Consider the following 57,671-nt stretch of genomic DNA (forward strand, 5'->3'; position numbering starts at 1 on the left):
GCGATGCCGGGTTGCGGCTTGGCGTTTCGACCCATGACGATATGGAAATCGATGTCGCACTGGCGGTTAAGCCGTCGTACATCGCCCTGGGGCACGTGTTCCCGACGCAAACCAAGCAGATGCCGTCTGCTCCGCAGGGACTGGAGCAACTGACGTCGCACATCCAGCGCCTCAATGATTACCCCACCGTTGCCATAGGCGGCATCAGCATCGATCGTGCGCCGTCAGTGCTGGCTACCGGTGTCGGCAGCATTGCCGTTGTCAGTGCCATTACCCAGGCTCCGGACTGGCAGATGGCAACGGCACAATTGCTCGAAATGGCGGGAGCTGGCGATGAATGACCATGATTTCATGCGTTACAGTCGCCAGTTGTTGCTTGAGGATATCGCGGTCGATGGTCAGCAAAAACTGCTCAGCAGCCGGGTGCTGATTGTCGGGCTCGGTGGTCTGGGAGCCCCCGCTGCACTGTATCTGGCCGGAGCTGGCGTCGGCACGCTGGTGCTGGCCGACGACGACGACGTGCATCTCAGCAATCTGCAGCGGCAGATTTTGTATACCAGCGATGATATTGCACAGCCGAAAGCGCAAGCGGCACAGCAACGCCTTCATCAGCTTAATCCGCACATCGAACTGATTGCGCTCCGGCAACGGCTGACTGGCGAGGCGTTAATGCAGGAGGTGGGGCACGCGGATGTGGTACTGGACTGCACCGATAACATGACGGCAAGACAGGCCGTCAACGCCGCCTGTGTGACGCTCAACACCCCGCTGATTACCGCCAGCGCCGTCGGGTTTGGCGGCCAGCTGATGGTGCTGACGCCGCCGTGGACACAGGGCTGCTATCGCTGTTTGTGGCCGGACGAGCACGAACCGGATCGCAACTGCCGCAACGCCGGTATTGTCGGGCCAGTGGTGGGCGTGATGGGCACGCTACAGGCGCTCGAAGCCATCAAATTACTGAGCGGCATGGAGACCGTTCGCAACGAGCTACGGCTGTTCGATGCCCGTACCAGCGGCTGGCGAACGCTGGCGCTGCGCCGCTCGCAGAGCTGCCCGGTCTGTGGAGGGCGACATGCAGATCCAGTTTAACGACGAGCCCGTTCAGTGCGCTGCGGGATCCACCGTGGCGGATCTGCTCGATTATCTTGGGCAGCACAAGCCCGGTATCGCGCTGGCGCTGAATCAACAGGTGCTCCCACGCGAACAGTGGGCGGTTCACCCTCTGCAGGAGGGTGACAATATCCTGCTTTTTCAGGTTATTGCAGGAGGTTGAAATGTTACGCATCGCAGACAAAACATTCGAATCACATCTCTTTACCGGCACCGGTAAATTTGCCTCGCCGCAGCTGATGGTGGAGGCCATTCGCGCTTCCGGCAGCCAGTTGGTCACGCTGGCAATGAAGCGCGTCAACGTGCACGAGCATAACGATGCCATCCTTGCGCCGCTGCTCGACGCAGGTGTCACGCTGCTGCCCAACACGTCCGGCGCAAAAACAGCGGAAGAAGCTATTTTTGCCGCACAGCTGGCGCGGGAAGCGCTGGGCACACACTGGCTGAAACTGGAGATCCACCCGGATGCCCGCTGGCTGTTGCCGGATCCGATTGAAACCCTGAGAGCGGCAGAAAAACTGGTGCAGCAGGGATTTGTAGTATTGCCTTATTGCGGGGCCGATCCCGTGCTGTGCAAACGTCTGGAAGAAGTCGGCTGCGCAGCCGTCATGCCGCTGGGGGCGCCGATTGGCTCCAACCAGGGGCTGGAAACCCGCGCAATGCTGGAGATCATCATCGAACAGGCCACCGTACCGGTGGTGGTGGACGCCGGTATCGGTGTGCCCAGCCATGCCACGCAGGCGCTGGAAATGGGTGCAGAGGCCGTGCTGGTTAACACGGCCATCGCCGTGGCGGACGACCCGGTGAAAATGGCGCAGGCGTTTCGTCTGGCCGTCGACGCCGGGCTGCTGGCGCGTGACGCCGTTCCGGGCACTCGCAGCGTTCAGGCGCAAGCCACCAGCCCGCTGACCGGTTTTCTGGAGGCGCTGTCATGAGTACCTTTACCGAACGCTGGCGTCAGCTCGACTGGGACGACATTCGCCTGCGCATTAACAGCAAAACGCCTGCCGACGTTGAGCGGGCAATTGCGGCCCGTCAGCTGACGCGGGATGACATGATGGCGTTGCTGTCGCCCGCGGCCAGCGCATATCTCGAGCCCCTGGCGCAACGCGCGCAGCGGCTGACACGCCAGCGCTTCGGCAATACCGTCAGCTTTTATGTGCCACTGTATCTTTCTAATCTCTGCGCTAACGACTGCACCTATTGTGGTTTTTCAATGAGCAACCGCATTAAGCGTAAAACACTGGATGCGCAGGAGATTGATCGTGAATGCACCGCGATCCGTGAGCTGGGTTTTGAGCATCTGCTGCTGGTCACCGGCGAGCATCAGAAAAAAGTGGGGATGGACTATTTTCGCCAGCATCTGCCGGCGATCCGCCGTCGTTTTGCCTCATTGCAGATGGAAGTGCAACCGATGTCGCAAGCGGACTATGCCGAGCTGAAAACACTCGGGCTGGATGGCGTGATGGTCTACCAGGAAACCTACCACGAGGCGATGTATGCGCAGCATCATCTTAAGGGCAATAAACAGGATTTCGTCTGGCGGCTGGAAACCCCGGACCGGCTGGGGAAAGCAGGCATCGATAAGATCGGGCTTGGCGCATTAATCGGCCTTTCCGACAGCTGGCGGGTGGATTGTTACATGGTGGCCGAGCATCTGCTGTGGATGCAGCAACACTACTGGAAGAGCCGCTATTCGGTCTCGTTTCCGCGTCTGCGGCCCTGTGCGGGCGGTATTGAACCGGCATCTGTGATGGATGAGCGCCAACTGGTACAAGTGATTTGCGCTTTTCGCCTGCTGACGCCGGAGGTTGAACTGTCGCTTTCGACTCGTGAATCACCCTGGTTCCGCGACCGCGTAATCCCCTTAGCCATCAATAATGTCAGCGCGTTTTCCAAAACTCAGCCCGGCGGTTACGCGGATGATCATCCTGAACTGGAACAGTTCGCACCGCATGATGGTCGCCGCCCGGAAGAGGTCGCCAGCGCGTTAATCGCCCAGGGATTACAGCCAGTATGGAAAGACTGGGACAGCTGGTTGGGACGCGCCTCGCAATAATCACGCAACATCTTGTCGCATGACGCTAAAGTCCTGATAACACTTCGCAAAGCCAGAACCGGGAAATTGAGCGTACTTTCCCGGTTCGCTACTCTGCATCCCGTCAGCAGTGGACGTTGACCAGGGCGGACACCTTCTTCCTCTGTCCGCCCTGCCCTCAATAGCTGATTTTTTTATACGAGAAAACAAGACTGTAACCGGTTTCATTTTTTGTGATGACTTACACACAATCACTGCAAAGCGGTTGTTCTCCGTTTCTGCACGGGATAAAGAATAGCTATCGACAACCACGAGGGGGAGTTATGAAGAACATTGTTTTATGCTGTGCCGCCGGGATGTCCACCAGCATGCTGGTTCAACGTATGAAAGATGCGGCCCAGAAAAAAGGCGTGGAAGTCTCCATCAAGGCCGTGCCGGTGGCTGAGTTTAAGGACAACATCGCCACGGCAGATATTGTCCTGCTGGGCCCGCAGGTAAAATACGAGCTGGCAAAACTCCAGGCGCAGGCCGAACCGCTGGGTAAGAAGGTCGCGGTCATCGACATGATGGATTACGGCATGATGAAAGGCGACGCTGTGCTTGATAAAGCGCTAAAACTGATGGAGTAAACATGGAAGATCTAGAAACTACGATCATGGAGTTGCTGGTAAATGCAGGTGCCGCTCGCAGTTCTGCCCTCACCGCGTTGCAAATGGCGCGCAGGGGTGAGTTTGCGAATGCGGAAAAAGCGATGGAAGAGTCGCGCGAATTTGTTAAGCACGCGCATACCATCCAGACGAAACTGATTGGGCTCGACGAAGGCACCGGAAAGCTGCCGGTGAATCTGATTACCGTTCACTCGCAGGATCACCTGATGAACGCCATGGTGATTCAGGACCTGGCTGGCGACATGATTGAACTTTACCGCCGTCTGCCACCCGCGCAGTAATAACAACAATACTCAGTCACATATAAAAAAACCCGCCGAAGCGGGTTTTTTATTCAGGTCAGCAACGATTACTCGTTATCAGAACCGCCCAGGCCTGCGTTCAGCAGCTCTGCCAGGCTGGCAGAAGCGTCTTCAGCAGTCACTTGCGGTGCAGCCGGGAGTTCACCCGCAGCACGACGGCGCATGCGATCCTGATGGTACGCATAACCGGTACCGGCCGGGATCAGACGACCCACGATAACGTTCTCTTTCAGACCGCGCAGTTCGTCGCGTTTACCCGCAACAGCGGCTTCGGTCAGAACGCGAGTCGTTTCCTGGAACGACGCCGCAGAGATGAAGGACTCGGTTGCCAGAGACGCTTTGGTGATACCCAGCAGGTCACGGGCGAAGGTCGCACCGATTTTGCCATTCGCTTCCAGATCGCGATTAGCGATCTTAACGCGAGAGTATTCAACCTGCTCACCTTCGAGGAACTCGGAACTGCCCGCGTTCACGATGGTGGCTTTACGCAGCATCTGACGAACGATAACTTCAATGTGTTTATCGTTGATCTTAACGCCCTGCAGACGGTAAACGTCCTGCACTTCGTTGACGATGTAACGCGTTACCGCGTGAACACCACGCAGACGCAGGATATCGTGCGGCGCTTCCGGACCGTCGGAAACCACGTCACCACGTTCGACACGTTCACCTTCAAACACGTTGAGCTGACGCCATTTCGGGATCATCTCTTCGTACGGATCGCTACCATCAACCGGCGTGATCACCAGACGGCGTTTGCCTTTGGTTTCTTTACCGAAGGAAATGATACCGCTGATTTCTGCCAGAATCGCCGGCTCTTTCGGGCGACGAGCTTCGAACAGATCCGCAACGCGCGGCAGACCACCGGTAATATCCTTGGTACCGCCGGATTCCTGCGGAATACGCGCCAGGGTGTCACCAGAACTGATCTGAACGCCATCTTCCAGCTGAACAATCGCTTTACCCGGCAGGAAGTACTGAGCCGGCATATCGGTGCCAGGGATCAGAACATCATTGCCCTGAGCATCAACGATTTTCAGTGCCGGACGCAGGTCTTTACCACCCGTGGTACGTTCTGCGGAATCCAGAACCACCAGTGAAGAGAGACCGGTCAGTTCGTCGGTCTGACGCGTAATGGTCTGGCCGTCGATCATATCGGTGAAGCGGATGAAACCCGCCACTTCGGTGATAACCGGCATGGTGTGCGGATCCCAGTTTGCAACGGTTTCACCGCCGGCAACCTGCTCGCCATCACCTTTCGCCATCACCGCGCCGTAAGGCACTTTATAGCTCTCTTTGGTACGACCGAATTCGTCGATCAGCTTCAGCTCGGTGTTACGGGAGGTCACTACCAGTTTACCGGCAGAGTTCACAACCGACTTCGCGTTGCTGAGCTTGATGCTACCTTTGTTTTTCACCTGGATGCTGGATTCAGCAGCCGCACGAGATGCCGCACCACCGATGTGGAACGTACGCATCGTCAGCTGTGTACCCGGCTCACCGATGGACTGTGCCGCGATAACGCCGATAGCTTCACCTTTGTTGATGATGTGGCCACGCGCCAGGTCACGACCGTAGCAGTGCGCACATACACCAAAGTCGGTGTCACAGGATACAACGGAACGCACTTTGACAGAGTCAACGGAGTTCGCTTCCAGCTGATCACACCACTGTTCGTTGAGCAGCGTGTTACGCGGAACCAGAATATCCGCCGTCCCCGGCTTCAGAACATCTTCAGCGGTCACACGACCCAGAACGCGATCGCGCAGCGGCTCTTTAACATCGCCACCCTCGATAACCGGGGTCATGGTGATGCCTTCCAGCGTGCCACAGTCGTCTTCGGTCACCACCAGATCCTGCGCAACGTCAACCAGACGACGCGTCAGATAACCGGAGTTCGCGGTTTTCAGTGCGGTATCCGCCAGACCTTTACGAGCACCGTGGGTGGAGATGAAGTACTGGAGTACGTTCAGACCTTCACGGAAGTTCGCGGTGATCGGCGTTTCGATGATGGAGCCATCCGGCTTCGCCATCAGACCACGCATACCAGCCAGCTGACGAATCTGTGCCGCAGAACCACGCGCACCGGAGTCGGCCATCATGTAGATGCTGTTGAAAGAAACCTGCTGCTCTTCTTTACCTTCACGGTTAATGACGGTTTCAGTTTGCAGGTTATCCATCATCGCTTTGGATACACGATCGTTCGCCGCAGCCCAGATATCGATAACTTTGTTGTAGCGTTCGCCAGCGGTTACCAGACCAGACTGGAACTGCTCCTGAATCTCAGCAACTTCCGCTTCCGCTTCGCTGATGATTTCGTGTTTTTTCGCCGGGATGACCATGTCATCGATACCAACGGAAGCACCTGAACGCGCTGCATAAGCAAAGCCGGTGTACATCGTCTGGTCAGCAAAAATAACGGTCGGTTTCAGGCCCAGAATGCGGTAACAGGTGTTCAGCATTTTGGAGATCGCTTTCTTGCCCAGCGCCTGGTTGACGATGGAGAAAGGCAGACCTTTCGGTACGATCATCCACAGAATAGAACGACCGATAGTCGTGTCTTTCAGGCTGGTTTTCGCCACGAATTCGCCGTTGGCATCTTTTTCGTATTCAGTGATACGCACTTTAACGCGCGCATGCAGAGAGGCCAGGCCAGCGCGATAAATACGCTCAGCTTCTTTCGGGCCAGTCAGCACCATACCTTCGCCTTTGGCGTTAACACAGTCACGGGTCATGTAATACAGACCCAGTACAACGTCCTGAGACGGAACGATGATAGGTTCGCCGTTCGCCGGAGACAGGATGTTGTTGGTAGACATCATCAGCGCACGCGCTTCGAGCTGGGCTTCCAGCGTCAGCGGTACGTGAACAGCCATCTGGTCACCATCGAAGTCGGCGTTGTATGCCGCACAAACCAGCGGGTGCAGCTGGATAGCTTTACCTTCGATCAGAACCGGTTCAAACGCCTGGATACCCAGACGGTGAAGCGTTGGTGCACGGTTCAGCAGTACCGGGTGCTCACGGATAACTTCATCCAGGATATCCCATACGACCGCTTCTTCACGCTCAACCATCTTCTTAGCAGCTTTGATGGTGGTGGCGAGGCCACGCAGTTCCAGCTTGCCGTAAATGAACGGTTTGAACAGTTCCAGCGCCATTTTCTTCGGCAGACCGCACTGATGCAGACGCAGGTATGGACCTACGGTGATAACAGAACGACCGGAGTAGTCAACACGCTTACCGAGCAGGTTCTGACGGAAACGACCCTGCTTACCTTTGATCATGTCAGCCAGCGATTTCAGCGGACGCTTGTTGGAACCGGTGATCGCACGACCGCGACGACCGTTATCCAGCAAGGCATCTACCGCTTCCTGCAGCATACGCTTTTCGTTACGTACGATGATATCCGGCGCAGCCAGATCCAGCAGACGTTTCAGACGGTTGTTACGGTTGATCACGCGACGATACAGATCGTTCAGATCCGACGTGGCGAAACGACCGCCATCCAGCGGAACCAGCGGACGCAGATCTGGCGGCAGAACCGGCAGAACGGTCAGGATCATCCACTCCGGCTTGTTGCCAGACTGTACGAACGCTTCCAGCAGCTTGATGCGCTTGGTCAGCTTTTTACGCTTGGTTTCGGAGTTGGTTTCGTTCAGCTCTTCGCGCAGAGTTTCACACTCTTGCTCCAGATCCATGCTCTTCAGCAAGGCCTGGATAGCTTCCGCACCCATCTTCGCGTCGAATTCGTCACCGAACTCTTCCAGCGCGTCCAGATACTGTTCTTCAGTCAGGATCTGGTTGCGTTCCAGGTTGGTCATACCGCCTTCGATAACGACATAAGATTCGAAGTACAGTACGCGTTCGATATCGCGCAGCGGCATATCAAGCAGCAGACCGATACGGGACGGCAGTGATTTCAGGAACCAGATATGCGCAGTCGGAGACGCCAGCTCGATGTGGCCCATGCGCTCGCGACGCACTTTGGTCTGGGTCACTTCAACGCCGCACTTCTCACAGATCACGCCACGGTGTTTCAGGCGCTTGTACTTACCGCACAGGCACTCATAGTCTTTGACTGGCCCGAAAATACGAGCACAGAACAGACCGTCACGCTCAGGTTTGAACGTACGGTAGTTAATGGTTTCCGGCTTTTTAACTTCACCGAAAGACCATGAACGGATCATGTCTGGCGAAGCCAGAGCAATTTTGATCGCATCAAACTCTTCGGTTTTAGTTTGCGCTTTCAGAAACTTTAATAAGTCTTTCACGGATTTGCTCCCGTCGGAGTTAGCACACTCTGCTGCCGGGTTTTACCCCGACAGCAGTGACCTGTTTGAGCGAGAATTACTCGTCTTCCAGTTCGATGTTGATACCCAGCGAACGAATCTCTTTCAACAGTACGTTGAAGGACTCTGGCATGCCCGGCTCCATCTGATGGTTGCCGTCCACGATGTTTTTATACATCTTGGTACGACCGTTCACGTCATCAGACTTAACGGTGAGCATTTCCTGCAGGGTGTAGGCGGCGCCATATGCTTCCAGCGCCCACACTTCCATCTCCCCGAAGCGCTGACCACCGAACTGCGCCTTACCACCCAGCGGCTGCTGAGTAACCAGGCTGTAGGAACCGGTAGAACGCGCATGCATTTTGTCATCAACCAGGTGGTTCAGTTTCAGCATATACATGTAGCCAACGGTAACCTGGCGCTCGAATTGCTCACCGGTACGACCGTCGAACAGAGTGATCTGACCGGAAGTCGGCAGGCCACCCAGCTGTAACAGTTCCTTAATTTCTGACTCTTTCGCACCGTCGAAGACCGGCGTTGCGATCGGCATGCCTTTACGCAGGTTTTCTGCCAGACGCAGAACTTCTTCATCGCTGAAGGTGCTCAGGTCGACTTTCTGACGAACGTCAGCGCCCAGATCGTACGCACGCTGGATGAATTCGCGCAGTTTCGCGACTTCTTGCTGCTGTTTCAGCATGGCGTTGATCTTATCGCCGATACCTTTCGCAGCCATACCCAGGTGGGTTTCGAGGATCTGACCGATGTTCATACGAGACGGTACGCCCAGCGGGTTCAGTACGATGTCTACCGGCGTACCGTTTTCATCGTAAGGCATATCCTCGATCGGGTTGATCTTGGAGATAACACCCTTGTTACCGTGACGACCCGCCATTTTATCACCCGGCTGGATCTGACGTTTAACGGCCAGATACACCTTAACAATCTTCAGCACGCCCGGTGCCAGATCGTCGCCCTGAGTGATTTTGCGGCGTTTCGCTTCGAGTTTCTTCTCGAACTCGTGCTTCAGTTCGTCATACTGCTCAGCCAGTTGTTCCAGCTGATTTTGTTTCTCTTCGTCGGTCAGGCCCAGTTCCAGCCAGCGATCGCGCGGCAGTTTGTCGAGCTTCTCAGCTTCAACACCACCGGAGACCAGCACCGCGTAGATACGACCAAACAGACCGGCTTCGAGGATCTGCAGTTCTTCAGACAGGTCTTTCTTCGCCTGTTTGAGCTGCATTTCTTCGATTTCCAGCGCACGTTTGTCTTTCTCTACGCCATCACGGGTAAAGACCTGAACGTCGATAACGGTACCCGATACGCCATTCGGTACGCGCAGAGAAGAGTCTTTAACGTCAGACGCTTTCTCACCGAAGATCGCGCGCAGCAGCTTCTCTTCCGGAGTCAGCTGGGTTTCACCTTTCGGCGTTACCTTACCAACCAGGATGTCGCCGCCGGTGACTTCTGCACCGATGTAAACGATACCGGATTCATCCAGTTTGGAGAGCGCCGCTTCACCCACGTTCGGGATGTCGGCGGTGATCTCTTCTGGCCCCAGCTTGGTGTCACGGGACACACACGCCAGTTCCTGGATGTGAATAGTAGTGAAACGATCTTCCTGAACCACACGCTCGGAGACGAGGATGGAGTCTTCGAAGTTGTAGCCGTTCCACGGCATGAATGCGACACGCATGTTCTGACCGAGCGCCAGTTCACCGAGGTCGGTGGACGGACCGTCAGCCAGCACGTCGCCGCGCTCAACCGGCTCACCCAGAGACACACACGGCATCTGGTTGATGCAGGTGTTCTGGTTAGAACGGGTGTACTTGGTCAGGTTATAGATGTCGATACCTGCTTCGCCCGGGTACATCTCGTCTTCGTTAACTTTGATAACGATACGGGACGCATCCACGTACTGAACCAGACCGCCACGCTTAGCCACCGCAGTAACACCGGAGTCAACGGCAACAGCACGTTCCATACCGGTACCGACCAGCGGCTTATCAGAGCGCAGAGTCGGAACGGCCTGACGTTGCATGTTCGCACCCATCAATGCACGGTTGGCGTCATCGTGTTCCAGGAACGGGATCAGGGACGCACCGACGGAAACCACCTGCTGTGTGGAAACGTCCATGTAGTCAACCTGGTCTGCGCTGAACAGGCTGGATTCGCCTTTGCTGCGGCAGGTGACCAGATCGTCTACGAAACGACCTTCTTCCGTCAGGTTGGTGTTCGCCTGAGCGATAACGTAGTTACCTTCCTCAATCGCGGACAGGTAATGAATTTCGTCAGTCACCACACCGTCAGTCACTTTACGATACGGAGTCTCAAGGAAACCATATTCGTTAGTCTGCGCATAAACGGACAGGGAGTTGATCAGACCGATGTTCGGACCTTCAGGCGTTTCGATAGGACATACGCGACCGTAGTGGGTCGGGTGTACGTCTCGAACTTCGAAGCCTGCACGCTCACGGGTCAGACCGCCTGGGCCGAGTGCAGAGATACGACGCTTGTGCGTGATCTCAGACAGCGGGTTGTTCTGGTCCATAAACTGAGACAGCTGGCTGGAGCCAAAGAACTCTTTCACTGCGGCGGAAATCGGCTTGGCGTTGATCATATCCTGCGGCATCAGGGTATCGAGGTCGCCCAGAGACAGACGCTCTTTCACCGCACGCTCTACACGCACCAGGCCAACGCGGAACTGGTTTTCCGCCATTTCGCCAACGGAACGGATACGACGGTTGCCGAGGTGGTCGATATCGTCCACTTCGCCTTTACCGTTACGGATATCAATGAGCTTTTTCATGACATCAATGATGTCTTCTTTGCTCAGGATGCCGGAACCTTCGATTTCATCGCGCAGCAGAGAACGGTTGAATTTCATGCGACCTACCGCGGACAGATCATAGCGGTCTTCGGAGAAGAACAGGTTCTCAAACAGGCTTTCAGCCGCTTCGCGAGTCGGCGGTTCACCCGGGCGCATCATGCGGTAGATTTCTACCAGCGCGCTCAGACGATCGTTGGTCGGGTCGATACGTACGGTCTCAGACATGTACGGACCGTGGTCCAGATCGTTGGTGAACAGCGTTTCGATACGCTTGTGACCAGCCTGACTCAGCTTAGCCAGCAGATCCAGGCTCAGCTCCATGTTTGCAGAGCAGATCAGCTCGCCAGTCGATTCGTCAACGTAGTCTTTCGCAGACACTTTGCCAGCAATGTACTCAACCGGGACTTCGATAAGTTTGATATCGTCTTTTTCCAGCTGGCGGATATGGCGCGCGGTAATGCGGCGGCCTTTTTCCACGTACACTTTGCCATCAGCTTCGATGTCAAAGGAAGCGGTTTCACCACGCAGGCGTTCCGGCACCAGTTCCATCTGCAGCTTGTTGTCGCGAATTTCGAAGACCACTTTTTCGAAGAACAGATCGAGGATCTGCTCAGTGGTGTAATTCAGCGCACGCAGAATGATGGTCGCAGGCAGTTTACGACGACGGTCGATACGAACGAACAGGTTGTCTTTCGGATCGAACTCGAAGTCCAGCCAGGAACCACGGTAAGGAATGATTCGTGCGTTATACAGTACTTTACCGGAAGAGTGGGTCTTACCTTTGTCACTGTCAAAGAAGACGCCAGGGCTACGGTGCAGCTGAGAAACGATAACACGCTCGGTACCGTTGATAACGAAGGTACCGTTGTCTGTCATGAGTGGAATTTCACCCATGTAGACTTCTTGTTCTTTGATGTCTTTAACGGTGCCTTCCGGCGCTTCGCGCTCGTAGATCACCAGACGCAGTTTAACGCGCAGTGGGGCGGAATAGGTCACGCCGCGGATCTGACATTCCTGAACGTCAAACACCGGTTCGCCAAGGCGGTAGCTGACGTATTGCAGCTCTGAATTACCGCTGTAGCTCTGAATCGGGAACACGGAGCGGAAAGCAGCTTCCAGACCGTACTGCCCTTCAGGATCTTGCTCGATAAACTTCTGGAACGAGTCAAGCTGGATAGAAAGGAGATATGGCACATCCAGAACTTGTGGACGTTTACCAAAATCCTTACGAATACGTTTTTTCTCGGTATAGGAGTAAACCATAGGGTTCCTCAGCTCGCTGACAAGTCGACCCATCTGCCCATCGTGGGGCAGTTTGTGCAACACCATTTTGTTGACCGGAAAATGGAACACTTTCCGCAATGCTTGTTGCTATCACGCTTAAATCATTTCATTGCGATTTACACAGAGCGGGCACCCTGTCGCAGTATATTAAGTCGTCGATAGAAACAAGCATTGTCAGGACAACCAGTAGTCAAACAGTGTGAAATGCTACTGGCGCCTTACAGCGCAAAAAGGCTGGTGACCAAAAAGTCACCAGCCATCAGCCTGATTTCTCAGGCTGCAACCGGAAGGGTTGGCTTATTTAACTTCAACTTCAGCGCCAGCTTCTTCCAGAGATTTTTTCAGAGCTTCTGCGTCATCTTTGCTCACGCCTTCTTTCAGAGCGGCCGGAGCAGATTCTACCAGGTCTTTAGCTTCTTTCAGACCCAGGCCAGTAGCGCCACGTACTGCTTTGATTACAGCAACTTTGTTAGCACCAGCAGCTTTCAGAATTACGTCGAATTCAGTTTTCTCTTCAGCAGCTTCAGTTGCAGCGCCAGCGCCAGCAACAGCTACAGCAGCAGCAGCAGAAACACCGAATTTTTCTTCCATTGCAGAGATCAGTTCTACAACGTCCATTACGGACATAGCGGCAACTGCTTCAATGATTTGATCTTTAGTGATAGACATTTAAATTGTTCCTGAATATCAGAATAAGTTTATACGTAAGCGTATGCGTTACACAGATAACTGCGATTACGCAGCTTCTTTCGCATCGCGAACAGCAGCCAGAGTGCGAACCAGTTTGCCAGCAGCGGCTTCTTTCATGGTTGCCATCAGGCGTGCAATTGCTTCTTCGTAGGTCGGCAGGGTTGCCAGGCGATCGATCTGGGATGCCGGGATCAACTCACCTTCAAAGGCTGCAGCTTTGACCTCAAATTTTGCATTCGCTTTCGCGAACTCTTTGAACAGACGAGCAGCAGCGCCCGGGTGTTCCATAGAGTATGCAATCAGGGTCGGACCAACAAACGTGTCTTTCAGGCACTCGAACTGAGTACCTTCAACAACGCGGCGCAGCAGGGTGTTACGAACAACACGCATGTATACGCCAGCTTCACGACCTGCTTTACGCAGTTCAGTCATTTTATCTACAGTTACGCCACGGGAATCCGCAACTACTGCAGACAGCGCGCCTTTGGCTACTTCGCTGACTTCAGCAACAATCGCTTGTTTGTCTTGAAGATTTAAAGCCATTAGCTTTGCTCCTGGATGTTTGCCAGAGAAAATCTCTGGAACTCACTTCACTCTTTCCAACGAAAAGAGCGTCTAAACACGGTGAGCAGAAACAAGCCAAAAGTATAAAAAATAATCTTAGCGTTCTGTCACCGTCTACGCAGGGGATTAAGTCTCTTGCGAAACACCTGCGGTCTTCGACGGAGGCCTGGATAGGCCAGGCTCCAACGAACATATCTTTAGCCGCTAACTTTAGTTAGCAAACGTGGGGGTAAGATTGTAGACAAATCCACCGCCCACGTAAAGGCATTAGTTTGCAGCAGTTGTGCTCAGACCAGCCTGATCAACGGCAACACCAGCACCCATGGTGGTGGAGATGCTAACTTTCTTGATGTACACGCCTTTCGCCTGAGTCGGTTTTGCTTTTTTCAGCGCAACCAGCAGAGCTTCCAGGTTTTCTCTCAGTTTGTCAGCGTCGAAATCCACTTTACCGATGGTGGTGTGGATGATGCCGTTTTTGTCGTTACGGTAACGAACCTGACCTGCTTTCGCGTTTTTAACCGCTTCAGCAACGTTCGGGGTTACAGTACCCACTTTCGGGTTCGGCATCAGGCCACGTGGGCCCAGAACCTGGCCCAGCTGGCCAACAACGCGCATTGCATCCGGAGAAGCAATAACCACGTCAAAGTTCATTTCGCCTTTCTTGATCTGATCAGCCAGATCTTCCATACCTACCAGTTCAGCACCGGCAGCTTTAGCAGCTTCAGCGTTCGCACCCTGAGTAAATACCGCTACGCGTACGGAACGGCCAGTACCGTGCGGCAGTACAGTTGCACCACGTACGTTCTGGTCAGATTTACGAGCATCGATACCGAGGTTGATAGCAACATCAACGCTTTCAGTAAATTTAGCGGTGGCCAGCTCTTTCAGCAGAGTGATGGCTTCGTTGATGTCATACTGTTTGGTTGCATCAACTTTCTCACGGATCACGCGCATACGCTTGGTCAGTTTAGCCATTTCTTAATCCTCCACTACCAGGCCCATGGAACGCGCAGTACCTTCGATTGAGCGAGTCATCGCTTCAATGTCGGCGCCGGTCATGTCGGCAGCTTTAGTCTGCGCGATTTCCTGCAGCTGAGCGCGAGTCAGTGTACCCACTTTCTCTTTGTTCGGCTTGCCAGAACCAGACTTGATGCCCGCAGCTTTCTTCAGCAGAACGGCGGCCGGCGGAGTCTTGGTGATGAACGTGAAGGAACGGTCAGCGTAAACGGTGATAACTACCGGAATCGGCAGACCTTTTTCGATGGAATCCGTTTTCGCGTTGAATGCTTTACAGAATTCCATGATGTTTACGCCCTGCTGACCCAGAGCCGGACCAACTGGCGGACTCGGGTTAGCCATACCAGCTGCAACCTGCAGCTTGACATAGGCTTGTACTTTCTTAGCCATTTAAGTTTCCTCTAGTGGGTATAGCGCCTCAATGAGGCTCCCCGTGATAAATACGTGATTTATGCGCGCAAGGCCCATAAATACAAAAGGCGCGAAATTGTATGCCAATCTCGCGCCTTGTGCAACGTTTGATCGCTGCTTATTTATGCTTTTTCAACCTGGCTGAAGTCCAGTTCTACCGGGGTCGCACGACCAAAGATAGAAACGGAAACTTTCAGACGGGACTTCTCGTAGTCCACTTCTTCCACGACGCCGTTGAAGTCAGCAAACGGGCCGTCATTAACGCGAACCATTTCACCTGGTTCAAACAGCGTTTTCGGACGCGGCTTATCACCCACCTGCTGCAGGCGGTTCATAATCGCATCAACTTCTTTATCGCTGATAGGAGCCGGACGATCGGAAGTACCACCGATGAAGCCCATTACGCGCGGAACGCTACGCACCAGGTGCCAGCTGGCATCGTTCATTACCATCTGAACCAGCACGTAACCCGGGAAGAATTTGCGCTCGCTCTTACGACGCTGGCCGCCACGGATTTCGACCACTTCTTCGGTCGGGACCATGACTTCACCAAACAACTCTTCCATATTGTGTAATTTGATATGCTCGCGCAGCGACGTTGCTACGCGGCCTTCAAAACCGGAAAACGCCTGAACGACGTACCAGCGCTTTTTAGGAGCTTCAGACATCTCAGAACCTCAGGCCAGTGATTAAGGATACCAGGCGAACCAGAATACCATCCAGTCCCCACAGGATCAGTGACATTACAGCAGTAACTGCGGCCACAATCAGCGTGGTGTGCAATGTTTCCTGGCGAGTCGGCCAAATCACCTTACGGACTTCGGTTCTCGCTTCACGAGCAAAGGCGACAGTCGCCTTACCTTTCGTCGTCAACAGCGCGACACCACCCGCTGCAGCAATCAGAATAACCACTGCCAGCGCACGTAGCGGCAGCATCATGTCACGATAAAGGTAATTGCCAACGATAGCTACAATCAGCAGGACAGCAACAACCAGCCACTTTATCGCTTCCAGGCCGCGCCCGCTTCCTTGAGCTTCGGTATTCGCACTCATAAACCAACCTGTCACAAGAATTCGACAAACATTTTCGCCCCGCGTAATGCGAGGCAACCAAACCGAAATGCTCTGCTGCGTTTCGGGTCAAACGCCCCCTTCAGAGCCTGTCTCAGCAATGATTATGACAAATAAAATCACTGATGAGCCAGGTTCTGGTTCGAAAGCGTACAAAAAGGGCATCAAATGATGCCCTTTTATTGCGCATTACGTCAAATGTTATCAGCGATTAGCTGAGAACTTTAGCTACAACGCCTGCGCCAACAGTACGGCCGCCTTCACGGATTGCGAAACGCAGACCGTCGTCCATCGCGATCGGGTGGATCAGGGTAACAACCATTTTGATGTTGTCGCCCGGCATTACCATCTCTACGCCTTCCGGCAGTTCGATGGTGCCAGTCACGTCAGTTGTACGGAAGTAGAACTGCGGACGGTAGCCTTTGAAGAACGGAGTGTGACGGCCGCCTTCGTCTTTGGACAGAATATACACTTCAGATTCGAACTTGGTGTGCGGGTTAATGGTGCCCGGCTTCGCCAGTACCTGACCACGTTCGATTTCTTCACGTTTGATACCACGCAGCAGAACACCTACGTTCTCACCAGCACGGCCTTCGTCCAGCAGTTTGCGGAACATTTCTACGCCAGTACAGGTGGACTTCGCAGTCTCCTTGATACCAACGATTTCAACTTCTTCACCCACTTTGATGATACCGCGCTCTACACGACCGGTAACAACGGTACCACGACCAGAAATGGAGAATACGTCTTCGATCGGCAGCAGGAACGGCTTGTCAATCGCACGCTCTGGTTCCGGAATGTAAGTATCCAGGAAGCCTGCCAGTTCGATGATTTTCGCTTCCCACTCTGCGTCGCCTTCCAGCGCTTTCAGAGCAGAACCACGAACGATCGGCGTGTCGTCGCCCGGGAAATCGTACTGAGACAGCAGTTCACGAACTTCCATCTCTACCAGTTCCAGCAGCTCTTCGTCATCAACCATGTCGCATTTGTTCAGGAACACGATGATGTACGGAACGCCTACCTGACGACCCAGCAGGATGTGCTCACGAGTCTGCGGCATCGGGCCGTCAGTCGCAGCAACTACCAGGATTGCGCCGTCCATCTGTGCCGCACCAGTGATCATGTTTTTAACATAGTCGGCGTGGCCCGGGCAGTCTACGTGTGCGTAGTGGCGAGTCGGGGTATCGTATTCAACGTGAGAAGTGTTGATGGTGATACCACGAGCTTTTTCTTCCGGCGCGTTATCGATCTGATCGAATGCGCGAGCAGCACCGCCGTAGGTTTTAGCCAGTACGGTAGTGATTGCAGCGGTCAGCGTTGTTTTACCATGGTCAACGTGGCCGATAGTACCGACGTTAACGTGCGGTTTTGTACGTTCAAACTTTTCTTTAGACATCGATTGTCCCTCTAAGACACGGATAAATCGGTGATACCACCACATCAACCAGGCAATATGCCTGAATCGTTGAATGCATTTACATGTTTACAGAGAGAAACAGGGAGGAGAAGTGAAGTGGTGCTGATACCCAGAGTCGAACTGGGGACCTCACCCTTACCAAGGGTGCGCTCTACCAACTGAGCCATATCAGCACGTCTGGAGCGGGCAGCGGGAATCGAACCCGCATCATCAGCTTGGAAGGCTGAGGTAATAGCCATTATACGATGCCCGCATCCTGAAACTCGGCTACCCAGTTCTTTCTGTAACAAAAAAGAGATTTCTCTCTTTTATGTTTGAGCTGAATAATTTTTTTACCAGCTCAGGCGGCGAAAACGCTGCCAGAAAGTGGTGGTGGGGGAAGGATTCGAACCTTCGAAGTCGATGACGGCAGATTTACAGTCTGCTCCCTTTGGCCGCTCGGGAACCCCACCTGATGGTGCCGACTACCGGAATCGAACTGGTGACCTACTGATTACAAGTCAGTTGCTCTACCTACTGAGCTAAGTCGGCATCAAGTAGCGCGCATTCTAGGGAGACCTGCGTGCTCATGCAACTAAAAATTTGCATAAAACGTTCTATCGCTCACATTTTGTGCGCCAACAGCAAAAAACGATGTAATTTCAGCCAGCAAAGAATAAAAATCCGTCTTTTTGCCAGTGCCGCTGTATCTCCTGCGCCATCTGCAGGATAACGACTAGCACAAATTTCCAGCCCCTGACCCCAGGCCATCTGGTGAGTGGTGAAAACATCGATTTTCCCGCCTCGTCCGGGAGCGATCCCGACAAGTTTGCTATACCAGCGCTCAGGCCCTTTTGCCGCCCGCTACGGGGCAGCGATATATAAGCCTTCAGAAGCGATGCTTCACCGCTAATGCATCGATTGAATAGATTTTTTCTTATTATTCGCCCCCATCTGGTGTTACCCTCCTGCCCATTGTCCTGATTAACTGAATGTGACGCGCCACATTTTCATAGCACTATCTGTGGCGACGAGAACATGCTTATGAGAAAAAAAGAGCAAGCGTTAATGACACCCTACTTACAGTTTAACCGTAGCCAGTGGGCTGCTCTTCGTGATTCCGTTCCGATGACGTTAACCGAAGGCGAAATTACACGGTTAAAAGGCATCAACGAAGATCTTTCCCTGGAAGAAGTCGCCGAAATCTATTTGCCGTTGTCGCGTCTGCTGAACTTCTATATCAGTTCCAACCTGCGTCGTCAGGCGGTGCTGGAACAGTTTCTGGGGACTAACGGGCAGCGCATTCCTTATATCATCAGCATTGCAGGAAGCGTGGCGGTCGGGAAAAGTACTACAGCACGTGTGTTGCAGGCGCTGTTGAGCCGCTGGCCGGAACATCGCCGTGTTGAACTGATTACGACTGACGGTTTCCTGCACCCTAACGCGGTGCTGAAAGAGCGGGGGTTAATGAAGAAAAAGGGCTTCCCTCTTTCTTATGATATGCACCGTTTAGTCAAATTCGTTTCAGATCTGAAATCCGGAGCGACAAACGTGACTGCACCGGTTTACTCTCATCTGATTTATGATGTTATTCCTGACGGCGACAAAACGGTCGCGCAACCGGATATCCTTATTCTGGAAGGATTAAATGTCCTGCAGAGCGGGATGGATTATCCGCACGATCCGCACCATGTTTTTGTTTCTGATTTTGTTGATTTTTCAATCTATGTAGATGCGCCAGAAGCGTTACTTAAAAGCTGGTATATCAACCGGTTTTTGAAATTCCGCGAGGGGGCATTTACGGACCCGGACTCTTATTTCCATAACTATGCGAAATTAAGTAAAGACGAAGCCGTAAATATTGCGACATCATTGTGGAATGAAATCAACCTACTGAATTTGAAAGAGAACATTCTCCCCACCCGTGAACGCGCCAGTTTAATTCTGACCAAAAGCGCTAACCACTCTGTTGAGCAGGTTCGTCTGCGGAAATAAATAAAGGGAGCATCGGCTCCCTTTATTTTACTCTGCGCTTCGCAGGGAAATTTCGCCACCTACCCAGGGTTTAACGACGCCGTCCTGATCAAGCAAAAGCGCACCCTGAGCATCTATTCCGCGGGAAATACCATAAATTTCTTTGTCGCCAATAATTAACTTAACCGGGCGATTGATGAAATTGTCCAGTTTTTCCCAGCGAGGCAGCCAGGGCGCTAACCCTTCCTGTTCAAAAAGTTGCAGTGAGCTACGCAGTTCTTTGATTAAGCGCACAGCCAGAATATTACGATCAAGCGTTATTCCGGCTTCCTGCAGATTAATCCAACCCTGATTAACCACATCCGTTTCTACACGACGCATGGCGAGGTTAATCCCTGCACCGATGACAAGCTGCGCCGCATCGCCGGTTTTTCCGGTCAATTCAACCAGAATGCCCGCCAGCTTGCGATCGTTCAGGTAGAGATCGTTCGGCCATTTCACCCGAACCTGATCGGCCCCCAGGCTTTGCAGCACTTCAGCCATCACAATACCAATCACCAGGCTCAGCCCGATAGCTGCGGCGGGCCCCTGTTCCAGTCGCCAGTACATCGACAGATACAGGTTGGCGCCAAAAGGGGAGAACCATTTTCTGCCACGGCGTCCACGCCCTGCATGCTGATACTCCGCCACGCAGGCATCGCCCGATTGTAGCTCACTCATTCTGTCCAGCAGATACTGGTTGGTTGAATCGATAACCGGCAGCACAGCCACATCGCCCTGCGGGAGTTGACTGTGGATCAGTGCGTTGTTCAGGAGCTGGATAGGCTCCGGCAGGCTGTACCCCTTCCCTGGCACGGTAAAGACATCCACACCCCAGTCCCGCAACGTCTGGATATGTTTGTTAATTGCCGCCCGGCTCATGCCCAGGCGTTCACCCAGTTGCTCGCCCGAGTGAAATTCGCCATCAGAGAGTAGCGAGATAAGCATCAATGGAATGGTGTTGTCTTTCACGCAATTTTCTCCACGGCATCGACTTCGCCGGTATTGCCAATGAACCGAACTTCGGGCTCTAACCAGACGTTAAATTTCTCGCCAACCTGCTGGCGAACGTAGTGTGCCAGCGCGACAACATCATTACTGGTTGCCTGATTTTCATTGATAAGCACCAGAGCCTGCTGACGATGTACCGTTGCGCCACCGATTTGTTTACCTTTAAGCTGACACTGGTCGATCAGCCAGCCCGCAGCGAGCTTCACACTGCCATCGGGTTGAGGATAATGGGGCGCAGTGGGAAAATGCTCCAGCATTTTCCGGGCTTGTTCAGCGCTGACTACCGGGTTTTTGAAGAAGCTGCCTGCATTCCCGTTCACTTTCGGATCGGGCAATTTTGACATGCGCATGTGGCATACAGAATCAAATACCTGCTGAGGGGTAACAGTTTGCGGATCAAGCCGTGCCAAGTCGCCGTAAGTGAGTACCGGCTGCCAGGTTTTTGCTAACCGCAGGCCAACCGCCACGATAGCGTAGCGATCCTGATATTCGTGTTTGAAGATACTGTCGCGGTAGCCGAACCGGCATTCCTGCGCAGTCAGGCGTTGTTCTTTGCCTGTTGCCAGTTCAATGCAGTCGACATATTCGCAGACCTGCCTGAACTCCACACCATAAGCGCCGATGTTCTGTATTGGTGCAGATCCCGCACAGCCGGGAATTAATGCCAGATTCTCAAGGCCCGGGATGTTGTTCTGCAGCGTAAACTGCACCAGTTTATGCCAGTTTTCTCCTGCCCCTACGTGCAGATGCCATTTAGTCATCTTTTCCTGAACCGTAATACCTTTGATTCGGTTCACAATGACGGTACCTGAATAGTCTTCCAGGAAGAGCACATTACTTCCCTCTCCCAGGATCAGCACCGGCTGCTGATCTTCGGTCGCCTGCTGCCAGGTTTGTTGTAATTGGTGGGCATTTTCGACGCAAACAATTTGTTGCGCGCAGCAATCGATCCCGAAGGTATTCCAGGGCTTTAGAGAATGATTCATGAGACGCTTTCCTGAGACAAAAACGGGGCTAGTTTACCGTATCTGAGCCGGGAAGGCTTGAGGGTTTTTTAACGGACAAAAACGCAAAAAGGCCATCCTTCCGGATGGCCTCTTCACGTAATTAATGCCTGGCAGTGTCCTACTCTCACATGGGGAAGCCCCACACTACCATCGGCGCTACGGCGTTTCACTTCTGAGTTCGGCATGGGGTCAGGTGGGACCACCGCGCTAAAGCCGCCAGGCAAATTCTTTGTGCTCAGTACGCAATAATTTATCGCATCCGCTGCGTTGGCTGCGCTCGTAAACTCAGTCACATACTTCTGTATGCTCCTTCCTTTCCTTCGCTTGCCGCCTTGCCGCTGCGCAAACTATTGCCTACTCTGAATCAATGCTGAAAATCTGTCTCTCACGCCAAAACAGCTTCGGCGTTGTAAGGTTAAGCCTCACGGTTCATTAGTACCGGTTAGCTCAACGCATCGCTGCGCTTACACACCCGGCCTATCAACGTCGTCGTCTTCAACGTTCCTTCAGGAGACTTAATGTCTCAGGGAGAACTCATCTCGGGGCAAGTTTCGTGCTTAGATGCTTTCAGCACTTATCTCTTCCGCATTTAGCTACCGGGCAGTGCCATTGGCATGACAACCCGAACACCAGTGATGCGTCCACTCCGGTCCTCTCGTACTAGGAGCAGCCCCCCTCAATTCTCCAGCGCCCACGGCAGATAGGGACCGAACTGTCTCACGACGTTCTAAACCCAGCTCGCGTACCACTTTAAATGGCGAACAGCCATACCCTTGGGACCTACTTCAGCCCCAGGATGTGATGAGCCGACATCGAGGTGCCAAACACCGCCGTCGATATGAACTCTTGGGCGGTATCAGCCTGTTATCCCCGGAGTACCTTTTATCCGTTGAGCGATGGCCCTTCCATTCAGAACCACCACGATCACTATGACCTGCTTTCGCACCTGCTCGCGCCGTCACGCTCGCAGTCAAGCTGGCTTATGCCATTGCACTAACCTCCTGATGTCCGACCAGGATTAGCCAACCTTCGTGCTCCTCCGTTACTCTTTAGGAGGAGACCGCCCCAGTCAAACTACCCACCAGACACTGTCCGCAACCCGGTTTACGGGCCCACGTTAGAACACCAGCCATTAAAGGGTGGTATTTCAAGGGCGGCTCCACGCAGACTGGCGTCCACGCTTCAAAGCCTCCCACCTATCCTACACATCAAGGACCAGTGTTCAGTGTCAAGCTATAGTAAAGGTTCACGGGGTCTTTCCGTCTTGCCGCGGGTACACTGCATCTTCACAGCGAGTTCAATTTCACTGAGTCTCGGGTGGAGACAGCCTGGCCATCATTACGCCATTCGTGCAGGTCGGAACTTACCCGACAAGGAATTTCGCTACCTTAGGACCGTTATAGTTACGGCCGCCGTTTACCGGGGCTTCGATCAGGAGCTTCGCCTTGCGGCTGACCCCATCAATTAACCTTCCGGCACCGGGCAGGCGTCACACCGTATACGTCCACTTTCGTGTTTGCACAGTGCTGTGTTTTTAATAAACAGTTGCAGCCAGCTGGTATCTTCGACTGGTCTCAGCTCCATCCGCAAGGGACTTCACCTACGCACCAGCGTGCCTTCTCCCGAAGTTACGGCACCATTTTGCCTAGTTCCTTCACCCGAGTTCTCTCAAGCGCCTTGGTATTCTCTACCTGACCACCTGTGTCGGTTTGGGGTACGATTTCGTGTTACCTGGAGCTTAGAGGCTTTTCCTGGAAGCAGGGCATCTGTCACTTCAGCACCGTAGTGCCTCGTCATCACGCCTCAGTGTTAAAGCACTCCGGATTTGCCTGGAGCACACACCTGCACGCTTAAACCGGGACAACCGTCGCCCGGATGACACAGCCTTCTCCGTCCCCCCTTCGCAGTAACACCAAGTACAGAATATTAACCTGTTTCCCATCGACTACGCCTTTCGGCCTCGCCTTAGGGGTCGACTCACCCTGCCCCGATTAACGTTGGACAGGAACCCTTGGTCTTCCGGCGAGCGGGCTTTTCACCCGCTTTATCGTTACTTATGTCAGCATTCGCACTTCTGATACCTCCAGCAGCCCTCACAGACCACCTTCAACGGCTTACAGAACGCTCCCCTACCCAACAACACTTAGTGTCGCTGCCGCAGCTTCGGTGCATGGTTTAGCCCCGTTACATCTTCCGCGCAGGCCGACTCGACCAGTGAGCTATTACGCTTTCTTTAAATGATGGCTGCTTCTAAGCCAACATCCTGGCTGTCTGGGCCTTCCCACATCGTTTCCCACTTAACCATGACTTTGGGACCTTAGCTGGCGGTCTGGGTTGTTTCCCTCTTCACGACGGACGTTAGCACCCGCCGTGTGTCTCCCGTGATAACATTCTCCGGTATTCGCAGTTTGCATCGGGTTGGTAAGTCGGGATGACCCCCTGGCCGAAACAGTGCTCTACCCCCGGAGATGAATTCACGAGGCGCTACCTAAATAGCTTTCGGGGAGAACCAGCTATCTCCCGGTTTGATTGGCCTTTCACCCCCAGCCACAGGTCATCCGCTAATTTTTCAACATTAGTCGGTTCGGTCCTCCAGTTAGTGTTACCCAACCTTCAACCTGCCCATGGCTAGATCACCGGGTTTCGGGTCTATACCCTGCAACTTAACGCCCAATTAAGACTCGGTTTCCCTTCGGCTCCCCTATTCGGTTAACCTTGCTACAGAATATAAGTCGCTGACCCATTATACAAAAGGTACGCAGTCACACCCCAAAGGGTGCTCCCACTGCTTGTACGTACACGGTTTCAGGTTCTGTTTCACTCCCCTCGCCGGGGTTCTTTTCGCCTTTCCCTCACGGTACTGGTTCACTATCGGTCAGTCAGGAGTATTTAGCCTTGGAGGATGGTCCCCCCATATTCAGACAGGATACCACGTGTCCCGCCCTACTCATCGAGTTCACAGCCTGTGTGTTTTTGTGTACGGGGCTTTCACCCTGTATCGCCGGCCTTTCCAGACCGTTCCACTAACACACAAACTGATTCAGACTCTGGGCTCCTCCCCGTTCGCTCGCCGCTACTGGGGGAATCTCGGTTGATTTCTTTTCCTCGGGGTACTTAGATGTTTCAGTTCCCCCGGTTCGCCTCGTAACACTATGTATTCATGTTACGATGATGCACCGAAGTGCACCGGGTTTCCCCATTCGGACATCGCCGGTTATAACGGTTCATATCACCTTACCGGCGCTTTTCGCAGATTAGCACGTCCTTCATCGCCTCTGACTGCCAGGGCATCCACCGTGTACGCTTAGTCGCTTAACCTCACAACCCGAAGATGTTTCACTTCTGATTGCGAAAATTTGAGAGACTCGAACACACATAAACTGTGTGTCGTTTCAATTTTCAGCTTGATCCAGATTTTTAAAGAGCAAAACTTCGCAGTGAACCTTTTCAGGCACACTCTGAAGTTTTCTTGTGTCGCAGTAAAGATGGTGGAGCTATGCGGGATCGAACCGCAGACCTCCTGCGTGCAAAGCAGGCGCTCTCCCAGCTGAGCTATAGCCCCATCGTGATTACCTCTGTACCGGTAATTTTTCCTGAGACAAGGCGCGCAACGGCGAAGCATACCTCAGTATGCGAGTCGTTTCGCAACGCAGTATTCAGGGAAAATTTGGTAGGCCTGAGTGGACTTGAACCACCGACCTCACCCTTATCAGGGGTGCGCTCTAACCACCTGAGCTACAAGCCTGCAGAGATTTTTTACTGCTGTAATTTCATCAGACAATCTGTGTGAGCACTTCAGAGGCAGGTTCTTTCAGGTAAGGAGGTGATCCAACCGCAGGTTCCCCTACGGTTACCTTGTTACGACTTCACCCCAGTCATGAATCACAAAGTGGTAAGCGCCCTCCCGAAGGTTAAGCTACCTACTTCTTTTGCAACCCACTCCCATGGTGTGACGGGCGGTGTGTACAAGGCCCGGGAACGTATTCACCGTGGCATTCTGATCCACGATTACTAGCGATTCCGACTTCGTGGAGTCGAGTTGCAGACTCCAGTCCGGACTACGACATACTTTATGAGGTCCGCTTGCTCTCGCGAGGTCGCTTCTCTTTGTATATGCCATTGTAGCACGTGTGTAGCCCTGGTCGTAAGGGCCATGATGACTTGACGTCATCCCCACCTTCCTCCAGTTTATCACTGGCAGTCTCCTTTGAGTTCCCGACCTAATCGCTGGCAACAAAGGATAAGGGTTGCGCTCGTTGCGGGACTTAACCCAACATTTCACAACACGAGCTGACGACAGCCATGCAGCACCTGTCTCACGGTTCCCGAAGGCACATTCTCATCTCTGAAAACTTCCGTGGATGTCAAGACCAGGTAAGGTTCTTCGCGTTGCATCGAATTAAACCACATGCTCCACCGCTTGTGCGGGCCCCCGTCAATTCATTTGAGTTTTAACCTTGCGGCCGTACTCCCCAGGCGGTCGACTTAACGCGTTAGCTCCGGAAGCCACGCCTCAAGGGCACAACCTCCAAGTCGACATCGTTTACGGCGTGGACTACCAGGGTATCTAATCCTGTTTGCTCCCCACGCTTTCGCACCTGAGCGTCAGTCTTTGTCCAGGGGGCCGCCTTCGCCACCGGTATTCCTCCAGATCTCTACGCATTTCACCGCTACACCTGGAATTCTACCCCCCTCTACAAGACTCAAGCCTGCCAGTTTCGGATGCAGTTCCCAGGTTGAGCCCGGGGATTTCACATCCGACTTGACAGACCGCCTGCGTGCGCTTTACGCCCAGTAATTCCGATTAACGCTTGCACCCTCCGTATTACCGCGGCTGCTGGCACGGAGTTAGCCGGTGCTTCTTCTGCGGGTAACGTCAATTGCTGCGGTTATTAACCTCAACACCTTCCTCCCCGCTGAAAGTACTTTACAACCCGAAGGCCTTCTTCATACACGCGGCATGGCTGCATCAGGCTTGCGCCCATTGTGCAATATTCCCCACTGCTGCCTCCCGTAGGAGTCTGGACCGTGTCTCAGTTCCAGTGTGGCTGGTCATCCTCTCAGACCAGCTAGGGATCGTCGCCTTGGTGAGCCGTTACCCCACCAACAAGCTAATCCCATCTGGGCACATCTGATGGCATGAGGCCCGAAGGTCCCCCACTTTGGTCCGAAGACGTTATGCGGTATTAGCTACCGTTTCCAGTAGTTATCCCCCTCCATCAGGCAGTTTCCCAGACATTACTCACCCGTCCGCCGCTCGCCGGCGGGGAAGCAAGCTTCCCCCCGCTGCCGCTCGACTTGCATGTGTTAGGCCTGCCGCCAGCGTTCAATCTGAGCCATGATCAAACTCTTCAATTTAAGTTTGATGCTCTAAGAATTAAACTTCGTAATGAATTACGTGTTCACTCTTTGAGACTTGGTATTCATTTTTCGTCCGAGGACGTCAAGAATCCATGTCACTCCGAGTGCCCACACAGATTGTCTGATAAATTGTTAAAGAGCAGTTGCGACGCGGCTTACAGCGCACTGTCGCGAGGTGGCGTATATTACGCTTTCCCTCCGTGAAGTCAACAAGTTATTTCGTTTAACTTCACCTGACAGGCCGGTGTGTTTGCCGTTGTGCCGTGTCAGTGGAGGCGCATTATAGGGAGTAATTCTGAGGTGACAAGAGGAAATTTGAAAAAACTTTTCGTTCGCTCAATTTCCAGGCAATGCGTCTAATTATAGCGCGACTTGTTCACCAGTTGAGCGATTTCCCGGGCAAATTGAGAAACCTGATCCCAGTCGGTATACACCACTTCTTTATGCGTATCCGTTTCGCCACCCGTCATCTTCATGATCAGACGGATCATCACCCGGTCATACCAACGATAGCGCGGGTAACGCAGCGCCCCGGCAAAGACTTCGCACTGCGTTGGCTGCCATGGCGAGCGCAACAGAAACTTACGCGTATAGTTATTCGTCTGCGGCGAGCGTTTCTCCGGCTTACGGGCCACAAGGTTGACCGAGTAAAACGCGCTCGGTACTGCCTGCAGGTGTCTGAGATTCTTTTTCACAAAACGCTCCACCGCAGAATGGAAATGCCCGTAGCGGATAGACGCCCCAATGACCACACGGTCGTAATGCTCCCAGGGAATGTCATCGGCGCGATGCAGGTTCATCGTATCTGCCTCAACCCCAAGCTCTTTCAATTCTGAAGCCAGAAAAGACGCAATCTCCCGTGTCTGTCCATCACGGGTAGAGAAAAGAATTAACGTTTTCAACGAGCACTCCTGTTATTCGCGCCAGAATGTTGGGGTAAACAGAACCAGCAATGTAAAGACCTCCAGACGACCAAACAGCATATTGGCAATCAGAATCCATTTAGCGACAGGGTTCATACTAGCAAAATTATCCGCCACGACACCGAGACCCGGCCCAAGGTTATTGAGCGTTGCCACTACGGACGCAAAGGCGGAGAAGTCATCCACTCCCGTGGCGATGATCGCCAGCATGCTGACAATGAACACCAGCGCATAGGCGGAAAAGAAACCCCATACCGCTTCGAGGATCCGCTCCGGCAGCGCGCGGTTGCCGAGCTTAATACTGTACACCGCATTCGGATGCACCAGACGTTTCAGCTCACGGTTTCCCTGTTTAAACAGCAGAAGAATACGGATCACCTTCAGGCCACCGCCCGTCGATCCAGCGCAGCCGCCGATAAACGCCGAACAGAGCAACAGCACTGGCAGGAAGAGCGGCCATCGGGCGATGCTGTCCGTCGTAAAGCCCGCCGTCGTCGCCATCGAAACCACCTGGAAAAAGGCCTGATTCAGCGTCGTCATCGCCGAGTTATACACGCCGTGGAACCACAGCATCAGCGTACAGATAAACACCAGCGTCAGTTGAACGCCGATAAACATCCGGAACTCCGGGTCGCGCCAGTACACCTTCAGGCTGCGACCGCTCAGCAGCGAAAAGTGCAGACCATAGTTACACCCAGAAATCAGTAAGAAGATGGCAATGATGGTATTAATGGTCGGACTGGCAAAGTAGCCTACGCTGGCGTCATGCGTAGAGAAACCGCCAATGGCGATGGTCGCAAAACTGTGTCCAATAGCGTCAAACGCTGGCATACCCGCAAACCACAACGCCACTGCGCACGCCACCGTCAGCAGGACGTAAATCAGCCACAGCGTTTTTGCTGTTTCGGCGATACGTGGCCGCATCTTGTTGTCTTTCAGCGGCCCGGGCATCTCGGCGCGATACAACTGCATCCCCCCGACGCCCAGTATCGGGAGTATCGCCACCGCCAGCACAATGATCCCCATACCGCCAAACCACTGCAGCATCTGGCGATAAAAGAGAATAGCATGAGGAAGAGAATCCAGCCCCACCAGCGTGGTGGCGCCCGTTGTCGTGAGTCCGGAAAAGGATTCAAAGAACGCGTCTGTCACCGTCAGGTTCGGTTGTTCGGAGAAGATGAAAGGTAACGCACCGACGCTCCCCAGCACGGTCCAGAACAGGACAACGATCAGAAATCCTTCACGGGATTTCAGTTCACCTTTCTCGCGGCGGTTCGGCCACCACAGCATTGACCCAATCGCCAGCGCAACGAAAAACGTCTGCGTGAAGGCCCGACCCGCGCCATCACGATAAATCAGCGCCACCAGTCCGGGAACAATCATCGTTCCCGAAAACAGAATGACCAGAAGTCCTACGATTCGGGTTATGGCGCGAAAATGCATCTCTGCCGCTTCCTTTGATATGCAAAAAAGTCAGGTGGGGATTATTCGTCAATATTCCGTAAATGCAACGAACCACGACTAAAATCAGCAAGCTTTGCTGTAAACGCCGCCAGTTCGGACTGTGGAAGCGCAACGCGTAATCGTACGGAAGCCTGAAAATCACTGTTGACGACCTTGCCGGAAAACTGCCCCAGCAGCGCCTCAACGCCCGCTAACTGCCCATACTCACACTGCAAAGTATATTCGGTCAGCGGCGTCTTGCGCAGCGTCGTCAGTTGATGCAACGCCTGGCTTACGCCCCCGCCGTAGGCTTTCACCAAACCGCCAGTGCCCAGCAAAATACCGCCATAGTAACGCACGACGACGGCGGTAATTTCGCCAACGCCACTGCCCATCAGCTGTGCCAGCATGGGTTTCCCGGCCGTTCCCGCGGGTTCACCATCATCAGAGAAACCCAGCTGTTGCGAATCGTCAGGCGCACCAGCGACCCACGCCACACAATGATGGCGCGCATCCGGGTGCTCCGCCCTGACGGATTCAACAAAAGCTTTCGCCGCCTCAACGCCCTCGGTATGGGCGAGAAGCGTAATGAAGCGGCTCTTTTTGATCTCTTCCACGACTGTCACCGGTGCGGCCGGGATTAACCAACTGTCCATTACGCCAGCTTCAGATCTCGCGTCATATTCTCGATGCTGTTTTCATGGATCACGACATTATCCTCAATGCGAATACCACCAAACGGCTTCAGCGCGTCGATTTTCTGCCAGTTAAAGTGCTTGCTGAATTGCCCTTCGCGCCACGGTGCCAGCAGCGATTCGATGAAGTAAATTCCCGGCTCGATGGTCAGCACCATGCGCGGTTGTAGCATGCGGGTACAGCGCAGGTACGGATATTTCGACGGCGCAGCCAGATGCGTGCCGGTATCATCCTGCATAAACCCGGCAACGTCATGGACCTGTAACCCCAGCGGATGACCGATGCCGTGCGGCATAAACGGCCCGGTAAGATCATTTTCCACCATCGCCTCTTCACTCATGTCGGTGACAATCTTGTGTTTACGCAGCAGCTTCGCAATGCGCTGATGGAACTGGATATGGTAATCCACATAGCTGGTTCCGGCTTTCATCGTCGCGATCAGCGCCAGTTGCTCGTCATTGACATCTTTGACCAGATGCGCAAAGTCATTATCCCCGTTCGCCGCCCAGGTCCGGGTGAGATCGGCCGCGTAACCGTTGTATTCCGCTCCCGCATCCAGCAGGAAGCTACGCATTTCCGACGGCGCACGGTGATCCAGTTTGGTGTAGTGCAGCACGGCAGCGTGTTCGTTAAGCGCCACGATGTTGCTGTACGGTACATCAATGTCGCGGTGACCCGTCGCGGTCAGATAGGCGAGGTTAATATCAAACTCGCTCATGCCCGACAGAAACGCTTCATGTGCCGCACGATGACCGTTGACCGCCATTTTTTGCGCTTCGCGCATGCAGACCAGTTCATAGTCGGTTTTGTAAGAGCGGTAATAGTGCAGGTAATCGATCACCCCTTTCGGGTTGATATTATTGGCCGCAATCTCAAGACCCAGCGCGCGCTCAGGTACCGGCCCAATGTAAGCGATATTGCCGCGAGCCGCTGGCAGCAGGCTGCCAATGCCATCCGCTTTCGGTAGCGCGATGACTTCTACGTCTTCCGTCCAGAAAGAGGTCGGCAGCGGTTCGACGTTGTGCCAGTAATCGACTGGCAGATAAAACCACAGCTTCGGTTTATTCACGCCATCCACCAGCAGCCAGCAGTTTGGCACCTGCGTGACCGGCACCCAGGACTTAAACTGCGGGTTCACTTTAAACGGATAGGGATGATCATCGAGGAAAACATTGAACAACTCGCCAGAGTGAATAAGTAGTGCATCCAGCTTAAAACGCTCCAGCACATTACGGGTGCGTTCTTGTAAGGTAACGATATGATTTTTATAGAGTGCGGCCAGTGATTCCATCTTTTACCCTTCTGATATTTTTACCTCAAGTCTCCGCATCTTAGCACACCTCATTCTGGCTGCGTGATTTCTGCTGAGCGTGATCAAGGCGGCATTTCTTTAAAGACTCATTTGCATTTTATTAACATAAAATCCACACTTCGCCTCATCTGGTACGACCAGATCACTTTGCTGGATTCGGGAGACTGACATGCTCTACAAAGGCGACACCCTGTACCTCAACTGGCTGGAAGATGGCATTGCCGAACTGGTGTTCGATGCCCCCGGCTCAGTGAATAAACTTGATACCGCAACCGTGGCCAGCCTCGGCAACGCGCTCGATGTGCTCGAAAAACAACAACATTTAAAAGGGCTGTTGCTGCGCTCCGAAAAAGCCGCGTTCATTGTCGGCGCGGATATCACCGAATTTCTGTCACTGTTCCTGGTTCCTCAGGAGCAACTGAGCCAGTGGCTGCATTTTGCAAACAGTGTCTTTAACCGTCTGGAAGATCTTCCGGTTCCTACCGTTTCCGCTATTAACGGCTACGCGTTGGGCGGCGGCTGCGAATGTGTGCTGGCGACAGACTACCGCCTGGCGACGCCGGATCTGCGTATCGGTTTACCAGAAACGAAGCTGGGCATCATGCCGGGTTTTGGTGGCTCGGTGCGGATGCCGCGTCTGTTGGGTGCGGACAGTGCACTCGAAATCATCGCCGCCGGGAAAGACGTGGGTGCCGATCAGGCGCTGAAGATGGGTCTGGTCGATGGGGTGGTAAAACCGGAGAAACTGCGAGATGGCGCGGTTGCTATCCTGCGACAAGCCATTAATGGCGATCTCGACTGGAAAGCGAAACGCCAGCCGAAACTTGAGCCGCTGAAACTCAGCAAAATCGAAGCGGCAATGAGTTTTACCATCGCCAAAGGCATGGTCGCGCAAACCGCAGGCAAGCATTACCCGGCACCGATGACCGCTGTCAAAACCATCGAAGCCGCAGCAAAATTTGGCCGTGAGGAAGCCCTGAAGCTGGAAAATCAGAGCTTCGTGCCCCTGGCACACACTCCCGAGGCCCGTGCGCTGGTCGGTATTTTCCTTAACGACCAATACGTAAAAGGTCAGGCAAAGCATCTGACCAAAAATACCGACACACCGAAACAGGCCGCCGTGCTCGGCGCCGGGATCATGGGGGGCGGGATTGCTTACCAGTCCGCCTGGAAAGGTGTGCCGGTCATTATGAAGGATATCAACGATAAGTCGCTGACGCTCGGCATGACTGAAGCCGCCAAATTGCTGAACAAACAGCTGGAGCGCGGCAAGATTGATGGTCTGAAGCTGGCGGGCGTGATCGCCACCATTCACCCGACGCTCGACTATGCTGGTTTCGATCGCGTCGATGTGGTGGTCGAAGCGGTGGTGGAAAACCCGAAAGTGAAGAAAGCGGTGCTGGCCGAGACGGAAGACCAGGTGCGCCAGGATACCGTTCTCGCGTCAAATACCTCGACCATTCCGATTTCAGAACTGGCTGGCGCGCTGAAGCGTCCGGAAAACTTCTGCGGTATGCACTTCTTTAACCCGGTGCACCGCATGCCGCTGGTCGAAGTCATTCGTGGCGAGAAAACATCAGACGCGACGGTCGCCAAAGTCGTAGCGTGGGCCAGTAAAATGGGCAAAACCCCCATTGTGGTCAACGACTGCCCCGGTTTCTTTGTTAACCGTGTGCTGTTCCCGTACTTCGCTGGATTCAGCCAGTTGCTGCGCGACGGCGCAGATTTCCGCAAAATCGACAACGTGATGGAAAAACAATTCGGCTGGCCGATGGGCCCGGCGTATCTGCTCGACGTCGTAGGTATCGATACCGCGCATCACGCGCAAGCCGTGATGGCCGCCGGTTTCCCACAGCGGATGCAGAAAGATTATCGCGACGCCATTGATGCCATGTTTGACGCCAGCCGTTACGGGCAGAAAAACGGTCTTGGCTTCTGGCGCTATAGCGCGGACAGCAAAGGCAAGCCGAAGAAAGAAGAAGATCCGTCCGTGGTCAGCCTGCTGGCTGACGTCAGCCAGCCGAAGCGCGACTTCAGCGATGAAGAGATTATCGCCCGCATGATGATCCCGATGGTCAACGAAGTGGTGCGCTGTCTGGAAGAAGGCATTATCGCCAGCCCTGCAGAAGCGGATATGGCGCTGGTTTATGGTCTTGGCTTCCCTCCGTTCCACGGCGGCGCATTCCGCTGGCTGGATACGATCGGCAGCGCAAAATATCTCGATATGGCGCAGCAGTACGAGCATCTGGGACCGCTGTATCAGGTGCCGGAAGGCTTGCGCAATAAAGCGCGTCATAACGAAGCATACTATCCCCCGGTTAAACCTGCCCGTCCGGTGGGTGAGCTGAAAACGGCTTAAGGAGTCACGATGGAACAGGTTGTTATTGTTGATGCAATTCGTACCCCGATGGGCCGTTCAAAGGGCGGCGCATTCCGCCATGTCCGCGCGGAAGATCTTTCCGCGCATCTGATGCGCAGCCTGCTGTCGCGTAATCCAGCACTGGATGCCACGGCCATTGACGATATCTATTGGGGTTGTGTGCAACAGACGCTGGAGCAGGGTTTTAACATCGCCCGTAATGCAGCGCTATTGGCAGAGATCCCGCATTCCGTTCCGGCTGTCACTGTGAACCGCTTGTGCGGATCATCAATGCAGGCATTGCACGATGCCGCGCGCATGATCATGACCGGTGATGCGCAGGTATGCCTGATTGGCGGTGTGGAGCATATGGGCCATGTGCCAATGAGCCACGGCGTCGATTTCCATCCGGGCCTCAGCCGCAATGTGGCAAAAGCCGCGGGCATGATGGGGCTGACGGCGGAAATGCTCTCTCGTTTGCATGGCATCAGCCGTGAGATGCAGGATGCGTTCGCCGCCCGTTCTCACGCCCGCGCCTGGGCCGCCACGCAGTCCGGCGCATTCAGAAGTGAAATTATCCCCACCGGCGGTCACGACGCCGATGGCGTACTGAAGCAGTTTAACTACGATGAAGTGATCCGCCCGGAAACCACTGTTGAAGCGCTGGCGACGCTGAAACCGGCGTTTGATCCAGTCAGCGGTACCGTCACTGCTGGCACCTCTTCCGCGCTCTCAGATGGTGCTGCCGCGATGCTGGTGATGAGCGAGAGCCGTGCCCGTGAACTGGGGCTGAAACCGCGCGCACGTATTCGTTCGATGGCAGTTGTCGGCTGCGATCCATCAATTATGGGTTACGGTCCGGTTCCGGCGTCAAAACTGGCGCTGAAAAAAGCGGGGCTTTCCGCCAGCGATATCGACCTGTTTGAGATGAATGAAGCGTTCGCCGCACAAATCCTGCCATGCATTAAGGATCTGGGGCTGATGGAGCAGATCGACGAGAAGATCAATCTTAACGGCGGCGCCATCGCCCTCGGTCATCCACTTGGCTGTTCCGGCGCGCGCATCAGCACCACGCTGATTAACCTGATGGAGCGCCAGGACGCTCAGTTCGGTCTGGCGACGATGTGCATCGGGTTAGGTCAGGGGATCGCGACGGTGTTTGAAAGGGTGTAGTAACCCATTCATTCCCCTAAATCATTGCCGTTCTTCCCGCCTGTCAGGGGCGGGTTTTTTATGTCTAAATAAACGAAAACGCGTCGCCAAACAGGCGGTCTTCACGCGCGTTGCGTTCATTGCAGAACAGGTCGCGGGCAATTTTCGCCATCTCAAAGCGCCCGGCGATGTAGATATCATGCTCTGCCAGCGTACCATGATCCTGCAGCACCGCCGTCAGCACCGTACCCGTACGCCCACGCCAGCCCTCTTCCGGTTGCTCAACCACCGCTTCAACGCGCAGATTAGGATGAGTCACCGACAACGCTTCCAGCTCAGAGAGATCGTAGAGGTGTTTCTCTTCACGGCCGCCCCAGTAAATGGTGATGTCGCGGTCCGGATTTTGTTCCAGCGCCGTCAGCAGAATCGAACGCGCATAAGAGAAACCGGTTCCCCCGGCAATCAGGATCAGCGGACGCGCTTCGTCATCTTCACGCAGCCAGGCGTCACCGTGCGGAATATCAACCAGCACTTCACGCTCTTTCAGAATGCGATCCATCACCGCCATGGCATACAGATTGATCTCTGATGCCCCGATGTGCAGTTCGATAAACCGATGTTCGGAAGGCAATGACGCCATTGAGAACGGACGCTTGTCGCGCTCATCCATTACGACCATCAGATACTGACCGGCGCGAAAGGAGAAATCCGCTTCTGGTTTTAAACGAACGCGATATACGGTATCAGTGATGGCTTCTACCGAGGTCACTTTACAGCTTAAGGTTGTCATGCGCTCCCTCTGTCGGGTCTGTTAGGTAAAACGGTCGTTCAGGGTGTATTACCGTTCTTCAGGATAGCCAGTTCATCCCAGATGGCGTCGATACGAGCCGTCACCTCAGGATCCTTTTTAATAGGACGTCCCCACTCACGTTGGGTCTCGCCAGGCCATTTATTCGTGGCATCCAGCCCCATTTTTGAGCCCAAACCGGAAACCGGCGAGGCAAAATCCAGATAATCTATTGGCGTGTTTTCCACTAGCACCGTATCCCGCGCCGGATCCATACGGGTGGTGATCGCCCAAATCACATCATTCCAGTCACGAGCATTCACGTCATCGTCACAAACGATCACGAATTTGGTGTACATAAACTGCCGCAAAAATGACCAGACGCCCATCATGACGCGCTTAGCATGACCGGCGTATTGTTTTTTCATCGTCACCACCGCGAGGCGGTATGAGCACCCTTCCGGCGGCAGATAAAAATCGACAATTTCGGGAAACTGCTTTTGCAGAATCGGAACAAAGACTTCATTCAGCGCCACACCCAGCACCGCGGGCTCATCCGGTGGACGGCCGGTGTAGGTCGAGTGGTAAATGGCATCTTCACGCTGCGTAATGTGCGTCACCGTAAAAACCGGGAAATTATCGACTTCATTGTAATACCCGGTGTGGTCGCCGTATGGACCTTCTGCCGCAACTTCACCCGCTTCGATATAGCCTTCCAGCACAATCTCCGCGCTGGCCGGGACTTCAAGCTCGTTAGAAATGCACTTCACGACCTCGGTTTTCGTGCCACGCAGCAGGCCCGCAAAGGCGTATTCCGACAGCGTATCCGGCACCGGCGTCACCGCACCGAGAATTGTCGCCGGGTCCGCGCCTAATGCCACGGAAACCGGAAAACGTTCGCCCGGATGTGCCGCGCACCACTCCTGGAAATCCAGCGCGCCGCCACGATGGGACAACCAACGCATGATCAGCTTATTTTTGCCAATCAGTTGCTGGCGATAAATACCGAGATTTTGCCGTTCTTTGTGCGGACCGCGGGTCACCGTCAGCCCCCAGGTAATCAGTGGCGCGGCATCTTCTGGCCAGCAGGTCATGATCGGAATACGGGTTAAATCCACGTCATCGCCGCTGATGATCTTCTGCTGGCAAGGCGCGCCACGCAGGCGTTTGGTCGGCATATTCAGCACTTGTTTGTAGTGCGGAAGTTTATCAAACAGATCACGGAACCCTTTGGGTGGCTCCGGTTCTTTGAGAAAAGCCAGCAGCTTACCCACTTCCCGCAGTGCAGTGACGTCTTCCTGGCCCATCCCCATCGCCACGCGTTTCGGCGTGCCAAAGAGATTGCACAGCACCGGCATGTTGTAACCTTTGGGGTTTTCGAACAGCAACGCCGGACCACCGGCACGTAGCGTCCGGTCGGCAATTTCGGTGATTTCCAGATGAGGATCAACCGGCAGCGTGATGCGTTTTAGCTCGCCCTGCTGCTCCAGTAATGTCAGAAAGTCGCGTAGGTCGTGGTATTTCATGGAGTAGGTTCTGGCCTCTTTATCAGCGCATTATTATACGGCGTTCGCCTGCGTGATGCTGTATTTTTGTTAAATTAGCGTGAACTCACACTCCCGTCTGTCACCCGCCGTGATAATCCCCTTCGCGATCAGGTCTGGCATTTGCTATGCTTGCGGCCGAATTAACGGGAAAGAGTGATTATGCAAGCCTGGTATTTACTGTACTGCAAGCGCGGGCAGCTTATGCGTGCCCAGGAACATCTGGAACGCCAGGCTGTGAACTGCCTGACGCCGATGATTACCCTGGAAAAAATCGTACGTGGTAAGCGGACGTCAGTCAGTGAGCCTCTTTTTCCTAACTACCTGTTTGTCGAGTTCGATCCAGAGGTTATTCATACCACAACCATTAATGCCACGCGCGGCGTCAGCCATTTTGTGCGATTCGGCACGCAACCCGCGATAGTCCCTTCGACAGTCATCCATCAGCTTTCGGTCTATAAACCGGAAGGGATCACCGATCCTGAAACGCCATGGCCGGGCGATAGTGTTGAGATCACCGAAGGCACTTTTAAAGGCCTGAAAGCGATTTTCACCGAACCTGATGGCGAAGCGCGTTCTATGCTGCTGCTTAACTTCCTCAATCAACAAGTTCTGCAGAGCGTGAAAAATACTGAGTTCCGCAAGGTCTGAGTCAGAACGCAATACCGAAAAGGGTTCTGACGTTATTGTCCGTCACCGACGCCAGCCCTTCGGCTTCTTCCCCGCGCCATTGCGCTACCCGTGTCAGAATATGTGCAAGGTGCATGGGTTCATTGCGCCGTGAAGCCGGTTTCGGGCTCAGGTCGCGCGGCAGAAGATAAGGCGCATCGGTTTCAAGCAACAGGCGCTCCGCCGGGATCAACGGCAGCATCTCGCGCAACTCCAGCCCACGGCGCTCATCGCACACCCATCCCGTAATCCCGATATACAGCCCACGCTCCAGGCACGCCTGCATGTCTTCACGCGTGCCGGTAAAACAGTGCAACACCGCGCCCGGCAGCTTATCCAGCCAGGGTTCCAGCAGCGTCAGGAAGCGATCATGCGCATCGCGGCAATGGAGGAAAACCGGCATCGCCAGTTCAGCTGCCAGCGCCAACTGGGCGCTAAAGGCGGTCTCCTGCTCCTGCGGCGTAGAAAAATTACGGTTGAAATCCAGACCGCATTCTCCGATGGCCACCACCTCTGGCCGCAATGCCAATAGGTGAATCGCCTCCGCGACACGTTCTGACCAGTGGCTGCTGTCGTGCGGGTGAACTCCTGCCGTCGACCAGCAGTCGGCGTAACGTTGCGCCAGTTGCTGCGCCTGCTCGCTTTCATGCAGGTTAGTTCCGGTCAGCAGCATTCCCGTCATGCCCGCCGCCCGCGCCCGGGCAACCACGTCGTCCCGATCTTTGGCAAATTGCGAACTGGTCAGATTGACCCCAATATCAAACATCAGCGCTCCCATATGACAACCGCCCTGACGGGCGGCTGTTTATTCTTCATTCTGTTCGGCATCTTCTGCGGCGGCATCTTCGTCGCGCGTTTGTCGCTTCCCGGTATAGAAGCGCGAGAAAAATATCCCGACTTCAAACAGGCAATACATTGGGATCGCCAGCAGCGTCTGCGAGAACACATCCGGCGGTGTCAGCAGCATACCGACGACAAACGCGCCAACCAGTACATAAGGACGCTTGCCACGCAGATCTTCCGGCGTGGTGACACCGACCCAGCATAGCAGCACGATAGCCACTGGCACCTCGAACGACACGCCAAACGCCATAAACAGCGCCATAACAAAGTCGAGGTAGCTTTTGATATCGGTCGACACCTGAACGCCCTGTGGCGCCGTATGCGTCAGGAAGCCAAACGCCAGCGGGAATACCACGAAGTAGGCGAAAGCCATGCCGATGTAAAACAATAGCGTGCTGGAAACCAGCAGCGGCACGACCAGCCGACGCTCATGTTTATACAATGCTGGCGCGATAAACGCCCACACCTGGTACAAAATCACTGGCGCGGACAAAATCACCGACACCATGAAGGTCAGTTTGATCGGAGTGAAAAAAGGTGACGCAACATCTGTCGCAATCATCGTTGCGCCCTGCGGCATATGGCTAATCAACGGCGCGGAGACCAGTTGATAGATGTCGTTGGCGAAATAGACTAACGCCAGAAAAATCAAAAAGACCGCGATGATGCAGTTGAGCAGACGCTTACGCAGCTCAATCAAATGCGAGATCAGCGGTTGAGTATCTTCTACGCCCATGTTTTACGCTTTATCACTTGATACGGGAGAGGATGCCGGAGCCGGCGCGACAGTCACTTTTACCTCTTCCGAGGCTTCAGTCGGTTGGGTTTCCGCCGCTTTCACTACCGCTTCTGCTTCAGCCTGCGGCGCGGTTTCTTCAGCGCTCGCCTGATGCTCAGCCGTTGATGGGGTCACACCTTCACGCTGTTCGGCGGACCCTTTTACGACCGGATTATGGATAGTGTTAGCGTTGTCGCTCGCCTTTTCAGGATCGTTACTACTGTATGTACGCTTCATGGATTCAGCCGCTTCACGTAGCTCATCCATTGACGCTTTCAGTTCGGGCGTCAGGTTTTCGAGGCTGGCTTTCTCAACCTTCTTCAGGCTGTCCTGAAATTCCTGAAGCTTAAGTTCCTGAGTAAGCTCATTTTGAACCGTAGCCGCCAGTGAACGCAGCGCGCGAACCCAGCCAGCCACCGTTTTGACCGCTACAGGCAACCGTTTTGGCCCCAGAACGATGAGGCCAATCACGAATATCAGTAGTAGCTCACTAAAACCAATATCGAACACGAATTATACCTGCTCTTTATCGTGGCTTTTCGCTTCGTCTTTCTTAGCGCTTTCCTGGTTGTCCGCAATGGATTTTGCAGTGAAATCTGCATCCTGCGCGGTCTTATCCTTTTTTTCCTCATCATCATTCATGGCCTTTTTGAAGCCCTTGATGGAGGCGCCCAGATCAGACCCCAGAGAACTCAGCTTTTTCGTTCCGAAAAGCAGTACCACGATCACGACGATAATCAATAACTGCCAAATACTAATACCACCCATACTTATTCCCCAGTGATACACGTCATCCTTCAGGCGGCCTCAATGCAGCTTGAGTGATTTGTGTACATTGATGATGAATTAATCAATCTACATTATACGTAGGCACGTTGCTGTTAGCGATGCCAAAAAATCAGCGTGTTTTACGCCAACCAATCAACCAGACGACCAGTCCACCCGCCATAATCCAGGCCGGCATCACGCCCCACTCCGGACGATTTATCAACAACAGCGTACCGCTCAATAGTAAAACCGCACCTATACCAAACAGATAACGCGACTGTCCCTGGCGGATACGGTTCGATGACAAATCGTGGGCTATTTTATCAATACTGCGCTGAAGTTGTTTGCTCTGGCGCAGACTGTCGTAAACAAGTTCGGGAATTTCAGGCATTTTCTCGATCCAGAACGGCGCTTTTTCTTTCAGCGTGCGAACCAGTGCGGGAAGACCGACCTGATCCTTAAGCCAGGATTCCAGGAACGGTTTCGCCGTTTTCCACAGATCTAATTGCGGATAGAGTTGACGGCCCACGCCTTCAACATACAGGAGCGTTTTTTGCAGCAGCACCAGTTGCGGCTGTACTTCCATGTTGAAGCGCCGCGCAGTGTTAAACAGGTTCAGCAGCACATGGCCGAACGAGATTTCCGCCAGCGGCTTCTCGAAAATGGGCTCGCAGACGGTACGGATCGCAAACTCAAACTCTTCGACGTTGGTGTCCGGCGGTACCCAGCCGGAATCCACATGCAGCTCTGCCACTTTGCGGTAATCGCGATTGAAAAAGGCGATAAAGTTTTCCGCCAGGTAGCGCTTATCTTCTTTGTTGAGCGAACCGACAATACCGCAGTCGATCCCGATGTATTGCGGATCTTGCGGATGGTCGTAGCTCACGAAAATATTGCCGGGGTGCATGTCGGCATGGAAGAAGCTATCGCGGAAGACCTGGGTGAAGAACACCTGAACGCCACGTTCAGCGAGCAGTTTCAGGTTCGTGCCCTGCTTCTCCAGCGTTTCGACATCAGAAACAGGAATACCGTAAATCCGCTCCATTACCAGCATGTTCTGGCTGCAATAGTCAGAATACACTTCCGGCACGTACAGCATCGGGCTGTTTTCAAAGTTGCGCCGTAACTGAATGGCGTTTGCCGCTTCACGCAACAAATTCAGTTCATCAATAATTGTTTTTTCATATTCACGCACGACTTCTAACGGGCGCAGACGGCGTCCATCCGGCAGCAGGCGAGGTACCCAGCGCGCCAGGCGATAGATGAGCTTCATGTCTGCTTTGATGACCGGCAGAATGTCCGGGCGGATCACTTTAATGACCACCTCTTTGCCGTTCTCTTTCAGACGCGCCGTATGCACCTGCGCAATTGAGGCTGACGCCAGCGGCGTAATGTCAAAATCATCAAACCAGCTTTCGACAGGAATATCGCCCATCGCGTGCTCGATCTGTTTTTTTGCCAACCGACCGTCGAACGGCGCTACGCGATCCTGCAACAGCGCCAGTTGATCGGCAATCTGTGGCGGGAAAAGGTCGCGGCGGGTGGAAAGCATCTGACCGAATTTGATCCAGACCGGGCCAAGCTCCTGCAGGGCCAGGCGGAGACGTTCGCCCAGCGGCTGCGTTTTATGGCGGTTCGGCATCCAGAACAGCATTCGCCGCCAGAGACGCAGCGGCAACGTGATACGCATTTTAGGAATGAGTTCGTCCAGCCCGTAACTCAAAAAGGTATGGACGATAAAATACAGGCGCCGAATTTCCCCTGGCGTCATTTGTCCTCCAGTTTATCCAGCCGTTTCGCTAATGCTTCAACAGCACGTTCAACGGCTGCGGTTTCTTCAGCGAACCACGCCACTTCCAGCGGACCCGGCGCCAGTTTCCACTCTTCCGTTAACACGTCGGCGGCATAACGTTGCTGACGCTGAAACCCCTGACGAAAGAAAGATGTTCCTGCACGTAGCGCTTTGCTGACCCCTTCCGCGGCGATATCGCCAGTGTAAGGAGCAAGCAGCTCCGCAGGATCAAACTCGGCGAGGTCGGCCAGTGCGACAAAATTTTGCACAACCTGAATGTCGCCCTGCACTTCAAGGTCGCCGCTGCGAATCAATGCAGTCAGTTGCTGACGATTACGCAATTGCGGCAAAACGCCAAGGCGTGTGGTGACGGTACAGTCGGCGTCGCCTTCCCATGCTCCCAGTACATCGATCTGCTGTTCGCTGAATGCCAGTACGACGGGAGAGGAAAACTCTTTTAGTTCCACGCGTAACACTCTGTTCAGTAATCTCTGGCGAGCGGGTTTTAGCGCACGCTCGCGCCAAAGAAACGCATTCAGCGCAGTTTCAATGCCAGCGGTGACTAAGGGTTTGAAAGGCATAGCGTCCCTCCTGTCAGAATTTATAGCCGCGATGCAACGCCACGATCCCTGCAGTCAGGTTGTAGTAATCGACGCTTTCGAAGCCGGCATCCTGCATCATACCTTTCAGGGTGTCCTGATCGGGATGCATACGAATAGACTCGGCCAGATAACGGTAGCTTTCCGCATCGTTTGCCACCACTTCACCAATGCGCGGCAAAATATGAAATGAGTAGGCGTCGTACGCTTTGCTCAGCGGATCGAGAATCGGTTTGGAAAATTCAAGCACCAGCAGACGTCCGCCCGGTTTAAGCACGCGATACATTGAGCGTAGCGCTTTCTCTTTATCCGTCACGTTACGCAAGCCAAATGAAATGGTGATGCAATCGAATGTGTTATCGGGGAACGGTAACGCTTCGGCGTTGGCCTGCACATATTCCACATTGCCAATCACGCCAATGTTACGCAGCTTTTCACGCCCCATTTTGAGCATGGAATCGTTGATGTCTGCCAGAACGACACGCCCGGTCTCACCGACCAGTCGCGAAAATTTCGCGGTGAGATCGCCCGTACCACCGGCCAGATCCAGCACGGTCTGCCCGCGACGAACACCACTGCAATCAATAGTAAAGCGCTTCCACAAACGATGGATGCCAAACGACATCAGGTCGTTCATCACATCATATTTTGCAGCCACGGAATGGAATACGTGTGCAACCATGTCAGCTTTCTGCGCTTTGGCGACAGTCTGAAAGCCAAAGTGCGTCGTTTCTTGAGTATTCTCAGCCATCTCTACGCCTGCTTATCAAAAAAAGTCCTGGAAGTGTAACAGATTGGGCGCTTTTCCCCTACGAATCAACCTTCACTTGAGTAGCGGTTATTCGCATGATCGTCACCCTCTGTTGAAAAGGATCCGTGCGTCTCGCCGGACGCCTGCCCGCCGGGCAGACAATAGTCGTCATCCTGCACCGTCGCCTGATCGGCTAAATCCGGATTAATCTCGCGTTTCACCTCGACACCCAGGCTGCGGAACGCTTCCGCCTGCGCCAGCATATTGCCGCGCCCGGATGAGAGTTTCTTCATGGCCTGACGATAGTTGTCCTGCGCCCGGTCAAGGCTTTGCCCAATTGAGGTCATGTCATCGACGAACAGGCGCATTTTGTCATACAGGCGACCAGCGCGCTCCGCGATCTGCTGCGCGTTGCGGCTCTGGTGCTCATACCGCCAGAGATTGGCAATGGTTCGTAGCGCCACCAGCAGTGTCGTCGGGCTGACCAGCATGATGTTATTTTTCAGTGCTTCGGTGATGAGTTCGGGCTGGCGATCAATTGCTAACAAAAACGCTGGCTCGACAGGGATAAACATCAGTACATAATCGAGCGAGCGCAATCCGGGAAGTTGCTGATAGTCTTTGCGGCTCAGCAGGCGGATATGGCTACGCACGGAGGCGATGTGCTCATGCATTGCCGCCTCGCGGATGGCATCATCCTCGGCATTGAAGTAACGCTCATAGGCAACCAGCGTCATTTTGGCGTCAATCACCACATCTTTCCCTTGCGGCAGCCGCACGATAACATCGGGCTGCAGGCGGGCGCGGGCATCGGTTTCGATACTGACCTGCGTCTGGTACTCATGCCCTTCGCGCAGGCCGGACGCTTCCAGTACCCGGGTCAGTACCACTTCACCCCAGTTACCCTGAGTTTTATTATCGCCTTTCAGCGCGCGCGTCAGGTTGACCGCTTCTTGCGTCATTTGCGCGTTCAGTTGCTGCAGATTACGGATTTCATGGGCAAGGGTATGTCGCTCGCGCGCTTCCTGGCCGAAGCTGTCCTGTACCTGGCGACGAAAACCATCAAGTTGTTCGCGAAGTGGGGTCAGCAGGCTGTTCAGACTCTGACGATTTTGTTCATCCACACGCCGGTTGCTGTGTTCGAAGATACGGTTAGCCAGGTTTTCAAATTGCTCGCTCAGACGCTGCTCGCTGTTGACCATCTGGCGGAGTTTATCTTCCGCATGGATTTGTGTGGATTCGAGACGGGTGGTGACTTCGCGGAGATCGGCTTCCAGCGAGGCATTAATTTCACGCAGGTTACGCAGCTCATTATTCAGCAGTTCACATTCATCACGCCAGTGATCACTGTGCGCCAGCTGTTGCCGGGCGGCGCTGAGTTCGCCGAAGAGATCGCGCTGCTCAGCCAGCATATCTGCCTGCTGTTGCGCCGAGCGGGATCGCTCCACCAACCAGCCCAACAGAATGCCTGCCATCAGCGCCACGACTGCGCTCAGAATGATTGTAATATCCACCGCTCCCCCTGCTTAAACTGCTTACCGGCACAAAATAGAATTGTGCTGTATAAACGTCCAGTTTAAAAGGTATTTCCTGCGAGGCGCTACGCAAAAAAGAAAAGGCCGAACACGTCGGCCTTCGGGAAGAGAAGAAAAATTACAGCAGACGGCGTGCGGCTTCGACCACGATTTTCACCGCATGGCTTTCGGTCTGTTTCATGGTTTCCGCATTCGGAATTTCCTGCTGGGTGCGGTTGACGATAACGCCTGCCACCATACCTGCACGCAGGCCCTGGCTGGAACACATGGTCAGCAGCGTGGCGGATTCCATTTCATAGTTCATCACGCCCATGGACTGCCACTCTTCCATTGAGCCTTTGAAACGGCTCACGACGCGGCCAGAGAACGTGTCGTAACGCTCCTGCCCCGGATAGAAGGTGTCAGAAGAGGCGGTTACACCGATATGCGTGGTAGCGCCCACGGCTTTCGCCGCCTCCACCAGTGCGGTGGTACAGGCAAAGTCAGCCACCGCCGGATATTCCATCGGCGCGAAGTGCAGGCTTGCGCCATCAAGGCGTACAGACGCGGTGGTGACAAGAACATCACCCACGTTGATATTGGGCTGGATAGCGCCGGTAGTGCCAACGCGCAGGAAAGTACGGATGCCCAACTGCGCCAGCTCTTCTACAGCAATCGAGGTGGATGGACCGCCAATACCCGTTGAGCACACAATAACGGCCTTGCCGCCGAGCTCCGCGCGCCAGGAGGTGAATTCACGATGCGATGCCAGTTTGACCGGCTTTTCCATCAGCGCGGCGATCTTTTCAACACGCTCAGGATCGCCCGGGACGATTGCCAGCGTAGCCCCTTGTAAATCATTTTTGGTGAGGCCTAAGTGAAAAACATCGGACTTGGACATATAAAACTCCTCTGTGGGTCAGATTATCAGCAGAAGTAAAAGGGTACTTTACCGAAGCGCCTGAGGTGTTTTCGTGACACCAATCACTCTGAATGAAAATGATTGCAGTTAATTCTCATTATTTAGTGACTTATATCACATAACAGAATTCTGTTTCGCGGCACTGCACAAAAGATAGCCTGTTTCAGGCACTGTGGATTGTTAACGTGCAGTCTATAGTAAACCATGCGCTAACCATTAAAGGGTATGGAGAATACCATGAAGACAGACAACCAACCTGGCTTTGCACCTGCAGCTTCACCACACGCATCCACCATTGTACGCACGCCGGAAGAGGCGATTACGGCGAGTGAAACAACGATCCCCACCCAGGGCGACAACATGCCTGCTTATTATGCGCGGCCAAAAGATGTCGACGGCCCGCTGCCAGTCGTGATTGTGGTTCAGGAAATTTTCGGCGTGCATGAGCACATCCGCGATCTGTGCCGCCGCCTGGCGCTGGAAGGGTATCAGGCCGTGGCGCCGGAGCTCTATTTCCGCCAGGGCAATCCGAATGATTACGCTGATATTCCAACGCTGTTCAGCAATCTGGTATCGAAAGTGCCGGATGCGCAAGTGCTGGCGGATCTGGACCATGTTGCCAATTGGGCGGCCCGCAACGGCGGTGATCCTCATCGTCTGTTAATTACCGGTTTTTGCTGGGGCGGGCGTATCGCCTGGCTGTATGCCGCGCATAATCCGCAGCTCAAAGCCGCCGTGGCGTGGTACGGGAAACTGGCGGGCGATACGTCACTGAACTCGCCCAAAAATCCGGTAGATGTGGCGACCGATCTCAACGCGCCGGTACTGGGATTGTACGGCGGTCAGGATACCGGGATTTCGCTGGAAAGCGTGGAGACCATGCGGCAGGCGTTACGCGCCGCGAACGCGAAAGCGGAGATTGTGGTTTACCCTGAGGCTGGTCATGCGTTTAACGCCGATTATCGACCGAGCTATCATGCCGAATCCGCAAGAGACGGCTGGCAGCGGATGCTGGAGTGGTTCGCGCAGTACGGCGTGAAAAAATAAAAATAAGCCGGGCGCGCGTTTGCGTCGCCCGGCTTCGATTATCAGGTTACGCCTGACGCAGATTCTGTGCGGCTTTGACCATGTTCGCCAGCGCGGCGCGGGTTTCCGGCCAGCCGCGGGTTTTCAGTCCGCAGTCCGGGTTCACCCACAGACGTTCCGCCGGGATACGCTGTGCGGCTTTTGCGAGCAACGCTTCAATCCACTCCACGTCTGGCACATTTGGCGAGTGAATGTCATATACCCCCGGCCCGATTTCGTTCGGGTATTCGAATGCTTCAAACGCTTCCAGCAGTTCCATATCCGAACGTGAGGTTTCGATGGTGATGACGTCCGCATCCAGTGCGGCAATGGAATCCATGATGTCGTTGAACTCGCAGTAACACATATGGGTGTGGATCTGCGTGTCATTCTTCGCGACAGCAGCATTAATGCGAAACGCCTCTACACCCCACTGCAGATACGCGTCCCAGTCACTGCGACGCAGCGGCAGGCCTTCGCGCAGTGCCGGTTCGTCGATTTGTATGATGCCGATACCTGCGGCTTCGAGATCCGCTACTTCATCACGCAAGGCCAGCGCAATCTGTTTGGCGATGGTTTCACGGCTGACGTCTTCGCGCGGGAAGGACCAGCAGAGAATGGTCACCGGGCCGGTCAGCATGCCTTTGACCGGTTTGTCGGTCAGTGACTGTGCATATTTTGCCCATTCTACGGTTATCGGCGCCGGGCGGCTGATATCACCGATGACCACTGGCGGCTTAACGCAACGTGAGCCATAGCTCTGCACCCAGCCGTTCTGGGTAAAGACGAAACCGTCCAGATGCTCACCGAAGTATTCCACCATATCATTACGTTCCGCTTCGCCGTGCACCAGTACGTCCAGCCCCAGTTGCTCCTGCTCGATAATCGCCTGTTTGATATGCCCGGCAATGCCGGTACGGTAATGGCCGGCATCGAGATTGCCCTTTTTGAAGTCCAGACGCAGGCTGCGGATTTCCGTAGTTTGCGGGAATGAACCGATGGTGGTAGTCGGCCATGCCGGCAGATTAAAGCGCGCGCGCTGCGCTTCGGCACGCACCGGGTAAGCATTCGCTCGCTGGCTGTCCTTCGCAGTGATCGCCGCAAGACGTTTTTCCACGGCGGCGTTGTGAACACGGGTGGAGTGACGACGAGCCTGAATCGGCGCGCTCCATTCGGTAATTTTCGCCGTGTCGCCACTGTTCAGCGCATCGCGCAGCAACGCCAGCTCTTCACATTTTTGCAGTGCAAAGGCGAACCAGCTCTTCACTTCCGCATCAAGCCGCGTTTCCACGCTCAGATCGATCGGGCTGTGCAGCAGAGAACAGGAAGAGGCGACCCACAGATCACGTTTGCCGACAATATCGCGAATTTGCCCATATTTTTCTGTCAGATCGGCGCGCCAGACGTTACGGCCATTCACGAGACCGGCAGACAGCAGCCAGTCGGCAGGCAGGCGTTTATGCAGTTCAGCAACGTTGTCTTTACCATGCACCAGATCCACATGCAGCCCCTGCACGGGCAGCGTGGTGATGGTGTCCAGATTCGGCGTGACGCCTTCAAAATAAGTAGTGAGCAGCAACTTCACCGACCCCTGCAGTGCGTCGTACGCCGGTTTGAATGCCTCCAGCCACGCTTGCGGCAGCTCAAGTACCAGCGCGGGTTCGTCAATTTGTACCCACTCAATGCCGCGTTTGGCCAGCGCTGCCAGTACCTGTTTGTAAACCGGCAGAATATCATTCAGCAGACTGAGGCGATCGAACGGTTCGCCCTTCACTTTGCCCAGCCACAGGTAAGTAACCGGCCCCAGCAGCACCGGTTTCACGGTGTGGCCCAGTGCCAGCGCTTCATCGACTTCTTCCAGCAGTTGCGTCCAGGTCAGGTTGAACTGCTGGCCTTTGGTGAACTCTGGCACCATGTAGTGATAGTTGGTGTTAAACCACTTGGTCATTTCCGCGGCCGCAGCCGGTTCGCCGGTCGGTGCGCGACCGCGACCGATACGAAACAGGGTGTCGATATCCACGGAACCGTCTTTATTCTGATGACGAGCCGGTACGTTACCCAGCAACAGGCTGGTCGTCAGAACATGGTCGTACCAGGCGAAGTCCCCCACCGGCAGTAAATCAATACCCGCCTGCTTTTGCTGCTCCCAGTGACGAGCGCGCAGTTCGCGACCGGTTTCCAGCAACGCTTCGCGAGAAGTATTCCCTGCCCAGTAACTTTCTTGCGCTTTTTTCAGCTCGCGGCGCAGGCCAACGCGAGGAAAACCGAGGGTGTGGTTAATAATTGTCATACTGTTGCCCCTTGTGGATTTTTCAGGATTTAGCCATCCAGATGTTTACACATCTATAATTCGCAAGTACTGTATATTCCTCAAGCGCAATTTGTTCATGCCGAAGTGAAGGACTTTCATGATCGAGATAAAACATCTGAAAACGCTACAGGCGTTACGGAACAGCGGCTCGCTCGCCGCAGCGGCAGCGACGCTGCATCAGACCCAGTCCGCCCTTTCCCATCAGTTCAGCGATCTGGAACAGCGCCTCGGCTTTCGTCTTTTTGTGCGTAAAAGTCAGCCGCTGCGCTTTACGCCGCAGGGGGAAATTCTGCTTCAACTGGCGAACCAGGTGCTGCCGCAAATCAGCCGCGCGCTGCAGGCCTGTAATGAGCCGCAGCAGACGACGTTGCGTATTGCGATTGAATGCCACAGCTGTATTCAGTGGCTGACTCCCGCACTGCAAAACTTTCGCGCGCAATGGCCGCAGGTTGAGGTGGATTTCAAATCAGGCGTGACGTTTGACCCGCAACCTGCGTTGCAGCAAGGCGAGCTGGATATCGTCCTCACCTCTGATATTCTCCCGCGCAGCGGTCTGCATTATTCGCCGATGTTTGATTACGAAGTGCGTCTGATTCTGGCGCCGGAGCATCCACTGGCGGCAAAAGCGCGGATCACGCCGGAAGATTTAGCCAGCGAAACGTTGCTCATTTACCCGGTGCAGCGCGGTCGTCTGGATATCTGGCGCCATTTCCTGCAACCCGCGGGCGTCAGCCCTTCACTGAAAAGCGTGGATAACACGCTGCTGTTGATCCAGATGGTGGCGGCGCAGATGGGGATCGCGGCGCTGCCACATTGGGTGGTGGAAAGCTTTGAACGTCAGGGTCTGGTGACCACCAAAACCCTGGGGGAAGGATTGTGGAGCCGGCTGTACGCCGCCGTGCGCGATGGCGAGCAGCGTCAGCCGGTGACGGAAGCGTTTATTCGTTCAACGCGGAATCACGCCTGCGATCACCTTCCTTTTGTGCGGAACGCGGAGCGACCCAATGGCGATGGACCCACAGTGAAGCCATTATCACCGTTCCCCCAATGATGAAACTCGGCCAGTGCGGCTGTTCCTGCCAGATGGCCAGATTCACCAACAGCCCTGCAGGAACATGGACGTTATTCATAATGCCGAGCGTCCCGGCATCCACCTGCGTCGCACCATAGTTCCACATGAAATATCCTAAACCCGAGGCCACAACGCCCAGCCACACCAGAATGCCCCACTGCAGCGAGGTGGTCGGCAGTTTTTGCGGATCGCCAAGCGTAAACCACGCCACGATCGCCACCAGAAATGCTCCCATGTAAAACCACGCAAAGGCGTTATGTTGCGGCATCGGGTGAATTTCCATCAGGCGTTTATATCCCACCATACCAATGGCAAAGCTGATATTGGCCAGTTGCACCAGCAGCAGGCCCGTCCAGAAATGGTCGCTGATTTTGTCATAGCGAATAATGGCGGCGCCGATCACCGCCAGTAAGGCGCTCAGGAGATACCCCCAACGCAAGCGGCGTTTACTGAGCAGATCGTAAATCAGCGTGACGTACAGCGGCGTTAACACCGTGAACAACAGGAATTCTGATACGGTCAGGTAGAGATAAGCGCGGAAACTCAGCAGATACATCACGCCCAGTTGCATGGCGCCAACCAGCATATACAGTGCGATGGTTTTCAGCGTTTGCCCGCGCAGGCGCAGAAACGGAATAAATACCAGCGCCGCCAGGCCAATGCGCATCAGCACTGAAAAATAGCTGTCAACATGCCCCGCGAGGTATTCGCCAATCAGGCTAAAGGAGAAGGCCCACAGGATGGTGGTGATAATGAGTAGCGCCACAATGACTCTCTTTCCGGAAAATAGAGTCACATTGTAGCGGAGCTGAAGGTTGACGACTGATTAAATATTAACCAGTCGTCAAATTCATTATTCCAGATATAACTTGCGCAGATAATGAGCGACGGCGTCGTCCGCATTACTGCCAATCACTTCCAGTTCAGGATGCAGATCTTTCAGGCGTTGATGCGCGCCAGCCATGATGCAACCTTTCCCTGCCATCGACAGCATTTCGGCGTCGTTCATACCGTCACCGAAGGCAATACAGTTCTGCAGGTTGTAACCCATTTTCTTCGCGACGGCTTCCAGTGCATGACCTTTCGACACGCCACCCGCCATCACTTCCAGACAGGTCAGGGTGGAAAAACTAACGTTAACTCGGTCGCCCCAGCGGGCATTGATGGCCTGCTCCAGCGGCAGCAGGATCTCATGATCGTGGCAAGTAAAGAATACTTTACTGACGCCTTCCGGCTCCAGTAAACCGGGTTCGTAAAGCGAATAGTTAAATACAGCTTCTTTGAAGAAACGCATCTCTTCCGGGCGATGGCGGTTCATGAACCAGTCATCATCACGATAAACGTTGGTCACAATATCGGGATTATTGTTCACCACGCCGAACAGGTCAGAGGCAATATCGCTATCAAGGTTATGCGCGAAGACCAGATTGCCGTCGGTGTCATGCACACGCGCACCGTTGGAGGTGATCATCCAGGCTTTAATACCCAGATTCGCACGGATTTGCCCGACGTCAATGTAATGACGACCCGTCGCGAACATGAAATGAATGCCGCGGGCGGTCAGCAGTTTCAGCGTTTCTTTGGTGTAGGGAGACAACATGTGGTCGGGATTAAGCAACGTGCCATCTAAATCAGACGCAACAACCTGGTACATAAAAACATTCAACCTCTAAGCAAAGCGGCGTTTTCGCCGGATTAATCATGTCGACAGAAAAAATCGACGATGGCATGAAGCGCGACCGAGCGCATAGCGTCCTTTTCGAAAAGGATCTCATGGTAAGCGCCTTCTATGACAAGCGGTTTACCCCCATCACAGGGATGACCCGCCGCGGCGCGGATTTCACAAAAACGTTCGTGCATGCGATTATCCACCACACGCTCTTCTTCCGCCTGCAACAACAGAATAGGCGTGGCGTCGTCTGACGCGCCTGCGAGCACCTCTTCGCCCGCCAGCATGCCTTCCCGCACCCAGTGCCAGGTCGGACCGCCGACCCGTAATTGCGGGTTGTCAGCATAAAAACGCTGGTTACGGCGATAGCGTTCTTTGCTGTGTGTCAGCACGTTAATCCCGAACGGCAGCGCACGCCAACGGCCTGTACCGATGGCGTACCCTTCACGAATGCGCTGATGGCCCTCAGCCCAGTCGAGAATATGGCGCACCATCCAGTCGGGAAGACGAATGATTATGCCAAACATTGGCGCACTCAGCGCGATGGCGTCGCATTGATGAGGAAAACGCTGCAAAAAGAGCGTCGCTATTGCGCCTCCCATCGAATGAGCCAGGATAAAACGCTTGCGCCAGTGACCCGGGGCGACTTCTTGCTGCCAGAACGCGGCAAGATCGTCGACGTAGTCACTAAAGTTGACCACATGTCCGCGGTGCGTATCCGACAGCATTCGCCCGGAACGTCCCTGCCCGCGATGATCGATAATCAGGACGTCAAAACCGCTGTGAAACAGATCCCAGGCGAGCTCTGCATACTTCACGTAACTCTCGATTCGACCGGGACAGATGACGATAACACGATCGTTTTTGGCATGACAGAAGCGAACAAAACGCACCGGAACATTGTCCACGCCCTTGAATTCAGCCTCTTCGCGCTGACGCCAGAATTCCGTCAACGGCCCCATGCTGAATGCAGCAAACGCATTTTCTCTCGTTTCCCAGTCATTTTGCTGCTGACACATCGGGTTTTTGCCCCTTCTCACCGCGTTACATCGTTTTTTTTCGACCAATAACACAACGCCTTTACAATAGCGTATTGTGGCATAAATACGGACAATCAGGGAATTTCTCATGACTTTCGAGTGGTGGTTTGCCTACTTGCTGACAGCAATCATCCTGAGCCTTTCACCCGGTTCAGGTGCCATTAATACCATGACGACGGCCATCAACCATGGCTATCGTGGCGCGGTGGCGTCTATCGCCGGGCTGCAAACCGGTCTGGGTATCCATATCGTGCTGGTGGGCATCGGTCTTGGGACGCTATTTTCCCGTTCTGTTATCGCCTTTGAAGTGCTGAAATGGGCTGGCGCGGCCTATCTCATCTGGCTCGGGATCCAGCAGTGGCGCGCTGCCGGCGCGATTGACCTGAAAGGCCTCGCAAACATGCAGTCCCGGCGAAAACTCTACCGACGCGCCGTGTTTGTGAATCTCACCAATCCGAAGAGTATTGTTTTTCTCGCCGCACTGTTTCCCCAGTTTGTCATGCCGCAACAGCCGCAGGTTATGCAATATGTCATCCTCGGCGTAACCACGATCGTGGTGGATATTATCGTGATGATTGGTTATGCCACGCTGGCAACACGCATCGCCGCCTGGATCAAAGGCCCTCGCCAGATGAAGGCCCTGAACAAGATTTTCGGTTCGCTGTTTATGCTGGTAGGTGCGCTACTGGCGTCAGCACGACATGCCTGAGTTAGCCGATATTCACCGTTCCACTGCCAACAATAACCCCACCGCAGTCAACGCTATCACCCATTCTGGCTGCGGGAATGCCCTCAATAAACACAGTGCCCGACCCGCTGGCGATTTTTCGCGGATGAGGCGGATGCTTGGGTTTATCATGCGGCGTAAGAGGATCGCCTAACCTCGCAGCGGGCAATCTATCGATTAATACCGTAGCGGAACCCGCAGTAATCACGGTTTCGTGATAACCGTCGTGCTCGGTTCCTTTATCATTGAGTTTTGCGGCTAAAGGCATAGGTGCTCCGAAATCAATAGGGCTGTATTACATTGAATATTTGAACAATAATAAAAAAGTCTGTTATTAGGGTGACACTAACAGTGTACTGAAGTAATAACATATCCACACAAAAACATAGCCCTAAATTGGATATCTGTTATAACTCCAGTCAATGGGTTTTTCACATCGTTCTGTTAAAGCATCCAATTGATTTATGATACTGGCATTTGCCCTGATGAGTTCTCCTGTGTCCAAATAAAGAAGATATCCTTCTCCCGTTCCCAGAAACGCCCTCTTGTTACCTTTCAAATATATCGCATCAAAAATCCCATGGCTCATCAAACCAGAACTTATGACAGAATCAATCGCAATATCAAATAACACATAAGAATTATCTGCAGGGCTGCCCTCATTAAAATTCAAAGGATAACCCCACAAAATCATTTTTGAACCACTGCAATTGACTTTGTATCCATTAATTTCGATATTAAAGTGATATATTTTATTGTTGTTATTCTTTTCTATCTGAATTGCATGTCTCCCTGATAGCGAGATTTTCAGATTATCCATACGTGAGTAGCATGACTCAGCAAATAGAATAAAACATAAACAACCGATAAAAATAAAAAACTTACCCATGGATGGATCCTTATCTAGATGTTATCACCAACCACTTTATAAATTCTTACAGTATGTTCCCATCGTTCACGAGCCATAGAGTAGCCACCATTGATTGCATTAGTTATTTTCCTTGAGTGTACGAATGTTAAATCACCCTCAACAATTAATTTATTTATTGAACGATATCCCGCTGAAGCAGAACCACCACTCCAATACCATGCACTTGCATCAAGAGAACAATATGGTTCGACTGACAAAATCTCAGGGTTTTCAATTTTCGGCGCAAATTCTAATCTTACTACTCGCCCCCACCATGGCCTGATAAAATTCGCATATGTCATTGGATAAGTTGATATATTTACCCACCCGCGATACACCCAGTACTTACTATAATTCAATCTTCCTGTGACCTGCTTGAATCCTCGGCCTCTAAATTTTGGACCATCTCCACTCTCGACATTACCCAACCGGCCATTCAGGTAATCCAGATATCCTCCCGCTGGAGGGTTGTAATACCCATTTTCTTCGCTGGCAAAACTTGCATGTAAAGGGTTTATACCGAAACTTGCAGTTCCCTCCATCATTGATGCCATGCAATATGATTCTACTGCACCTTGTGCGAAAAAATGAGCTTTTCTGGATGATGTATTTATAAAATACTTGTTCATTGATTGGTTGACAGATGATTTATACTTATCTTTTATCTCTTTTGGGGTAACATTAATTTTCGTCATGGAACTGGGGTATATTGAATCAGGATAGATTTGACTCAATTCTCCATAACTCAGCCACCCACACTTCCTGAAATGAGTAATAAACTGTCGCGGGTCAAAATGCCAGACACGCCCGGATGGTAACGGGTTTTCCGCCAGACAGAGCGCCTTCCCGTGCGCCGTCAGCAGATTCCAGCCACACTCCGTCATCGGTTTTGACAGGACCTCATTCGGCGATTTCAGCCATTCAAACCGTGAATCCACCGTGGTGCCGTCCCATTCCAGCGGGAAATGGCAAATCAGCCGGCTGACATCCCGGTTGCCCGCACACAGGACCGTCGGCGAGTTACACTGGCTGTTGGTGTCCGTGTCATCATCCACCAGTTGCCAGCCCGTCCAGTGCGGAAAGTCGCCGTCACTGTAAACCCTGATGTCCCTGGCCCCCAGATTCACAATCCCTTTTCCCTGTGGTGTGTTCACCGTCCGCCACAATGGCGCATCTGCCGGCACCAGCGTTTCATAATCCGTATTGATTACCCGGCCAAAACGCAGCATCTCGTAACCGGCGCTCGGGCTCTCCGGATAGAGTTTCAGGGCGGAAGCGTACAGGTTGTACTCATAGTCTTCGCCATCCGCATTCATTAATGGCTCACCCACTTCCGGATAAATACCGGTCGCACTGTTCTGCCGCCGCGTGACCATCGTACAGTTGCCCCTGTCGAAACTCATCGTCACAAATAACGCCTCGCCGGTTTTCTTCAGCGGACTGTTATTCACCAGCGAGTTATCCTCCGGCATGGCTTCATAAACGGCGGTTCCGGCAGGCAGGTAAAAATGAATATCGCCATACACCACATCCGTCCGCCCGTCTTTCGTCAGGTCTGTTTCCGGCGTGGTTCTTCCGGTTATTTTGCGGATATTTTCATCGTCGCAGAATATCTGGAAATGATATCCGCTCTGCCCGTCCACCATGCCGGCTGTACCTGTCGGGGATTTACGGTACAGCGTTTTCCCGACTGACACGTTTTCGTCGATGCTGTTCAGGTGCATATACAGCGAGTAATAGACAATCTGACCGTCATCCCCGCTGCCGGTTTCTGTTTCATGTTTCAGCAGCACATAGCCGTTATCTGTCATCCCGTTGTAATTCAGCGGCGGAACATGACGTTTCCCGCTATCCGGCTGACGCAGTGAAATCACTTTACCGTCTGCAATACACCGGACGGGGTCTGAGGCATTGCCGGTCAGATGAAGCCCGCCATGCCAGGACTGCCCCCGGTTGACCGGGAAACTTCGCTGCGGGTCCGCTGCCATCATCCTGTTCACCCAGTCGGCGTCGCTTTCAGTACCGGAGCGCTCACGCAGTAACGGCGGGCTGATGATCATCTTATAATCCTTTATCTTGAAGATAGTTGTTATGAGAACAGGAACTGACTTTCTGTTTCTGACGTTTCCGGTTCATCCTGCTGTCCTTGACCATTGTTATTACTGCTATCTCCGTTGTCTTCTGCATCCTCCTCCTGGGGTGCCTCTTCGTTTTCCTCTTCCTCAGCCTTTAGTACTGCTGGCAGTAACGGCTGAACCGCCGTCCCCGGACTCCCCCCGCTGTTCAGGTTGATGAGCGGCCCGCTGATATCCACCCCGCCGGGATGTATCACGATGAACGAACTTCCCGACTGCAGGGTAATCCGGCTGCTGCTGCTCAGCACAATCTCACCCTGCGCACTGATACCCAGCGCGCCGGACACCTCCTGCGCCAGGTCACCCTTCACCGTCAGGCTGAGGCTTCCCTGCACCTGACTGAGATGGTCACCCGTGGTGCTGTGCTCCTGTTTCCCCTCCACGGTGACCTTTCTGTCCCGGGCCACATACAGCGACTCGTCATTGCCCGTGCGGGTGAGATGGTCGTTGCTGACCGTCAGTGTCCGGTCATTCCGTACCGTGAGGCGCTGGTCATGCGCCACGGTCACCGTCTGGTCGTGGCCTCCGGCATTTTCCTTACCCACCGTCACCGTCTGCCCCAGCCCCACGGTAATCTGCTGGTTGTTGCCGATGGTTTCTGAGTGGTCCACCTTCACATCCGTCGTCCGGTTGTTCAGGACCTCGGTGTCCATATTCTTCTGTGCATGCAGGTACAGCTGTTCATTCCCGGTCGCATCCTCAAACCGCAGCTCATTAAAGCCGCTGCCCTTATACGTCTTCGAGCGGATACTCATCTGTGTTTTCGTCTCCGGCAGACTGCCCTGCGGGAGACTGATGTCATTCCAGGCCCGCCCGGTGACCACCGGCTGGTCC

48 protein-coding genes, 6 tRNA genes and 3 rRNA genes (2 of these 57 cut by a window edge) are annotated in these 57,671 nt (G+C 53.8%); 14 read left to right on the plus strand and 43 right to left on the minus strand.

Translation table 11 applies throughout. From position 1 onward, the window contains the following. The 7 genes from thiE to QMG90_RS20760 form a co-directional block, all read left to right on the plus strand. A protein-coding gene (gene thiE / locus QMG90_RS20730) for a thiamine phosphate synthase (protein WP_283281580.1) crosses the window boundary here: on the plus strand, nt 1–341 show its 3' portion. It extends 295 nt beyond the left edge of the window; only the last 341 of its 636 coding nucleotides appear in the window; the start codon falls outside the window, past its left edge; it ends in the stop codon at nt 339–341. Continuing rightward, nucleotides 334–1,089, plus strand: coding sequence for a HesA/MoeB/ThiF family protein (locus QMG90_RS20735; protein ID WP_283281582.1), 756 nt, complete (start codon nt 334–336; stop codon nt 1,087–1,089). The genes thiE and QMG90_RS20735 overlap by 8 nt, the downstream gene beginning before the upstream one ends. Then, nucleotides 1,073–1,273, plus strand: a complete 201-nt coding sequence (gene thiS, locus QMG90_RS20740) for a sulfur carrier protein ThiS (protein WP_283281584.1) — start codon at nt 1,073–1,075, stop codon at nt 1,271–1,273. The genes QMG90_RS20735 and thiS overlap by 17 nt, the downstream gene beginning before the upstream one ends. A gap of 1 nt (nt 1,274) precedes the next feature. Further along, nucleotides 1,275–2,045: a thiazole synthase gene (thiG, locus tag QMG90_RS20745; RefSeq protein WP_283281586.1), complete on the plus strand. Its 771-nt coding sequence runs from the start codon at nt 1,275–1,277 to the stop codon at nt 2,043–2,045. Next, entirely contained in the window at nt 2,042–3,169 is a 1,128-nt protein-coding gene (gene thiH, locus QMG90_RS20750; protein WP_283281588.1) for a 2-iminoacetate synthase ThiH, read from the plus strand. The genes thiG and thiH overlap by 4 nt, the downstream gene beginning before the upstream one ends. Nucleotides 3,170–3,471: 302 nt before the next feature. Beyond that, the gene (locus QMG90_RS20755; RefSeq protein ID WP_283281590.1) at nt 3,472–3,777 is read left to right on the plus strand and encodes a PTS sugar transporter subunit IIB; all 306 of its coding nucleotides are present in this window, start codon (nt 3,472–3,474) and stop codon (nt 3,775–3,777) included. A gap of 2 nt (nt 3,778–3,779) precedes the next feature. Then, a complete protein-coding gene (locus QMG90_RS20760; protein ID WP_283281593.1) occupies nt 3,780–4,097 on the plus strand; it encodes a PTS lactose/cellobiose transporter subunit IIA in 318 nt (105 codons plus the stop codon). Between the two features lie 68 nt (nt 4,098–4,165). On the opposite strand, the gene rpoC is transcribed toward QMG90_RS20760, so the two are convergent. The 13 genes from rpoC to QMG90_RS20825 all read right to left on the minus strand — a co-directional run bounded on the left by rpoC (nt 4,166) and on the right by QMG90_RS20825 (nt 18,216). Continuing rightward, nucleotides 4,166–8,389: a DNA-directed RNA polymerase subunit beta' gene (gene rpoC / locus QMG90_RS20765; protein ID WP_283281594.1), complete on the minus strand. Its 4,224-nt coding sequence runs from the start codon at nt 8,387–8,389 to the stop codon at nt 4,166–4,168. A 76-nt stretch (nt 8,390–8,465) separates the two neighbouring features. Next, nucleotides 8,466–12,494, minus strand: coding sequence for a DNA-directed RNA polymerase subunit beta (rpoB, locus tag QMG90_RS20770; protein WP_283281596.1), 4,029 nt, complete (start codon nt 12,492–12,494; stop codon nt 8,466–8,468). 318 nt (nt 12,495–12,812) lie between these two features. Beyond that, nucleotides 12,813–13,184 carry a 50S ribosomal protein L7/L12 gene (rplL, locus tag QMG90_RS20775; protein WP_038160598.1) on the minus strand — a complete coding sequence of 124 codons (372 nt, stop codon included), beginning with the start codon at nt 13,182–13,184 and terminating at the stop codon, nt 12,813–12,815. A gap of 66 nt (nt 13,185–13,250) precedes the next feature. Then, nucleotides 13,251–13,748, minus strand: a complete 498-nt coding sequence (gene rplJ / locus QMG90_RS20780; protein ID WP_003862338.1) for a 50S ribosomal protein L10 — start codon at nt 13,746–13,748, stop codon at nt 13,251–13,253. A 288-nt stretch (nt 13,749–14,036) separates the two neighbouring features. Continuing rightward, the gene (rplA, locus tag QMG90_RS20785) at nt 14,037–14,744 is read right to left on the minus strand and encodes a 50S ribosomal protein L1 (RefSeq protein ID WP_283281600.1); all 708 of its coding nucleotides are present in this window, start codon (nt 14,742–14,744) and stop codon (nt 14,037–14,039) included. Nucleotides 14,745–14,747: 3 nt separating this feature from the next. Then, a complete protein-coding gene (gene rplK / locus QMG90_RS20790; RefSeq protein WP_038160592.1) occupies nt 14,748–15,176 on the minus strand; it encodes a 50S ribosomal protein L11 in 429 nt (142 codons plus the stop codon). Between the two features lie 143 nt (nt 15,177–15,319). Beyond that, on the minus strand, nt 15,320–15,865 hold the full coding sequence (gene nusG, locus QMG90_RS20795; protein ID WP_001287521.1) for a transcription termination/antitermination protein NusG: 546 nt from the start codon (nt 15,863–15,865) through the stop codon (nt 15,320–15,322). 1 nt (nt 15,866) lies between these two features. Beyond that, a complete protein-coding gene (secE, locus tag QMG90_RS20800) occupies nt 15,867–16,250 on the minus strand; it encodes a preprotein translocase subunit SecE (RefSeq protein WP_038160586.1) in 384 nt (127 codons plus the stop codon). A gap of 229 nt (nt 16,251–16,479) precedes the next feature. Then, entirely contained in the window at nt 16,480–17,664 is a 1,185-nt protein-coding gene (gene tuf, locus QMG90_RS20805; protein WP_283281603.1) for an elongation factor Tu, read from the minus strand. 118 nt (nt 17,665–17,782) lie between these two features. Continuing rightward, nucleotides 17,783–17,858: transfer RNA gene (locus tag QMG90_RS20810), tRNA-Thr, on the minus strand. 5 nt (nt 17,859–17,863) lie between these two features. After that, nucleotides 17,864–17,938: transfer RNA gene (locus QMG90_RS20815), tRNA-Gly, on the minus strand. 114 nt (nt 17,939–18,052) lie between these two features. Beyond that, a tRNA-Tyr gene (locus QMG90_RS20820) sits at nt 18,053–18,137 on the minus strand. A gap of 3 nt (nt 18,138–18,140) precedes the next feature. Then, nucleotides 18,141–18,216 (minus strand) — tRNA-Thr (locus QMG90_RS20825). Nucleotides 18,217–18,708: 492 nt separating this feature from the next. Here QMG90_RS20825 and coaA point away from each other — a divergent pair. Continuing rightward, entirely contained in the window at nt 18,709–19,659 is a 951-nt protein-coding gene (coaA, locus tag QMG90_RS20830) for a type I pantothenate kinase (protein WP_283284016.1), read from the plus strand. 27 nt (nt 19,660–19,686) lie between these two features. Here coaA and birA read toward each other — a convergent pair whose 3' ends face one another. The 11 genes from birA to pepQ form a co-directional block, all read right to left on the minus strand. Continuing rightward, nucleotides 19,687–20,649, minus strand: coding sequence for a bifunctional biotin--[acetyl-CoA-carboxylase] ligase/biotin operon repressor BirA (birA, locus tag QMG90_RS20835; RefSeq protein ID WP_283281605.1), 963 nt, complete (start codon nt 20,647–20,649; stop codon nt 19,687–19,689). Beyond that, nucleotides 20,646–21,674, minus strand: coding sequence for a UDP-N-acetylmuramate dehydrogenase (gene murB / locus QMG90_RS20840; protein WP_283281607.1), 1,029 nt, complete (start codon nt 21,672–21,674; stop codon nt 20,646–20,648). Before murB ends, birA begins: the two co-directional genes overlap by 4 nt. Nucleotides 21,675–21,800: 126 nt before the next feature. Further along, nucleotides 21,801–21,916 (minus strand): 5S ribosomal RNA (gene rrf, locus QMG90_RS20845). 190 nt (nt 21,917–22,106) lie between these two features. Beyond that, nucleotides 22,107–25,013 (minus strand): 23S ribosomal RNA (locus QMG90_RS20850). Between the two features lie 168 nt (nt 25,014–25,181). Beyond that, a tRNA-Ala gene (locus tag QMG90_RS20855) sits at nt 25,182–25,257 on the minus strand. Between the two features lie 106 nt (nt 25,258–25,363). Beyond that, nucleotides 25,364–25,440: transfer RNA gene (locus tag QMG90_RS20860), tRNA-Ile, on the minus strand. 71 nt (nt 25,441–25,511) lie between these two features. Further along, nucleotides 25,512–27,053 (minus strand): 16S ribosomal RNA (locus QMG90_RS20865). Together the 16S, 23S and 5S rRNA genes with 2 tRNA genes alongside form the textbook arrangement of a ribosomal RNA operon. 359 nt (nt 27,054–27,412) lie before the next feature. Next, on the minus strand, nt 27,413–27,958 hold the full coding sequence (hemG, locus tag QMG90_RS20870; RefSeq protein ID WP_283281609.1) for a menaquinone-dependent protoporphyrinogen IX dehydrogenase: 546 nt from the start codon (nt 27,956–27,958) through the stop codon (nt 27,413–27,415). A gap of 12 nt (nt 27,959–27,970) precedes the next feature. Continuing rightward, nucleotides 27,971–29,422: a Trk system potassium transporter TrkH gene (trkH, locus tag QMG90_RS20875; protein WP_283281611.1), complete on the minus strand. Its 1,452-nt coding sequence runs from the start codon at nt 29,420–29,422 to the stop codon at nt 27,971–27,973. A 41-nt stretch (nt 29,423–29,463) separates the two neighbouring features. Continuing rightward, nucleotides 29,464–30,078, minus strand: a complete 615-nt coding sequence (locus QMG90_RS20880; protein ID WP_283281613.1) for an IMPACT family protein — start codon at nt 30,076–30,078, stop codon at nt 29,464–29,466. Beyond that, on the minus strand, nt 30,078–31,409 hold the full coding sequence (gene pepQ, locus QMG90_RS20885; protein WP_283281615.1) for a Xaa-Pro dipeptidase: 1,332 nt from the start codon (nt 31,407–31,409) through the stop codon (nt 30,078–30,080). Before pepQ ends, QMG90_RS20880 begins: the two co-directional genes overlap by 1 nt. Nucleotides 31,410–31,599: 190 nt before the next feature. Between pepQ and fadB the strand changes: the two genes are divergently transcribed. Then, on the plus strand, nt 31,600–33,789 hold the full coding sequence (fadB, locus tag QMG90_RS20890; RefSeq protein ID WP_283281617.1) for a fatty acid oxidation complex subunit alpha FadB: 2,190 nt from the start codon (nt 31,600–31,602) through the stop codon (nt 33,787–33,789). 9 nt (nt 33,790–33,798) lie between these two features. Further along, nucleotides 33,799–34,962, plus strand: coding sequence for an acetyl-CoA C-acyltransferase FadA (gene fadA / locus QMG90_RS20895; RefSeq protein WP_283281619.1), 1,164 nt, complete (start codon nt 33,799–33,801; stop codon nt 34,960–34,962). A gap of 64 nt (nt 34,963–35,026) precedes the next feature. Here fadA and fre read toward each other — a convergent pair whose 3' ends face one another. Further along, complete coding sequence (fre, locus tag QMG90_RS20900) at nt 35,027–35,731, minus strand: NAD(P)H-flavin reductase (protein WP_283281621.1); 705 nt, start codon at nt 35,729–35,731, stop codon at nt 35,027–35,029. A 38-nt stretch (nt 35,732–35,769) separates the two neighbouring features. Continuing rightward, the gene (gene ubiD / locus QMG90_RS20905; RefSeq protein ID WP_283281623.1) at nt 35,770–37,254 is read right to left on the minus strand and encodes a 4-hydroxy-3-polyprenylbenzoate decarboxylase; all 1,485 of its coding nucleotides are present in this window, start codon (nt 37,252–37,254) and stop codon (nt 35,770–35,772) included. A 180-nt stretch (nt 37,255–37,434) separates the two neighbouring features. Between ubiD and rfaH the strand changes: the two genes are divergently transcribed. Beyond that, nucleotides 37,435–37,923 carry a transcription/translation regulatory transformer protein RfaH gene (gene rfaH, locus QMG90_RS20910; RefSeq protein ID WP_283281625.1) on the plus strand — a complete coding sequence of 163 codons (489 nt, stop codon included), beginning with the start codon at nt 37,435–37,437 and terminating at the stop codon, nt 37,921–37,923. A gap of 1 nt (nt 37,924) precedes the next feature. On the opposite strand, the gene tatD is transcribed toward rfaH, so the two are convergent. The 9 genes from tatD to udp all read right to left on the minus strand — a co-directional run bounded on the left by tatD (nt 37,925) and on the right by udp (nt 45,887). Further along, the gene (gene tatD / locus QMG90_RS20915) at nt 37,925–38,707 is read right to left on the minus strand and encodes a 3'-5' ssDNA/RNA exonuclease TatD (protein WP_283281627.1); all 783 of its coding nucleotides are present in this window, start codon (nt 38,705–38,707) and stop codon (nt 37,925–37,927) included. A gap of 39 nt (nt 38,708–38,746) precedes the next feature. Then, complete coding sequence (tatC, locus tag QMG90_RS20920) at nt 38,747–39,520, minus strand: Sec-independent protein translocase subunit TatC (RefSeq protein ID WP_283281628.1); 774 nt, start codon at nt 39,518–39,520, stop codon at nt 38,747–38,749. Nucleotides 39,521–39,523: 3 nt separating this feature from the next. Further along, nucleotides 39,524–40,072, minus strand: coding sequence for a Sec-independent protein translocase protein TatB (tatB, locus tag QMG90_RS20925; RefSeq protein WP_283281630.1), 549 nt, complete (start codon nt 40,070–40,072; stop codon nt 39,524–39,526). Nucleotides 40,073–40,075: 3 nt separating this feature from the next. After that, nucleotides 40,076–40,330, minus strand: coding sequence for a Sec-independent protein translocase subunit TatA (gene tatA / locus QMG90_RS20930; RefSeq protein WP_038160535.1), 255 nt, complete (start codon nt 40,328–40,330; stop codon nt 40,076–40,078). 130 nt (nt 40,331–40,460) lie between these two features. Next, nucleotides 40,461–42,101, minus strand: coding sequence for a ubiquinone biosynthesis regulatory protein kinase UbiB (gene ubiB / locus QMG90_RS20935; RefSeq protein ID WP_283281633.1), 1,641 nt, complete (start codon nt 42,099–42,101; stop codon nt 40,461–40,463). After that, complete coding sequence (gene ubiJ / locus QMG90_RS20940) at nt 42,098–42,703, minus strand: ubiquinone biosynthesis protein UbiJ (protein WP_283281635.1); 606 nt, start codon at nt 42,701–42,703, stop codon at nt 42,098–42,100. The genes ubiB and ubiJ overlap by 4 nt, the downstream gene beginning before the upstream one ends. Before the next feature lie 13 nt (nt 42,704–42,716). Beyond that, nucleotides 42,717–43,472 carry a bifunctional demethylmenaquinone methyltransferase/2-methoxy-6-polyprenyl-1,4-benzoquinol methylase UbiE gene (gene ubiE / locus QMG90_RS20945; protein ID WP_283281637.1) on the minus strand — a complete coding sequence of 252 codons (756 nt, stop codon included), beginning with the start codon at nt 43,470–43,472 and terminating at the stop codon, nt 42,717–42,719. A gap of 65 nt (nt 43,473–43,537) precedes the next feature. Then, complete coding sequence (rmuC, locus tag QMG90_RS20950; RefSeq protein ID WP_283281639.1) at nt 43,538–44,986, minus strand: DNA recombination protein RmuC; 1,449 nt, start codon at nt 44,984–44,986, stop codon at nt 43,538–43,540. Between the two features lie 139 nt (nt 44,987–45,125). Beyond that, nucleotides 45,126–45,887, minus strand: a complete 762-nt coding sequence (gene udp, locus QMG90_RS20955; protein WP_049847216.1) for a uridine phosphorylase — start codon at nt 45,885–45,887, stop codon at nt 45,126–45,128. A 258-nt stretch (nt 45,888–46,145) separates the two neighbouring features. Here udp and QMG90_RS20960 point away from each other — a divergent pair, with 258 nt between their 5' ends. Next, complete coding sequence (locus tag QMG90_RS20960; protein WP_283281641.1) at nt 46,146–46,955, plus strand: dienelactone hydrolase family protein; 810 nt, start codon at nt 46,146–46,148, stop codon at nt 46,953–46,955. A gap of 46 nt (nt 46,956–47,001) precedes the next feature. Here QMG90_RS20960 and metE read toward each other — a convergent pair whose 3' ends face one another. Next, the gene (metE, locus tag QMG90_RS20965) at nt 47,002–49,263 is read right to left on the minus strand and encodes a 5-methyltetrahydropteroyltriglutamate--homocysteine S-methyltransferase (RefSeq protein WP_283281643.1); all 2,262 of its coding nucleotides are present in this window, start codon (nt 49,261–49,263) and stop codon (nt 47,002–47,004) included. Nucleotides 49,264–49,381: 118 nt separating this feature from the next. Between metE and metR the strand changes: the two genes are divergently transcribed. Next, the gene (gene metR / locus QMG90_RS20970) at nt 49,382–50,335 is read left to right on the plus strand and encodes an HTH-type transcriptional regulator MetR (protein WP_054181017.1); all 954 of its coding nucleotides are present in this window, start codon (nt 49,382–49,384) and stop codon (nt 50,333–50,335) included. On the opposite strand, the gene QMG90_RS20975 is transcribed toward metR, so the two are convergent. From QMG90_RS20975 to pldB, 3 genes are all read right to left on the minus strand, one after another. Continuing rightward, a complete protein-coding gene (locus tag QMG90_RS20975; RefSeq protein WP_283281645.1) occupies nt 50,223–51,122 on the minus strand; it encodes a carboxylate/amino acid/amine transporter in 900 nt (299 codons plus the stop codon). The genes metR and QMG90_RS20975 overlap by 113 nt on opposite strands. 87 nt (nt 51,123–51,209) lie before the next feature. After that, the gene (gene yigL, locus QMG90_RS20980) at nt 51,210–52,010 is read right to left on the minus strand and encodes a sugar/pyridoxal phosphate phosphatase YigL (protein ID WP_283281647.1); all 801 of its coding nucleotides are present in this window, start codon (nt 52,008–52,010) and stop codon (nt 51,210–51,212) included. 41 nt (nt 52,011–52,051) lie between these two features. Further along, nucleotides 52,052–53,044, minus strand: a complete 993-nt coding sequence (gene pldB / locus QMG90_RS20985) for a lysophospholipase L2 (RefSeq protein WP_283281649.1) — start codon at nt 53,042–53,044, stop codon at nt 52,052–52,054. Nucleotides 53,045–53,153: 109 nt separating this feature from the next. On the opposite strand from pldB, the gene rhtB reads away from it, so the two are divergent. Further along, nucleotides 53,154–53,774 carry a homoserine/homoserine lactone efflux protein gene (gene rhtB, locus QMG90_RS20990; RefSeq protein WP_283281650.1) on the plus strand — a complete coding sequence of 207 codons (621 nt, stop codon included), beginning with the start codon at nt 53,154–53,156 and terminating at the stop codon, nt 53,772–53,774. A 1-nt stretch (nt 53,775) separates the two neighbouring features. Here the strand turns inward: rhtB and QMG90_RS20995 are convergent, their stop codons facing one another. The 4 genes from QMG90_RS20995 to QMG90_RS21010 form a co-directional block, all read right to left on the minus strand. Continuing rightward, on the minus strand, nt 53,776–54,060 hold the full coding sequence (locus QMG90_RS20995) for a type VI secretion system PAAR protein (protein ID WP_283281652.1): 285 nt from the start codon (nt 54,058–54,060) through the stop codon (nt 53,776–53,778). A gap of 123 nt (nt 54,061–54,183) precedes the next feature. Continuing rightward, entirely contained in the window at nt 54,184–54,681 is a 498-nt protein-coding gene (locus tag QMG90_RS21000) for a hypothetical protein (RefSeq protein ID WP_283281654.1), read from the minus strand. Nucleotides 54,682–54,695: 14 nt separating this feature from the next. Continuing rightward, nucleotides 54,696–56,762, minus strand: coding sequence for a kinase (locus QMG90_RS21005; protein ID WP_283281656.1), 2,067 nt, complete (start codon nt 56,760–56,762; stop codon nt 54,696–54,698). Nucleotides 56,763–56,791: 29 nt separating this feature from the next. Next, a protein-coding gene (locus QMG90_RS21010; protein ID WP_283281657.1) for a type VI secretion system Vgr family protein crosses the window boundary here: on the minus strand, nt 56,792–57,671 show its 3' end. The gene runs 1,322 nt beyond the window's last position; the window shows 880 of its 2,202 coding nt (coding positions 1,323–2,202); its start codon lies beyond the right edge, outside the window — the gene reads right to left on this strand; its stop codon occupies nt 56,792–56,794.

This window comes from Trabulsiella odontotermitis, from assembly GCF_030053895.1.
In the GTDB taxonomy this organism is placed as follows: Bacteria; Pseudomonadota; Gammaproteobacteria; order Enterobacterales; family Enterobacteriaceae; genus Trabulsiella; species Trabulsiella odontotermitis_C.

Bases quoted from the DNA above. Each gene is read 5' to 3' on its own strand.
- QMG90_RS20735 (WP_283281582.1), top strand. From the start codon at position 334: ATGAATGACCATGATTTCATGCGTTACAGTCGCCAGTTGTTGCTTGAG.
- thiS (WP_283281584.1), top strand. From the start codon at position 1,073: ATGCAGATCCAGTTTAACGACGAGCCCGTTCAGTGCGCTGCGGGATCC.
- thiG (WP_283281586.1), top strand. From the start codon at position 1,275: ATGTTACGCATCGCAGACAAAACATTCGAATCACATCTCTTTACCGGC.
- thiH (WP_283281588.1), top strand. From the start codon at position 2,042: ATGAGTACCTTTACCGAACGCTGGCGTCAGCTCGACTGGGACGACATT.
- QMG90_RS20755 (WP_283281590.1), top strand. From the start codon at position 3,472: ATGAAGAACATTGTTTTATGCTGTGCCGCCGGGATGTCCACCAGCATG.
- QMG90_RS20760 (WP_283281593.1), top strand. From the start codon at position 3,780: ATGGAAGATCTAGAAACTACGATCATGGAGTTGCTGGTAAATGCAGGT.
- rpoB (WP_283281596.1), bottom strand. From the start codon at position 12,494: ATGGTTTACTCCTATACCGAGAAAAAACGTATTCGTAAGGATTTTGGT.
- rplL (WP_038160598.1), bottom strand. From the start codon at position 13,184: ATGTCTATCACTAAAGATCAAATCATTGAAGCAGTTGCCGCTATGTCC.
- rplJ (WP_003862338.1), bottom strand. From the start codon at position 13,748: ATGGCTTTAAATCTTCAAGACAAACAAGCGATTGTTGCTGAAGTCAGC.
- rplA (WP_283281600.1), bottom strand. From the start codon at position 14,744: ATGGCTAAACTGACCAAGCGTATGCGCGTGATCCGTGAGAAAGTTGAT.
- rplK (WP_038160592.1), bottom strand. From the start codon at position 15,176: ATGGCTAAGAAAGTACAAGCCTATGTCAAGCTGCAGGTTGCAGCTGGT.
- nusG (WP_001287521.1), bottom strand. From the start codon at position 15,865: ATGTCTGAAGCTCCTAAAAAGCGCTGGTACGTCGTTCAGGCGTTTTCC.
- secE (WP_038160586.1), bottom strand. From the start codon at position 16,250: ATGAGTGCGAATACCGAAGCTCAAGGAAGCGGGCGCGGCCTGGAAGCG.
- tuf (WP_283281603.1), bottom strand. From the start codon at position 17,664: ATGTCTAAAGAAAAGTTTGAACGTACAAAACCGCACGTTAACGTCGGT.
- coaA (WP_283284016.1), top strand. From the start codon at position 18,709: ATGAGAAAAAAAGAGCAAGCGTTAATGACACCCTACTTACAGTTTAAC.
- murB (WP_283281607.1), bottom strand. From the start codon at position 21,674: ATGAATCATTCTCTAAAGCCCTGGAATACCTTCGGGATCGATTGCTGC.
- trkH (WP_283281611.1), bottom strand. From the start codon at position 29,422: ATGCATTTTCGCGCCATAACCCGAATCGTAGGACTTCTGGTCATTCTG.
- QMG90_RS20880 (WP_283281613.1), bottom strand. From the start codon at position 30,078: ATGGACAGTTGGTTAATCCCGGCCGCACCGGTGACAGTCGTGGAAGAG.
- pepQ (WP_283281615.1), bottom strand. From the start codon at position 31,409: ATGGAATCACTGGCCGCACTCTATAAAAATCATATCGTTACCTTACAA.
- fadB (WP_283281617.1), top strand. From the start codon at position 31,600: ATGCTCTACAAAGGCGACACCCTGTACCTCAACTGGCTGGAAGATGGC.
- fadA (WP_283281619.1), top strand. From the start codon at position 33,799: ATGGAACAGGTTGTTATTGTTGATGCAATTCGTACCCCGATGGGCCGT.
- fre (WP_283281621.1), bottom strand. From the start codon at position 35,731: ATGACAACCTTAAGCTGTAAAGTGACCTCGGTAGAAGCCATCACTGAT.
- ubiD (WP_283281623.1), bottom strand. From the start codon at position 37,254: ATGAAATACCACGACCTACGCGACTTTCTGACATTACTGGAGCAGCAG.
- rfaH (WP_283281625.1), top strand. From the start codon at position 37,435: ATGCAAGCCTGGTATTTACTGTACTGCAAGCGCGGGCAGCTTATGCGT.
- tatD (WP_283281627.1), bottom strand. From the start codon at position 38,707: ATGTTTGATATTGGGGTCAATCTGACCAGTTCGCAATTTGCCAAAGAT.
- tatC (WP_283281628.1), bottom strand. From the start codon at position 39,520: ATGGGCGTAGAAGATACTCAACCGCTGATCTCGCATTTGATTGAGCTG.
- tatA (WP_038160535.1), bottom strand. From the start codon at position 40,330: ATGGGTGGTATTAGTATTTGGCAGTTATTGATTATCGTCGTGATCGTG.
- ubiB (WP_283281633.1), bottom strand. From the start codon at position 42,101: ATGACGCCAGGGGAAATTCGGCGCCTGTATTTTATCGTCCATACCTTT.
- ubiJ (WP_283281635.1), bottom strand. From the start codon at position 42,703: ATGCCTTTCAAACCCTTAGTCACCGCTGGCATTGAAACTGCGCTGAAT.
- ubiE (WP_283281637.1), bottom strand. From the start codon at position 43,472: ATGGCTGAGAATACTCAAGAAACGACGCACTTTGGCTTTCAGACTGTC.
- udp (WP_049847216.1), bottom strand. From the start codon at position 45,887: ATGTCCAAGTCCGATGTTTTTCACTTAGGCCTCACCAAAAATGATTTA.
- QMG90_RS20960 (WP_283281641.1), top strand. From the start codon at position 46,146: ATGAAGACAGACAACCAACCTGGCTTTGCACCTGCAGCTTCACCACAC.
- metE (WP_283281643.1), bottom strand. From the start codon at position 49,263: ATGACAATTATTAACCACACCCTCGGTTTTCCTCGCGTTGGCCTGCGC.
- metR (WP_054181017.1), top strand. From the start codon at position 49,382: ATGATCGAGATAAAACATCTGAAAACGCTACAGGCGTTACGGAACAGC.
- yigL (WP_283281647.1), bottom strand. From the start codon at position 52,010: ATGTACCAGGTTGTTGCGTCTGATTTAGATGGCACGTTGCTTAATCCC.
- pldB (WP_283281649.1), bottom strand. From the start codon at position 53,044: ATGTGTCAGCAGCAAAATGACTGGGAAACGAGAGAAAATGCGTTTGCT.
- rhtB (WP_283281650.1), top strand. From the start codon at position 53,154: ATGACTTTCGAGTGGTGGTTTGCCTACTTGCTGACAGCAATCATCCTG.
- QMG90_RS20995 (WP_283281652.1), bottom strand. From the start codon at position 54,060: ATGCCTTTAGCCGCAAAACTCAATGATAAAGGAACCGAGCACGACGGT.
- QMG90_RS21000 (WP_283281654.1), bottom strand. From the start codon at position 54,681: ATGGGTAAGTTTTTTATTTTTATCGGTTGTTTATGTTTTATTCTATTT.
- QMG90_RS21005 (WP_283281656.1), bottom strand. From the start codon at position 56,762: ATGATCATCAGCCCGCCGTTACTGCGTGAGCGCTCCGGTACTGAAAGC.